Here is a 57671-nt window from a genome sequence, read left to right as displayed (position 1 = left end):
CCAGCGACATGCCCAAACGGCTTTTTCAACTTCTTCTTCAATGCTTGAAGTCACGGCACTGTTCCCGATATTGGCATTTATTTTAACCAAGAAATTTCGTCCCACGATCATTGGTTCGCTTTCTGGATGGTTGATGTTGTTTGGAATTATGGCTCTTCCGCAGGCAACTTCAGATCGCACAAATTCAGGAGTAATTTTACTTTTAGGAGTATTGGCTCCAAAACTGTGACCGCTGTGCTGACATTGCATGGCTTTGGTTTGTTCGTTCAAAAGTTCAATTCGCTGGTTTTCACGAATCGCGATGTATTCCATTTCCGGCGTAATGATTCCTTGTTTAGCGTAATACAATTGCGTTACATTTGCACCTTTTTTAGCTCTTTTTGGCTGATGTAAATATTCAAATCGAAGATGATTCAGGCTTTCATCTTTCAATCGGCTCTGACCGTAATCAGATGTTATTTTGCTTAAAATTTCAACATCATTTCGCTCGAGAATCCAACTTTCGCGCAAGCGTGGCAATCCTTTTCTAATGTCAATTTCAATATTAGGATCAGTATAAGGACCAGAAGTATCATAAACTGTCACGGGAGGATTTTTTTCAATTCCGCCGTTAGAAAGTTTGGTGTCACTCAAAGCAATTTCGCGCATTGCTACTTTTATGGGATGAATTTCTCCGTTTATATAAACTTTTGTAGAATTTGGAAACGGGGTTCTGGATATTTGTTCTTCTGTAGTCATGAGTTTTTTTGTTTCAGGTTTTAAGTTTCAGGTTGATGTAGATTGTGTATGTAGAGGCGCACTGCAGTGCGTCTACGTCCAGTATTAATTGGAATTTTGGTTTTTAAAATTTGAAATTTATTTCTAACCTCCCTGTGTAGCAGAAATAATTAAAATTTCGTCAGTTTCTTGTACGAGGAATTCGTTCCATTTAATTTTTGGAACAACGGTATTGTTAATAGCAACGGCAATTCCATTTTGTTTGTGCGGAATTTCGAGATCGAGCAATGATTGAACGCTTAGCGATTCAGCATTGAATTTTTTGATTTGTTGGTTGATTTTTAGTTCCATTCCTTTTGAGATTAGTATATAGTTATACTTTAGGAATGGCTACAAGAACGCATAAAAATGCGCGCAGAAGTCATCTTACTTTTCCCTACGCTAGTATGAACTAGATCAGGTTCAGAGGGTAAAATCTCAGCCTACAAGTTGTAGACACCCCTAAAGTGTGAAGCAAATATAGGTAATTTTTGTTTACAAGTTTCAGGTTTCAAGTTTCAGGTTTAAAAAAAAACTGAAAACTGCGACTGATTACTGAGTTCTTGTCCAGCAATCTTCGGCGTGATCATTGACCATTCCGGTGGCTTGCATGTGTGCGTATATGACAGTTGAACCGACAAATTTAAAACCTCTTTTTTTTAAATCTTTACTAATTTCATCAGAAAGCGGTGTAGTTGCTGGAACGTCTTTTGAAGTTTTGGGGTTGTTTATTATGGGTTTTCCGTTAGTAAATTTCCAGATGTAATCAGAAAAGCTTCCAAATTCTTCCTCAACTTTCATAAACGCCTGAGCGTTTGAAACGGCAGCTTTGATTTTAAGTTTGTTGCGAATGATTCCGGTATTCTGCATTAATTCTTCAATTTTATCTTCAGAATAATTTGCAATTTTTTTATAGTCGAAATGATCAAAGGCAGTTCTGAAATTTTCTCTTTTGTTTAAAATTGTAATCCAGCTTAATCCAGCCTGGAAGGTTTCTAAAATTAAAAATTCAAACAAGGTAGGATCATCATAAACTGGAACGCCCCATTCTTCATCATGGTATTTTTTATATAAATCGCTGGAGGTACACCAGCCGCATCGTATTAAATTGTCCATCATTTTCCAATTTGCCAGCTGTAGCCCTTAACACTCGGAATATAAGCAGAACGGCCAACTATAATTAAATTATTATAGATTTTTTTGTCATATTTAATGCCAATTGCAGTGCCAGAAGTATATAATTTATTGGCTTTGAAAGTGATTTTCATAAAGCCGTCTTTGAATTTTGCATCAGATAATTTCTCTACAAGCCAAGTCGAATGCCATTTTACAGCAATTTCGTCTTCTGCAGTTTTTGTAATGCTTTTTACCAATTTAACTGCTTCTTCAGGAATTTCGAAGTTTTGAGTTAATTGCTTTTGAGTTAAAGTCTGACCTACTTTGCTGCCATACAATATTTTGCGCAAATTGACAAAAGTCATTAAAGTTTTGTTTGCCTCTTTGCTTACATCTAATTTTTGACGTTCTGTTGTAATCTGCGGACTTTGAATTTGAGGTTTGATGTCAATTTCTTCCTTAACTGCGAAAATAGATTTTTTATCTGTTTTAGATTTTTTTCTAAGATTTTGAGTAATCGCAACAGTGTCTATGGATGCTGTTTTTGTTATTTTTTCAGAAATGGGTTTTATTGTACTGACACGCAATACCTTTTTTTTAGGTGGTTTTTTCTCGTCGCTGCCACAGCTAAAAAAGATAGAGGTTATTGAGAGCAATATAATAATGCTGTTTTTCATCTAAACAAGATAAGATTAATTTTCGTTAGGAGGATCTTCTTCTAAATATTTTTTTATCAAATGATGTCCTGCGTAAATCAACGGCGTTAATAAAACCGCTATAGATAATTTAAAGGTATACCCAATCAATGCTGAAGAAAGAAAGGTGTCAAAATCAATTTTTCCAGGGAGCCAGAACGCAACTCCAAGGACAATAAAAGAGTCAAATAATTGTGAAATTACGGTTGATCCGGTCGTTCTAAGCCATATTTTTTTGTCTCCCGTTTTGTTTTTAAAGAACCAAAAAATGCTCACATCAATAAGCTGCGAAACCATAAATGCAATTATACTTCCAACAATAATCCACATACTTTGTCCAAAAACGGCTTGAAATTGTTCGTCATTTACAGGACTTATTCCTTTTGCTGCAGGAATTGCTATTGCCATAAAAAGTATGATAAAAGCATATGCAATTAAACATGCAGTAATAAATGAAAGTTTTCTAACACCTTTTTCTCCAAAATATTCATTAATTAAATCGGTTGTTAAAAAAACTACTGGCCAAGGCAAAATTCCGATACTCATTACAAATGGCCCAATCTGAATAAGCTTTCCCCCAATAAGTTCTGCTACAACCGCATTTGTAATAAAGATACCTGCCAGAATTACAAAAACAATTTCTTTTTTGGTTTTAAACATAAATAGTAACTATAGTTTCGTTTTCTTCAAAGTTAAATATTTTACTTAAAATAAATTTAATATTCTTCATCAATAACGATTTCATCATCTGCTTTTTCTTTCTCAAAACTTGCTCTCAGATGTTCTCCATTCAAAAATTCACTTACAATCAAATTGTATTTCTTTTCTAAATCTTCATCTTCATTGATCATCTTTATATCTATTACATTAAAAGCCAGCGGATTTATTTTGCCATTTTCAGTTATAAAACCAATGGTATAAAGTTGGTTTTTACTATCGCTAATTTCTTTTGTTTTCTTTTTTATTTTATAAAAGTAAAGTGAAATATCATGTCCGTTTTTTTGAACAATTTTCTTTTTCAGTAAAGTAATAGAATCTTTTTTAGTAAGAAATTGAAAATTTATTGCGGCTGCTTTTGCAATTTCATCGTCATTAAATGTGATAAATTCTTTTTTATTCTGATTTAAAAGCAGATTTATAGTTGCAAATTGTGTTTGAGGATCATTCAAAAATTCATTTATTTCTGATGATGTCAATTGGTTGTGTGTAATTCCTAATCTTGCCAATTCGATATTCAGCTCTAAAATATCAAGGTTTTTTATTTTTCTTAAAACTTCTTTTACGGCATTATCATCATCAAAATTATACAGCAATGTGGTGTAATTAATTAAATCTGATACAGATTCTCCACTATCCATATAAGTGGCCATGGTTTCTTCGTCGTTTTCAATTTCTTCGTTTGCTTTATTTTTTTGATTCCAGCTTAGAACTCTTTTGTATTCCAGTTTAGCGTTTGTCAGAATTATTTTTTTAAAAACTTTTAATTTTTTAGCAGAGATTAATTTTTGTTCTAATAGCGAATTGCAAAAATTAAGAATAGGTTTGTGAAATTCTTTAATGCTGTAATATTGAAAAATTTCAGGAAATAATTCTTTGCTGTTTTCAGCATCTTTTTCAAAAGCAAAAAACAGCATTGTTATTTCATACTGATTATCTGAAATAGGGAGATCATAATCTAATAATTCATTTATTTTTTTATACGCAGTTTTTGATTTTTGATTTGAAAGTGCTTTTAAGATACTTATTTGAACCTCTGTTTTAATAAATTCTTTTTTATAATAATTTTCTAAAAACGGAATCACTCTTTCATCCTTCATTTCTCCTATTTTTTCTAAAAGAGAACTTATCGCAGCCGTTTCGTTTTCTTTAAAATTAAAAGTGTTTATGAAGCTCGTAACGATTTCAAAATCATTAGCTGTAAAATCAAGATTATTGATAGATTTTAAGGCAGAATAACGAATTGTATCGCTTTTGCTGGTTGCATCTTCAATAAACAGTTTGATTTTATCTTCAGAAATGTCTGTGTTTTTGTTTGAAGCCAAAGCCAAAGAATTAAAGGCTTTTTCAATAAAAGCATCTTCGTTTTTATAGTTTTTTTCAACCAATGTACTCAATACATAATATGCATTGTTTTTATATAAAACTTTATATTTAACAGCTTGAGTTGCATTTGGTTTAGAAACTGTTGCATCTATGGTGTAGCTGTTGTTTTCTTTGTTGAAAGTGGTGTTTTCATTTAAAAATTCATAACTGTTTTTTTTGTCAGACATTATTTCATACCAAAGCGATTCTGAAAACCCTTTTTTCGAATACAATTTTGCATTGTATAAAGAAGTCGAAGAACCCATATCAAAATCCTCTTCTTCATATCTATTGGCTGTAAAATCTTCGCTGACTTGTTTTAAAAATTCTTTTTTCAGTTTAGTTTCGATAGAATCAATAGGCAAGTTGCGTTCATATTTAGGGTATTTATAATATTCTAAACTAATTTTTCGTGCTGTTTCAGAATTAAAAGGCTGATATTTACTGTTAGCAATAAAAGCATTTTTAGATTGATATTCCTTTGATTTTAAGTTTAAAAATAGATTTTCATTTCCCTTTTCAGGAATATCTATTTTATAGTTTGCAATAGAATCTGTAAAAGTTCTCGATTTAGATCTGTAATTAAGAGGAACAGTTAAAAATGATTTAAAATATCGATTAGTATTTGCTTCAGATGCATTTACAGTTCCAAGCAAATAGTATTTATTGCCGGCGATGATTGTTTTTAATTTCATATTTCGATCTCCAATTTTAGAAGAAGAAATAAAAGAATTTTCGGTTTTATTATATTGAGTGGCAGTCGAATCTTGGTCTTGCTGTAAGTAAAATTGATAATGAATTTGTTTTTGTTCGTATTCTGAGTTTTCAAGCGTTTGAGTGTCGTTCAGCGTTTTTTCTCTTAAAAAATAATAACTTTTCTCTTGATTATCATAAGCTTGAATGTCAATATTAGTTCCTTTTTCGGCACTATTTCCAAAGACAAGGTTGAAAGATGGAATTTCAACTTCAAAACCTCCCTTTATAGGTTTTACTTTCTCCCAGTCATTTTTAAAAGGTTTTATTTTAATGTTTTCAAAAACTTCATTTTCATATTGGCGCACATAATTTGCCGGGCCCGTCATCGCTATCGAAATGATTTCTAGTGGCGTAATATAAAATTTAGAATGTTGGCTGTTTCCCGTTTTTGTAATGTTTTTTATATCATAACCTGAATAATTGGCTTGTTCAAAGTATTTTTTTTCGATGATATCACCGGCAATCTTTTCAAAAAATAAACTGTCTAATGATTTAGCATTATAAGTAATATCTTTTGTTTTTAAGAAAAAGTTTAGCGGCATTCTTTTAATTGTAATGGCGCCTCCATTGGTGAAATCGGGCGATCCTAAACTTTCATTTTCTTCAATTGTGGTTTTGTACAAGGGCAGTTGCAGCATTTTATCTTTAGTCGATGTAACATTGAAATTAGGATTTGGGAAATAAGACTCTATTGTTTTTTTCTGATTTTTTCCGTTTTCTGTAAAGGTGTCAATTATGGGTTTAACCGTATATCCTTTTTGTCTCAAAAGTTCAATGATTCCTTCATTTCCGCCAAGATGCGCTGCTCCAACAGCCGAAAATAAGCTTCCGGTTTTGGCAATAGAATCAATACTTTTTGCCATTATTTTATTGCGGTTTACAATAAGTGCATCGTGAGCTTTTTTAGAAAACATTAATTTATAGATAGAATCAAGCATGACAATATCTTTTTCTCTGTAATATTCTTTAAGAACTTCCGTCGGATTTCTGTTCTTCAAAATTTTCATCAGCGGCACTTTGTTTTCGTCTTTTGGTTTTGCATCATCATCCATAATGTTGAGTATGGAAAGCATCGATTCTTTAGCATTTTCTAGTCCGGCAATTTTCTTTTTATATTTTTTTCCGGTTTGAAATATAAACATGTCCAGAACAGTATTTTCTTGAAAATCGGCTTGATCTCCTTCAGCTCCAGACAACATATTTCTAAAATACTTAGCATTGTCATTATTGAAAATAGTTTTAATATTTTCTTTGGTTGTTGGAAATAAGTAGAACTCTGTATAAAACTTTGGGTAATTTTTATAATCATTATTTTTCATCAAATCATTCAATTCTCCCCAGGTTTCCGGATTACTTTCATTAGCCACAATATCTGATTCAAGCAGTTTTTTAAAGAATAAATCTGATAAATGAAAAGAGACTTTTTCATTAACATGCATGGTTCCGTACAAGTAAGAATTTTTGGCTAAACCGTTTCCAGATATTTCCCAAAATAAGCTTTTGTTTTGTGCATGAATGAATGAAGTGATTAATAATGAGATATAAAGTAATTTTTTCAAGAGAGAAATTTTAATGGTTTTGGTAAACAAATATAGAATAGATTGATATCATTTCGTTTATGAATTTAAATTTTCTGTGTTTTATTATAAAGGATTTTCTTAAAAAAGAAGAAGAACCTTTTAAATATTATGATGCAGTTTCTGTTTCTGTTTTTTTATGATTAGCAGATTTGCTTTTGATTCGTAATTTTTCGGTACTTTTGGAAGTAAGAACAAGTTCTATTATTTAAAATCAAATTAATGAGAATGAAAAAATTAATGTCAATTTTTATCATGGGTACAACCTTTTTTGCGGCCAACGCACAATCCAATTCTGATAATCCTCTGCTTAAAAAATGGACAGGTCCTTACGGAGGAGTTCCTGCTTTTAATGAGTATAAAGTTTCAGATTTTAAACCTGCAATTGAGTTTGCTATTCAGGAAAAACTAAACGAAATCGATGCTATTGCTAATAATCCGAAAGCACCAACTTTTGATAATACTATTGCAGCTTTAGAACGTTCTGGAGAAACTATGGAGCGAGTTTCTACTGTTTATGGAATCTACAGATCAAATTTAAGCAGTCCAGAATTTAGTGCTATTGACAGAGAAATGTCGCCTAAATTTTCTGAGTTTAGTGATAAAATTAATCAGAATAAAAAATTATTTACAAGAGTTGAAACACTTTACAATTCTAAGGAAAGTAAAAAATTAACAAGTGAACAACAGCGTTTAATCTGGTTGTATTATACGAATCTTGTTCGTCAGGGAGCAAAATTAAACGATCAGGATAAAGAGAAAGTAGCAGCTGTAAATAAGGAGCTAGCAACACTTTTTACTCGTTTTAGCCAAAATTTATTAGCCGAAGAGCAAAATCAATATGTAGCACTAAAAACAGAAGCTGATTTTGATGGTTTGCCAAATGAAGTTAAAAATGCCGCTATAGCTGAAGCCAAACAAAGAAAAATTGATGCGTTAGGATGTATCGCAAATACGCGTTCTTCAATTGAGCCGTTTTTAACTTTTTCTACTCGCAGAGATTTAAGAGAAAAAGCATTCGATATTTTCGTAAAAAGAGGAGATAACGGAAACGCTAACGATAATAATGCAACTTTGGTTTCTATTTTAGAATTAAGAACTCAAAAAGCAAAATTACTTGGTTTCCCGACTTTTGCTCACTGGAGTTTATCAAATAAAATGGCAAAGGATCCTCAAAAAACATTGGATTTGATGATGTCGGTTTGGGAGCCTGCAGTAGAAAAAGTACATGAAGATGTTGCTGAAATGCAAAAGATAGTAGATGCTGAAGGAGGAAAATTTAAAATCCAGCCTTGGGATTATCGTTATTATGCTGAAAAAGTTAGAAAAGCAAAATACGATTTAGATCAAAATGAGGTTAAGCCTTATTTGCAGTTAGAAAACTTACGTGAAGGAATGTTTTGGGTTGCCGGTGAATTATTCAATTTAAGTTTCAAACAAATTACTGATGTTCCGGTTTATCACCCCGATGTTCGTGTTTGGGAAGTAAGCAATAAAGTTACAGGAAAAACAGTTGGTTTATGGTATTTTGATCCTTATGCGCGTGCAGGGAAACGTTCTGGCGCTTGGATGAATGCGTATCGTAATCAGCAAAAATTAGATGGGGATGTACTTACAATTGTATCGAATAACTGTAATTTTATAAAAGGAACTGCAAACGAACCAATTTTAATTTCTTGGGAAGATGCATCAACTTTATTTCATGAATTCGGACATGCGCTTCACGGCTTATGCTCAAATGTTACATATCCAAGTTTAGCAGGAACATCCGTAGCTAGAGATTATGTTGAGTTTCCATCTCAATTGTTAGAGCACTGGCTTGCAACTCCAGAAGTACTAAACAAATTTGCTTTACATTATAAAACAGGTCAGCCATTGCCTAAGGCTTTAGTAGACAGAATTGAAAGAGCAGCTAATTTTGGTGAAGGCTTTTCTACTGTAGAGACAATTTCAAGCTCTTTAGTAGATATGAAACTGCATTTGGCTACAACAACTATTGATCCTCATAAATTTGAAAAAGAAACGTTAGATGCGCTTCATATGCCGTCTGAAATTGTAATGCGTCACCGTATTCCACAATTTGGGCATATTTTTTCAGGGGATGGATATTCAGCAGGATATTATAGTTATTTATGGGCAGACGTTATCAATGCAGATGCTTGGGAAGCTTTTACAGAAGGAAAAGGCCCTTATGACAAAGCAGTCGCAAAAAGACTTTATGATAGTGTATTTAGTGTAGGAAATACTATTGATCAAGAAAAAGCATACGAAAACTTTAGAGGAAGAGCTCCTAAGTCTGATGCTTTAATGCGTGCAAGAAATTTTCCAATCGTAGAGAAGAAAAAATAAGAACTAGAATAGATTAAATAAAAAAGCCCGAATATCTAAATATTCGGGCTTTTTATATTGAAAAAAATAATATATTAACCTAAAGTAACTCTTTTGAAACCTGTAATTTCAACATTGAATCCTTTAACATAATCACCAACTTTTTTACTGTCATCTTTGATGAAGTTTTGATCTAATAACGCTTTCTCTTGATCTAAAGTAGTATTGTCAGAGATAAAACGTTGCACTTTTCCAGGAATAATTTTGTCCCAAATTTGTTCTGGTTTACCTTCAGCTTTTAATTCAGCTTTAGCATCTTCTTCAGCTTGTTTTAAAACTTCTTCAGTCAATTGAGAGTAAGAAATATATTTAGGAACATTTTTTAAAGTTTTTCCTAAACGTTTTGCCTCTTCATTGTCTTTTTCGATTACAGCAATACGAGCAGCAAGTTCAGATTCAACGAAAGCAGGATCAAAATCTTTGTAAGATAATGTATCAGCTCCCATAGAAGCAACTTGCATAGAAACATCTTTAGTTAAAACGTCAGCGTTAGGAATTGCAGCAGAAATTGCAGTCAATGCAGCAATTTTGTTAACGTGAACATAAGATCCAACGAAAGCACCTTCTAAAATTTCAAAACCACCGATTTCGATTTTTTCACCGATAACACCAGTTTGCTCAATTAATTTTTCAGCAACAGTAATTCCGTTAAAATCTGACGCTAAAAATTCTTCTTTAGAAGAGAAGTTAATAGCTCTTTCAACTAATTCTTTAGCTAAAGTTACGAAAGCTTCATTTTTACCTACGAAATCTGTTTCACAGTTTAAAGTAATGATAGCTCCTTTAGTTTTGTCAGCATTCACGAAAGAAACAGCAGCTCCTTCAGAAGACTCACGGTCAGAACGGTTAGCAGCAACTTTTTGTCCTTTTTCTCTAAGGTTTTGTATAGCTTTATCGAAATCTCCATCAGCTTCAACTAAAGCTTTTTTACAGTCCATCATTCCGGCACCTGTAGTTTGTCTTAATTTATTTACGTCTGCAGCAGTAATTGTTGCCATAATATTTTGAATTTTAATGTTAAAAGTAAAAATTCCAGCTTTTAAATCCCAAAGTCCAATTTTAATAAATTATCAACATTATGTTTTTAATTATTCTTGGATTTTGGAATTTAAAATTTGGAATTTAAATTTGATTTATTCTTCAGTTGCAGGAGCAGCAGCTTCAACAGCCGGTGCAGCTTCAACAGCTGGAGCAGCAGTTTCTTCTGTTGCAGTCTCAGTTTCTTTTTCAGAACCTCTGTCAGAAAGACCTTCGATTACAGCAGCAGTTACTAAAGATAAAATTTTGTCAATTGATTTAGAAGCATCATCATTTGCAGGAATAACGTAATCAACCTCTCTTGGGTCAGAATTCGTATCAACCATTGCGAAAACTGGAATGTTTAATTTTTGTGCTTCTTTTATTGCGATGTGTTCAGCTTTGATATCTACTACGAACAATGCAGCTGGTAGTCTAGACATGTCAGCGATTGAACCTAAGTTTTTCTCTAATTTAGCACGTAGACGATCAACTTGCAAACGCTCTTTTTTAGATAACGTCATGAAAGTACCATCTTTCTTCATTTTATCAATAGAAGACATTTTTTTAACTGCCTTTCTGATAGTTACAAAGTTAGTTAGCATTCCACCAGGCCATCTTTCAGTGATGTAAGGCATGTTTGCAGCTTTTGCTTTATCAGCAACGATGTCTTTTGCTTGTTTTTTGGTAGCTACGAATAAAATTTTTCTACCTGATGCAGCGATTTTTTTCAAAGCTTCATTAGCCTCTTCGATTTTTGCTGCAGTTTTATATAGATTGATAATGTGAATACCATTACGCTCCATATAAATGTAAGGGGCCATGTTTGGATCCCATTTTCTAGTCATGTGTCCGAAGTGAACACCTGCTTCTAGTAAGTCTTTTACTTCTATTTTGTTTGCCATTTTTGTACTAGTTTACGTTCTGTTGATTAGCAATGTATAAATGGCGGTTTCCCAGGCTTTATACATTTAGATGCTAAACTATATCCTACCTCGATAGGAGAGCAACAACAACTGTGTTTTTTAATTTCAATAAATAATTGATGATGTCTTGTACCATATGCACAAGACAGGTAATATTAACGTTTAGAGAATTGGAATCTCTTACGAGCTTTCTTCTGACCGAATTTCTTACGTTCAACCATTCTTGGATCTCTTGTTAATAAACCTTCTGGTTTTAAGATAGCTCTGTTTTCAGCATTTACTTCACACATAACGCGTGCTAATGCCATTCTTACAGCTTCTGCTTGACCAGTTGAACCACCTCCGTAAACGTTTACTTTAACGTCAAAGTTGTTTACATTTTCTGTCATAGACATTGGTTGTAAAACTTTGTATTGTAAAGTTGCAGTTGGAAAGTAAGTTGCGAATTCTTTTTTGTTTACAGTGATTTTTCCTGTTCCTTCAGAAACATATACACGTGCAACAGCGGTTTTTCTTCTACCGATTTTGTGAATAACTCCCATTACTTAAGATCGTTTAGGTTAACAGTTCTAGGTTTTTGAGCTCCGTGAGTATGCTCAGCACCTACAACAACATTTAGATTTCTAAAAAGTTCAGCTCCTAATTTGTTTTTAGGCAACATTCCTTTTACAGCTTTTTCTACTAATAATGCAGGGTTTTTAGATTGCAATACTTTAGCAGTTAAAGTTCTTTGTCCTCCTGGGTAACCTGTATGACGCATGTAAATTTTGTCATTCATCTTTGTACCTGTAAGGTTAATTTTTTCTGAGTTGATAACAATTACGTTATCTCCACAGTCAACATGCGGTGTGTAACTTGGTTTGTACTTACCTCTTAAGATCATCGCAACCTTTGAAGCAAGACGACCTAAGTTATGCCCTTCAGCATCAACAACAATCCACTCTTTAGTTACAGTGGCTTTGCTAGCTGAAATTGTCTTGTAGCTTAATGCGTCCATAATATTATTTTAATTAAACATTCCATCCCCAATAAAGGGGATGCAAAAGTACAATTAATTATTTTAAAACCAAATACCTGAAAAGAATATTTTATCTGCTGAAAATCAGCACATCAGTTTTATATTTAAATCAATAAAAAAAAACCACCTTCACAATAACGCGAAGGTGGTTCAATTATTTAGAATTTATTTACTAAACAATAAATAAATTAGCAATATCGACCACTTGTTGTGTTGTAAGTGGCTCATCATAAGCTTCAGAGCCTGCCGAAGCTCCAAATAAGGCAGCAGTGTTATATCCAGCCTGAACTGTAACTCCTTCGCCAGCATATACAGCTTGTGTTGCAGCCGGCATTCCTGCACCTCTTTCGTCATTAGAGATCCATCCTTTTAAGGTACGAAGTCGTCTCACTTCTGAAGCGTGACGTGCTTCTACAGAATGAATTTGTAATGCGGCTGTTAATAAATCTGGTGTTGAGATTAAATTTGCAGCCTGACCTTTGTATGCTCTTACTCCTGTATCTTCAAAAGCTTGTGCCAATGCCAGGAAAGTTGGATAATCATGAAAAGGATCAAATGCTCCTCCAACGGTAAAATCAAAAGTAGGTTTTGCAACGAAGTTTGCACTCGCAGTTCCGCCTAATCCTGCAATTAAAAACTTAACATGATTTGATTCGTGTGCTGCTATTTGCTGGAAAACTTTTAAATCACGCCCGCCATTTTCAGAAGCAGGAATTACTCCAGAATCTAATGCCATTGCGTAAAATTCGTTTTCTAGATATTCTAAAGTCAATGCAAACTGCAAAGCTCCAATTGGAGTTGCCGGTGTTGCAGTAATGTCTTTTGCAAATACTTTGTTTGCAAAAGTCGATAGTCCAAAAGGAATAGAGGCATAAGCCAAAGTCTTTCCAATATTTCCAAACTGATTAAAACTGTCTCTTCTAGATCCAGTGCTTCTCATTAAGCTATCATCAGTAAATGTTTCTATAAATTTTAAAATATTCATAATTTCTAAGTTTTAGCTAGTTAAGATTAAGGTAAATATTTGGCAGTAAATTTTGTAGTAATAAATCCTCCGGCAATAGGTAAAATTTTAGAAGGATCTTTAGCAACATCTAATCCGGTTGATGTACTTATAATATCATCACCAGCAAAATCTTTAGAATTAGGATTTATCAAACTTCTTATTGCTGAAGCGTGTCTTGCTTCTACAGAAACAATTTTTCCAGCTAATAATAAATAGTCAGCACTTTTAATTAATTTTCCTGCTCCGTTATAAGCAGCAACTCCTGTGTCTTCTAACGCTTTTGCAGTTGCAAGAACTTCAGTACGGCTGTTAAAGTTTAGAGAACCATAATTAAATGCTAAGGAAGGAAGTAATTGTGAGCTTGGATCTGGAAGAGCTCCAGTCAAAGCTGCTTTAAAAAAATCTCTGTGAATTACTTCATGGTGATATAAATCTGTCAGTACTTGACGTTCTATATCATTAAATGTAGTGTTGAAACTTGAAGAGTTTACAACTTTAGTATAAAAGTCAGCTTCGAGTTGTTCTAGAGCATAAGCGTACGTTAAAACGCCAAAATCTCCTGAGCCTAAATCAAACACTCCGTTCTTTATGCCGGGCAGGGTATTATCCTGCATATCATCTTCATTATCATTGTCGCTGCAGCCAGCTAACACCAAACCTGCGCTAACTAATGTCAATCCGCTGAGCTTAAGAAAGCTCCTTCTGTTATTCAATGAAGGATCCACTTCATGAATTTTAACTTCGTTTTTCATAATCAAGGTCTTTTAAAAGGTTAATAACATGTATTAAGGTATTAACGAGATTTTTGTAAGAGCGGTTTTAAAAAATCCATCTTTTTTATTTTTATTTCGAAAAGACCTTGTATTTTGAAATAGTAATAGCTGTTTTTTGTTTTATTTTCGGTAATTCTACTATATTTGTATTAATTACATAAACTTTTATTAGATGAAAGCTAAAGCAACTCTAAAACAAATTGCGAAAGAACTAGGTGTTTCTGTGTCTACAGTGTCTAAGGCATTGAATGACAGTCCTGAGATTAGTGAGCAAACGAAGGTGAAGATTAAAGAGTATGCCAAACTCAAAAATTATAAGCCGAATGTTATTGGTCTGAATTTGAAAAATCGCAAAACCAAAACAATCGGTGTAATTATACCTAATATATTGAACTCCTTTTTTGCTAAGGTGTTTAGCGGTATCGAAAAAGTAGCCGATAAAAAAGGATATAATGTAATTACTTGTATTTCGAACGAATCTTTAGAAAAAGAAATTCATACACTTGAAATGTTGAGCAACGGAACTATTGATGGATTTATTCTTTCTGTTTCAGAAGAAGCTCAAAAATTACAGGATTACAGCCATTTTTCTGCTATTATTAATGACGGAACGCCAATCGTAATGTTTGATCGTATTGCAGATGAAGTAGAATGTGACAAAGTTGTAGTAGACGATTTTGATTCTGCCTTAAACTCAACACAGCATTTAATTAATTTAGGATGTAAAAATATTGCCTTGATTTCCTCAGTTGATAATTTAAGTGTCGGAAAATTGAGAGCGGATGGATATTTGAAAGCTTTAAAAGACAATAATATCCCGGTAAACGAAAAAATAATTCTTCGTACCGATTCTGAAGATGACATGAAAGCTAAAATTGATGCTATTTTCGACAACAAAATTGATGCTATTTTTGCTTTGGATGAAAATGATTCAGTTGCTGCTTTAAGAGTGAGTTTGAAAAAAGGGTACAAAGTGCCAGAAGATATTTCGATAATAGGTTTTGCTGACGGAATTTTAGCTTCAAGACGCTTATCGCCAAGTTTAACAACAATTAGCCAGCACGGAATTGAAATTGGAGAAGTTGCAGCAAAACAATTAATCAAACGATTGGAAGAATCAGAAGAAGAAACTTCAGATTACGAAACCATCGTGATTAAAACAAAATTGAAAGAACGAGAATCGACAAGAAAAGTTTAGATAAATAAAAAAAACCATCAGTTTCAGCTGATGGTTTTTTTTATGATTTAATATTAATTTTGCAAAACCTGATTAAGGAATCTAAAATTATTAATGCGCCGCCAGCCAATCACTGCCCATGCCAAGTTCAACATCTAAGGGTACGCTCATCATAAAAGCATTTTCCATTTCGTGTTTTATCATTGGCTGGATTTTTTCTAATTCGTCATTGTGTACATCAAACACAAGCTCATCATGAACTTGAAGCAGCATTTTAGATTTCCAGTTTTCTTCTTTTAATTTTTTGTGGATGTTGATCATCGCAATTTTAATCACATCTGCAGCACTTCCTTGAATTGGCGCATTTACAGCATTTCGTTCAGCAGCACTTCTAACAACGGCATTTGCCGAATTAATGTCTTTTAAATATCGGCGACGGCCTAAAATCGTTTGCACATAACCTTTTTCGCGTGCAAACTCAATTTGTTCATTAATATAAGATCGTAATCTTGGGTAAGTTTTATAATAAGCTTCGATCAATGCTGCACTTTCGCCACGTGACAATGAGGTCTGATTACTCAATCCGAAAGCAGAGACACCATATATAATTCCGAAGTTTACTGTTTTGGCATTGCTCCTTTGTTCACGGGAAACTTCTTCCAGCGGAACATTAAAAACTTTTGATGCAGTAGCTTTGTGAATATCTTCTCCGTCTTGAAACGCTTTGATCATATTTTCTTCTCCGCTTAAAGCGGCAATGATTCTTAATTCAATTTGCGAGTAATCGGCAGAAATTAAAGTATGATTTTCATCGCGGGCAACAAAAGCTTTACGGATCTGACGGCCTCTTTCAGTACGAATCGGGATATTTTGTAAGTTCGGATTATTAGAACTCAAACGCCCTGTTGCAGCAACAGTCTGCATATAATCGGTATGAACTCTTAATGTTTTTTTGTCTACCTGTTCTGGCAAAGCCAAAATATAAGTGCTTTGTAATTTTACCATCTGACGCCAATCGAGGATTTCTTTCACAATCGGATTGTCATTTGCTAAATACGTCAAAACTTCTTCACCTGTTGCATATTGACCCGTTTTGGTTTTCTTTTGCTTTGCGCCGCCAATTTTAAGTTTGTCGAATAAAATATCTCCAAGCTGTTTCGGCGAAGCCAAATTAAATTTCTCTCCTGCAGTTTCGTATATTTTTTGTTCCAAAGATTTAATCTCCACTTCCATTTCTTTGGACATGGCACTTAAGAATTCAACATCTAAACGAATTCCCTCCGTTTCCATATCTGCCAAAACGCTGACTAACGGAATTTCGATTTCATCAAATAACTTTTTAGTTTCAGTTTTATCTAATTCTGCCGTGAAAATTTCTTTTAATTGAAAAGTAACATCAGCATCTTCTGCAGCATATTCTTTAATATCTTCAAGCGCTACATCGCGCATTGTAATTTGATTTTTCCCTTTTTTGCCAATTAAAGTTTCAATTGATTTTGGAGAATATTTCAAATACGTTTCTGCTAAAATATCCATATTATGGCGCATATCTGGATTAATCAAATAATGCGCAATCATGGTGTCAAAAAGTTTTCCTTTTACGCTAATGCCATAATTAGAAAGAATTTTTAGATCGTATTTTAAGTTTTGGCCAATTTTCTCAATATTTTCATCTTCAAAGAAAGGTCTGAATTTTTCAATTAAAACTTGTGCTTCTTCCTGGCTTTCCGGAAACGGAACATAAAAACCTTTTCCTTTTTCATAAGAGAAAGAAATTCCAACTAATTCAGCATGCAAAGCATCTAAGCCAGTCGTTTCGGTATCAAAGCAAACAGAAGTTTGTTTTTGCAAATTCTGCAAAAGCAATTTAATTCCTAAATCGCCTTCAATAGCTTGATAGGAGTGGGGTGTGTCTTCTAGCGTATTATAAAATGAAGCTCTTTCCTGATTTTCATCTGTAGTTGCACCTCCTCCAAATAAATCAAATTGATCGTCGTTTTTAGGCTGTGGTTTTTTATATAATTTGGCTTCGTCGCCTTTATTTGCTAATTCATTTCCGCCACCAATTTTAAACAAGTTGTCAAATTGTTCTGCCATTCTTCTAAATTCCAATTCCTGAAAAATAGCATCTGTTTTTTCAATATCTGGGCGTGACAGCTCGTAATCGTTTTCATTGAAAACAACATCACAATCACAAATAATCGTCGCCAGTTTTTTAGATAAAATGCCCTTGTCTTTATTGGCTTCAATATTTTCTTTCATTTTCCCTTTCAGCAAATGCGTATTGTCTAAAAGGTTTTCCATTGTGCCAAATTCTTTCAGGAACTTTTTAGCAGTAACTTCTCCAACTCCTGGTAATCCCGGAATATTATCAACAGCGTCACCCATCATTCCAAGAAAATCAATTACTTGTTCTGGTCTTTCGATTTCGAATTTTGCCAAAACTTCAGGAACGCCCCAAATTTCTATTCCGTTACCCATTCGGGCAGGTTTATACATGAAAATATTTTCAGAAACTAATTGTGCAAAATCCTTATCTGGCGTAACCATAAAGACTTTGTAGTTTTCTTTTTCAGCTTGTTTTGCGATGGTTCCAATTAAATCATCGGCTTCACAACCTGCCATTTCGATAATTGGAATATGCATAGCTCTCAATAAATCCTGAATGTACGGAATCGCAATTTTAATTGCTTCTGGTGTAGCATCACGATTGGCTTTATAGTCAGAAAACATTTCGGTTCTTACTTGGCTTCCTTCTTTGTCAAAAGCTACCGCTAAATGATCTGGTTTTTCACGTTTAATAACATCTAAAAGCGAATTCATGAATCCCATGATCGCTGATGTATCCATTCCTTTTGAATTAATTCGAGGGTTTTTTATGAAGGCATAATAACCGCGAAATATTAATGCGTACGCATCGAGAAGAAAAAGACGTTTTTGAGTTGACATAAAAAAAATATTAGTCTGTAAAAATAGACAATTGAGTTCTCAAAAAATAAACTAAAAAGATTTTTTTTTAATCATATAAGTTATATATGTTCATTTAATAGCGACATGCTGTTGTGCATCTTGATTGAAGATGTTGACAAAGTTGAATGAACATATATAATTTATATGGTAGAAAAAAGCTAAACCGTTAAGGTCTCGTTAAAATATGTATGTTGAAGGTTTTCTTCATTTTCTCTTCATTTTCCAGGGGTACATTTGATCTATAAAATAAAAGGTATTAATTTAAATTTTAGAAATCATGAGAAATTTATTAATGTTATTAGTAGCAGTTTTAGGAACAAGTGCAATGGTTAGTGCGTTTCCTGCAAAAGAAGTAAAAGTTGGTCCAGCAAAAGAGGTAAAAGAACTTCCTGCGAAAGAAGTAAAAGCGACAAAACATCCTAGAAACAAAGCTGACAAAAAAGCAAAATCAGAAAAAAATCAAGCTCCAAAAACAGAAACTGCAAAAGCAAAAAAATAAGAATTGTTTTTGTTTTGTTTTCAAAGCATTATAAAGGAAACAAAACAGGAATAATGGTTATGGAGAATGCGGTTGGAGAAAGCTGATGAAGAAATTTGTCAGCTTTTTTTATTCGTTAATTTTTTAATAATGCGTAACCGAGCTTTTTATAATTGCTTAAATTTAGTTGCGCTAAAACGCTTTTTTATGAATATTTTGATCGTTGAAGATAATAAAGAACTTGCAGTAGAAGTTTACGATTTTTTGTGCAATACAGGCTATGTGTGCAAAATTGCGCATACTTGCAGTGATGCACTCGAAGAAGTGGGCAGTAATGATTATGATGCAATGCTGTTGGATTTAGGTTTGCCCGACGGCGATGGTTTTGATGTATTGAAAACCGTTCGAAAAACACAATCGAAAATGGCTGTAATTGTTCTTACGGCACGCGGTGAATTAGATGACAGAATAAACGGTCTGCATTTAGGTGCTGATGATTATTTGACTAAACCATTTGCGCTTACAGAACTTAGTGCGCGATTATTTGCTGTTATACGTAGAATTCATGGTTTTACTTTGAATAATTTAAGCATTCACGGATTTTTATTGCAGCTTCAGGATTATAAAGTAAGTTATGACGAAATTCCAATCAGTCTTACCAAAAAAGAATTTGATATTTTTCAGTATTTGGTTTTGAATAAAAACCGTGTTATTACAAGACTGCAATTAACAGAGCATATTTGGGGAGATATTCTAGAAGTCAACTCCGATTCTAATTTTATTGATGTTCATGTTCGAAATCTTCGAAAAAAATTAGACAAACATACTGCTATAGATTGGTTTGAAACCGTTAGAAATGTGGGTTATCGTATTAACGAATAAATAAAGTATTGTGAAAATAAAACATCAACTCGCTATTTTTAATGCACTGACAAGACTTTTGGTCATTTTGATTTTATGGCTGATGTTGCCCATTTTAGTCGAAAATGTTGTATACAGACACATTAATAATGGATTAGTTGAAAAAAAGAAAAAATTTATTGATCATCTGAATCAAGATGAGATTAATGATTTTATCCAAAACTCAGATGATTCTACCGAAACCTATTCGCAGTTTTCTACGTTGCACAGTGAATTTTTGGTGCTTTCAAGACTTCCGGTAAAACCCAATCAAAAAAAAACCACTTTTAGTAATGACAACCGAATTATTGAAGGCGAAGAAAATGAATATCGAATTTTGCAATATCATTTCACCTACGAAAATCAAGGTTATCAGTTAGAAATAGGAAGCAGTTTAAGCGAAGTAAACGACCTTACTTTTATTATAAGATTTTTTATTATTATTGTTTTGGTTGTTATTCTCTTGGTTACATTTTTGGCAGATACATTTTACATCGAATATTTGCTCAAGCCTTTTTATAAAATTATTGATACCAAAATTAGGCGCGTTAACGAACCAGAAGCTTTTGATCATACGCCCATAAATGCAAAATCCAGAGATTTTAGAGAACTTGATTTGGTTTTAAATCAAATGATGGATCGTATTGCAGAGCTTTTTAAAAAAGAAAAACAATTTATCTCAAACGTTTCTCATGAACTATTAACGCCAATTGCATTATTAAAAAATAAATTTGAAAACTTATTACAGAATGATTCTTTAGATGATAATGCTTTTGATAAAATCGCAAGCTCACTAAAAACATTAGATATGCTGAAGAAAATCATCAATAACTTATTGTTGATTTCAAGAATCGAAAACAACCAATATGCAGCAAATGAAAATATTAATTTTCATGAAATTATAACTGATCTGCAAGAAGATCTTCAAGATAGAATAGATGACAGAGAAATTGAGTTCTCAAATAATATCCAGCATAATTTTGCTTTTACAGGAAATAAAACCTTATTTCATATTTTGATTTATAATTTGGTAACCAACGCTATAAAATATAATAAGCCAAACGGAAGTATTATAGTTGCAGATGGATTTTGGAATGACAGGTATTTTATTTCAATATCCGATTCTGGTCTCGGGATGACGGAATCTCAAATCGAAAAAATATTTAACAGGTTTGCCAGAATTAGTTCAGATCAGGATGGTCAGGGTTTAGGACTCGCGATTGCTGAGAGTATTGCTTCTTTTCATCATATTGAAATTAAGGTTGATTCTATAATAAGCGAAGGAACAACTTTCCGATTATTATTTCCAGAGACATCAAAACACAATTAAAAGTTAATTTTTTCAGATTGATTTAATCTTCATCTTGTCTTCATTTACTGATTATATCTTTGAGGTATAATAAATGAAATAATATTAATCAATAAATCTACAAATCATGAAAAAATTAGTAATGTTAGCAATCGCTGTTCTAGGAACAACTGCTATGGTAAATGCGCAAACAACTCCAGCTCAAACAACTCCAGCAAAAGAAGCAAAAGCTCCTAAGAAAGACAAAAAAGCAGACAAAAAAGCTAAAAAAGCAGAGGCAAAAGCAGAAACTGCTAAGCCAGAAGTTAAAAAATAATACAGCATAGTTTGTTTAGGCAAACTTAATTATGGATTATAAAAGGTTTTAAAAAATTTGGTAGAGAAAAAGCTGGTAGAGAAATCTATCAGCTTTTTGCTATTATTTGAGTTAAATTTTTGATAATAAAAAGCTATAAAATTTTCATTCTTTGTTACTTTGCTTAAAACTGTAAATAATGATCATTCGTTTTATAATTCTTTGTGCTCTTTTTCTATTTATTGAGTTCTATTCTTATCAAGCTTTTCGAACTTTAATCAAGTTAAGATGGGTTTTGATCAGTTACCAAGTTATAAGTTTACTTATTTTAATCTTTATAATTTATTCTTTTTCGCAAATTGATCGTTCAGTTGGACAGACCAGACAATTCATGTTTACAACAGGATTGATGCTGTTGGTTTATGTGCCGAAAATTGTAATTACGCTTATTTTATTTGGAGAAGATATTTTTAGAATAGGGGCAAGTATCTTAAATTATTTTATTTATAATACTCCCAGAAAAGAAATGATGCCGGACCGAAGAAGATTTATTAGTCAAATCGCATTGGGATTGGCGGCAGTGCCTTTTTTGTCTTTGATTTATGGGATTTTTGAAGGGAAATATAATTTTAAAGTCATCAAGCAAACTGTTTTCTTTCCTGATTTGCCAGATGCTTTTGATGGGTTTAGAATCACTCAAATTTCTGATGTTCACAGTGGCAGTTTTGATAATCCAGAAAAGATAAATTACGCTATCGACTTGATCAATAAACAAGAAGCAGACATGATTTTGTTTACCGGGGATATTGTAAACACACATGCAAAAGAAATGCATCCTTGGCTGGAAACATTTAATAGAATTAAAGATTATAAATACGGAAAGTTCTCCGTTTTAGGAAATCATGACTACGGAGAATACGTTACATGGCCTTCTGAAAAACAAAAAGACGAGAATTTTCAAGATATTAAGAAGCTATACGGTCAAATTGGATTTAAGCTTTTGCTGAACGAACATACTTATATTCAAAAAGGCGATGATAAAATAGCTTTGATTGGAGTAGAGAATTGGGGCGTAAACTTCAAGAAAGCTGGTGATTTGAATAAAGCTTCGCAAAATGTTGCTCAGGACGATTTTAAAGTCTTAATGAGTCACGATCCAAGTCATTGGGATGCTGAGATTAAAGATCATCCTAAAAACTTTCATTTGACTTTAGCGGGCCATACGCACGGGATGCAGTTTGGAATTGAAATTCCAGGCTATTTTAAATGGAGTTTGGCACAATACATTTACAAGCAATGGGCTGGATTGTATGAAACTGCAGGCCGATATGTGTATGTAAACCGAGGCTTTGGTTTTCATGCTTATCCTGGCCGAGTTGGTATTATGCCAGAAATTACAGTCATTGAACTAAAAAAAGGCAACAATGTGGCTTAATTCGTTAAAAATGCTACATTTGTATATAATTACCTCTTTTTAACAGATTAAAAAAGAATTAAATTTTTGGTTTTATGTCAAAATTTGGAGAACTTATAAATGCTCAAGTTCCAGTGTTAATTGATTTTTACACCGATTGGAACGAATCATCTGTATCGATGCATCCTGTTATTAAGGATGTTGCGGCCGCGTTAGGCGATAAAGCGAAGGTGATTAAAATTGATGTAGATAAAAATCAAGAACTGGCCGAGGCACTGCGTATAAAAGGACTTCCTACTTTAATGATTTATAAAGAAGGGCAAATGATCTGGAGGCAATCTGGAGAACTTGATGCTAATACTATTATCGGAATTGTTCAAGAGCAGTTTACGAATCAATAAATGACTTCTTTTTTGATGTTAATGAATAACATCAAAAGCATATCCATTCTCTTTTAAAAAGTGCAAAGTTTTAGGTAACGCAAATTTTAAGTTTTGCGATGCTTTTATACTGTCATGGAAAACAATTACACTTCCTGATGTTACATTTTTAGTAACATTTTCAAGACATTTTTCTGGTGTTATCGATTGATCGAAGTCGGCACTTAAAACATCCCACATTACAATTTTATACCCTAGATTTCGCAAAATCTTAGATTGTGCTTTTTTTATCTTTCCGTAAGGAGGACGAAATAATAATCCGTTTAATTTTTTGTCGTTTGCTAAAATGCTGGCGCAATTTTTTACATTTTCTATATAATCATTTGTTTGGCTTTTCCATCCGTTTATATGATTCATGGTATGGTTGCCTATAGAATGTCCTTCTGCTATTAGTTTTTCAAACAGAGATGAGTTTGCATTTATGTTTTTTCCAATGCAGAAAAAAGTTGCTTTTGCGTCGAATTTTTTTAATTCAGATAATACCCAGTCTGTAACTTCTGGAGTTGGGCCATCATCAAAAGTGAGGTAAATTTTCTTTTCCTTGTTCGGAATATCCCAACAGTACTTCGAAAATACCCTTTTTATAAATGAATTTGTTTTTACCCAATAAAAGCTCATTTTAAAATGATTTAGCAATACTGTAAAATTAAAAAATGCAGCGCTATTTAACTACCAGCGCTGCATTTTTTTAATAAGTATATTTTTCGTATATTATTCTTTTTCACGGCCAAAGCGCTCGAAAACATTTACGTAAGTATTAAAAGTTACTTTTTGTTTTTCATAGAATGCTTTATCGTTATTATGATCCATAACTTGTAAAAGGCTTCTGTAACGCTCAATATCTGTAATGATATCAATTGCAAGATCAGTTTGGTCGCCTGGAGTCAACGTTGCATAATAGTTCAGGTTTTCTTTGTATTTTCCAACTAACTTGTTAAGTAAATCGTGTGCTTTTGCAGTTTCTCCAACTTTATAATATCCATTTGCAAAAGGTTCTACTAATGAGTAATATCCGTATTTATCCAATGGCAGTTTTGTCATCGCTAAATTGATTACATTTTTAGCTTTGTCAATTTTACCTTCAACAATAAGCTGATCCATTAAGCGAGAAAGGTTTGTGCGGTATGTAATGCTGTTTCTTCTGGTTTCAGGATCATGATAAATCTTATCACTTTCGCTATTGCCCCAATCCCATTTCATTACAATATCGTACATTTTATCGGCGTCAATTTGCCCCATATCCATTGGTCCGCCATCTTTTGAAGGTGTATTTTTTATCGGAACCAATTTGTAAACCATTCCATCCAATTGCAGGTAATCTTTTAGCCATAAATAATCTTCATCATCAAAAGCTCCACCGCTAAAATAGATTGGTCTTTTCCAATTGTTATTAGCCAAGATATCCAGCATCATTAAACGGTTTTTGTATAATGCACTTCCTTTGATGTCGATATCCATGTAAGGAACGATAGAATCGTTGTATCTTGCATTAACAACTTTGTTTTTAATAATGATGTTTTTGTCGACAGGAACTCTAATTTTATTTGTTGGATAAAAATGGATTGTTTGCCCGTTTTGAAGTCCAACAGTTGATTTAGGGTTTTTGATAAAACTGATAAAATCATTAATGTTCCAACGTGTGTCAATTTTTTGAATATACGCTACATAATCTAATTTATCCCCCACATATTCATCGTGTACAAAAGAGATCGGCAATGGGTCAGATTCGTATGCTTTCGACTTCATTTGGTCGATATACCAATCTGTCATAAATAAGCTTGTATTTACGATCTTAACATCTGTTCTAATGTGCTCAATTTCTTGCGCATACCAGAGCGGGAAGGTGTCATTGTCACCAATGGTAAATAAAATGGCATTTTTATCGCACGAATTCAAATATGCTTTAGCCATTGCAACCGCGGTATATCGGTTCGATCTGTCGTGATCATCCCAGTTTTGAGATGCCATTAAAATAGGAGCAGCTAATAAACTTGCGGCAATAATAACAGGTCCTGCAATTTTTGGAGCAATGTATTTTTGAATGCTTTCGTATAATGAGTAAACTCCAAAACCTATCCAGATGGCAAATACATAAAATGATCCTACCAGTGCATAATCTCTTTCGCGAGGTTCAAAAGGCCTTTCGTTTAAGTAGATTTTCAATGCAATTCCGGTAAATAAGAACAAAGCTAAAAGCACATAAAAACTTTTAAGGTCTTTATTTGCGTGATACATTAATCCGATTAAACCTAGGATAAAAGGAAGGAAAAAGTAAACATTTCGTCCTTTGTTGTTTAAAACATCTGATGGTAAATTATCTTGAGAACCTAAATGAAGCGAATCCAGAGGTTTGATACCGCTGATCCAGTTTCCGTCTAAGTTGTCATATTTTCCTTGAACATCACTTTGGCGTCCGACAAAATTCCACATCAAATATCTCCAATACATGTATCCGAATTGATACTCGAACATAAAACTGAAATTATCTACAGTTGATGGTTTTTCTATAATTAAATATTCTCCATAACTTTTTAAAAATTTAACATAACCTTCATTGTCGATTTGTTTTTGAGCATACGCCTTTCTGAATTCAGAAACTGTTTTTTCAACCTCATTTCTCAATTGAGCTGTTGCTTTATTGTATTCATCTTCGCTTAATTGGCTTGCATCGATTCCGTATTTAGCCAAATCATCTTCGTAATTGTAATCAGGGTTGATTTTAAAATTTGGTGGATTTGTAAAGCTTATATAGTTTTGAATATGGCCAGTTTCAGTACTCCACATTCTTGGCAAAACTGTTTTTTGATTATCATCAGAATTTTGTTCTGCGTTTTTATAATTGTTGGTAATGATATATTTACCTGTTTTATAATCTCTTTCGTAGTTAGGTTTTTTATCTAAATACGGTGTTTTTTCGTCAAGACCAGCAAAAACTTCAGTGTATTGAGGTCCGTAAAACAAAGGATTTACTCCGTATTGTTCACGATTGTAATACGCTAGAACTTCTGTTGCGTCAGATGGTTTGTTCTCGTTAATTACAGTATTTGCATTTGCACGAACTGGCAGCATCATCCAGGTAGAAAAACCAATCAGAATGAATAAAATACAAAGGATAATAGTGTTGTAAAAAACCAATCCTTTTTGTTTGGTATATTTTAATCCAAAATAAAAGAAAGCAATAAAAACTAATGCTACAAAAATAGTTCCTGAGTTAAAAGGCAATCCCATGTCGTTTACCATAAAAACTTCGGTTTTACCAAAAAATGCCATAGTTAATGGTAAAAGCAATTTAAAAATAAACAACAAAATAGCAATTACTACAGCATTTGCGATGATGAAATTTTTAATAGTAACTTTTTCGTAGTGTTTAAAATAATATAGAAAACCAATTGCAGGAATCGTTAACAATGCCATAAAGTGAACTCCAAATGAAAGCCCGACAACAAGTGAAATGATTAATAGCCACTTATTCCCTTTAGGCTTGTCCATATCTTGCTCCCAACGAAGACCAAGCCAGAAAAGCAATGCAATTAACAAAGATGCCATTGCGTAAACTTCTGCTTCAACAGCATTAAACCAGAAACTGTCTGAGAAAGTATAAGCAAGAGCTCCAACAAAAGAACTTCCTAAAATTACAATTGAATTGTCTTTATTAATTTCAGCAAAACGAGCTACAATCTTTTTCAAGACAATCGATGACGACCAGAATAAAAACAAAATTGTAAAAGCGCTAGAAAAAACAGACATCATATTTACCATGACGGCAACATGCTCTTTATCAATGGCAAACATGGCGAAAAAAGCTCCCATCATTTGGAATAAAGGTGCTCCCGGCGGGTGGCCAACTTCTAATTTAGCGGCTGTAGCAATGTATTCGCCACAATCCCAGAAGCTCATTGTAGGTTCGACAGTAAGTGTGTAAGTAGTTAAAGCGATTGCAAATGCAAACCAACCAATAATTGTATTCCATTTATTGAAATTGAATTGTGCCATATTTAGGTGTTAAAATTTTATATGTTTTCTATTCTACAAAGAAAATGTTTTTTTGTGTAAAGAAACGAGCATTAACATAAAATTCTACAAAACTATTTGATAAAAGTAACCTATTGTTTGTGAAATACTTGCGACAACATTACAGATTTGGAAGAAAAAAAAATGAAAAAAAATCAAATTTTTTTATCAAAAAGTTTGCGCAAACTAAAAAAAGCTTTAAATTTGCACTCGCTTAACCGCACTGCTGGTCTATGGTGTAATGGTAACACAACTGTTTTTGGTGCAGTCTTTCTAGGTTCGAGTCCTAGTAGACCAACATAAAAAGCCTCTCAATTGAGAGGCTTTTTTTATGCGATAAATTTAAAGTTGCTTTTATTTGTGGGTAATCACCGAAAGTGATTTATCTTGCCAAACGATTATTTTGAAAGTAACGACGACGGAACAACTCCAAATTTCTTTTTAAATGAAAATGAAAAGTGAGACAAGTCTTCAAAGCCAACTCCAATATAAACTTCTGATGGTGATTTTCCTTGTTTTAGGAGATAATAGGCTTCTTGCAAGCGTTTGTTTAATAGCCATTTGCCAGGTGTTTGCTGAAATACTTTTTGAAAATCTCTTTTAAATGTCGCCAAACTTCTTCCTGTTAAATAGGCAAAACGATGCATTTGCACATTAAAATGAAAATTTTTATTCATAAAAGCTTCCAGATCAATTTTGCCCGGTTCATTAAAATCAAACAAAATATCTTTTAATTCTGGATTTACTTTAAGTAAAAGATGTACGGCTTCTTTTATTTTTAAATTAAATAAAGTTTCGTTGTTTTCTTGTTCGACTTCGAGATAGGATATTAGAGAATCCATAAAGGACTTATATAACGGATTTGGAGTCAGTGTAATCATGGCTTCTGAATCTTGCTTTTTGTTGATTTTAAAATCGTATTCAGCGCTTATTTCGCGTAAAATTTCTTGATCCAAAAAAAGAGATATGGTTTTGAATTCGCCTCCATCTGGCGGAATTTTAATAAATTTAGCCAAATGATTTCTTTTGCTAAAACGAAAATCTCCTGCTTTTGAGCAATAGGTGTTTTTGCTGTCAGAAGCTGTCATTTCTCCTGAAATTTGATAGCTAAAAACATGTTCCGGTATAAAATGCTCGCCTTCGCGGCTTCTTGCATAATAACAGGAGTAGAGTATTTTGGGTTTTATGTTAGAAATTGCTGTCATAGTGTAAAGTTACAAAAAGATCCAGAAAATCTCTTTTTAAAGATTTCTGGATCTGAGTTTGGTTTATTGAATTAATGCTTTTGGTTCAAGATAAGCTTCAAGTCCTAAAACGCCGAATTCTCTTCCTATTCCTGATTGTTTAAATCCGCCAAAAGGAGCCATCGGATCATGACCAATTCCGTTTATCTGAACGCGTCCTGCGCTAATTTGGGAAGCGATATTGTGAGCTCGTTTTTCATCAGCAGAACTTACATAAGCCTGTAATCCGTATGAGGTGTCGTTGGCAATTTCAATCGCTTCTTCTTCTGTTTTATAAGTAATGATAGATAAAACAGGGCCAAATATTTCTTCTCTAGCGATGCGCATTTGGTTGTTTACATTTATAAAAACAGTTGGTTTTACAAAATTCCCGTTTTCCAGTCCTGCTGGTTTTCCTAAACCACCTGTCAGTATTTCTGCCCCTTCGGATATTCCAATCTGAATGTAATTTTGAACTCTTTCATATTGTTTTTGGCTGACCATAGGTCCAATTGCAGTATTTTGATTTTTAGGATCGCCAACAACTGTATTCAAAACAAGTTCCTTAACTAATAATTTAACTTCCTCTAATTTGTTTTCTGGAACTAATAATCTTGTTCCTGCTATACATGCCTGGCCGCTATTCATGTACGCAGCCATTATTGCCAGCGGAATTGCTTTTGATAAATCAGCATCTTCTAAAATAATATTTGGTGATTTTCCTCCAAGCTCCAGTGTAATGCGTTTCATCGTGTTGACAGCTTCTTTTGCAATCATCTTTCCAACAGTTGTTGATCCTGTAAATGAAATTTTGGCAATATCAGGATTACGGCTTATTTCAGCTCCAACTATTTCCCCTAAACCGTTAACAATATTAAAAACACCTATAGGTAAACCAGCTTCGTGCAAACATTCGGTAATTAATTGTGTTTGCTGTGCACTCATTTCACTTGGCTTTATTACCGTTGTGCATCCAGCAACTATAGCAGTAGATAATTTACTGCATATAAAACCGTTGCTTGAATTCCAAGGAATAATAATTCCAACTACGCCAATTGGTGTCATTTGAACTTCTGATTCGCCCATTTTTTTGGTAAATTCGTAATTGTTTAATAAGTTAATTGCCGAGTCAAAACTCTTAAGCATATATTCATAGCTTACAGATGCAAACTGAAATGTTCCACCATATTCTTCAACCATTACATTGATAAAATCGTTTTTTCTTTTTTTGATAGAATTTTGAATATTTTCAAGGTATTGAATTCTTTCAGTGGCGGTTGTTTTAGAAAAAGTCTTAAAAGCTTTTTTGGCAGCATTTATCGCATTTTGTGTGTCTTCTTCATTTCCTAAAAGAACTTTTCCGAGTTTTTCATTTGTTGTTGGGCTTATAAGATCAAAATATGCTGTTCCTTTTGGTTTTACAAATTCTCCGTCAATGTAAATTTTGTCTATTGTTTTCATGTTATTGTGTTTTATGAATTTTTATTTGACAAATTTCTGAATTAATAGGAAGGTAAACTTTGTTGAAAAGCTCAAACTAACTTTGTTGAAAAGCTCATTTTTTAGAATCGAATTTTATATGAAAAAAGCTTCTCATTGAGAAGCTTTTTTGTGAAATAAACTATTTAGAAAGTATTTTTAATTCATATATTTTGGTGTTTAAATTTTAAAAGTGATAACAGGTTTTACCGCATGGTTTACTAGTCCTTCACTAATACTTCCATTAAAGAAGTGAGCAAATCCAGTTCTTCCGTGAGTACACATTCCAATAATATCTGCATTTACACTGTTCGCAAAATTAATAATTCCTTTTTCAATATTTGTGTCGTTGTAAATGTGTGTTGAATAATTGGTAACATTAAATTCGGCAACAAATTCATTCATTGCATTTTCGATAACATGCGTTGGTTTAAAGCTGTTTGGGGTGCAAATCGTCACCAAATGAAGTTTTGAGCCGAAAAAATTGGTAAAATTTAAAAGTTTTTCAAAAGGTTTTTTCGTTTCTTCTGAAAAATCAGATGCGAAAACAATACTGCTTGCATTAAAATTTGAAATTTCTTTTTTAATAATTAAAACGGGAATTTCAGAATTGCGAACCACTTTTTCAGTGTTAGATCCGATAAGAAGTTCTTCGATGCCTGAAGAGCCATGCGATCCCATTACGATCAAATCAATTTCATAATCTTTGCTTACTTGTGAAATGCCGTGAATTGGTTTGTCCATTTTTACGATTTCAGTAACAGGAATGCCTTCTAAATAAGGCTTTGCGGCTGCTTCGTCCAGCATTTCGTTGGCTTTTTTCATAAAAAGCATGGTCTCGGGGATGCTTGTACCGCCCATTATCGCATCATTGCTTTGGTGAGGCAGTTCTAGCATGTGCAGGATAATGATTTCTGAATCATTTTTTTTAGCAATCTGTGCGGCAACTTTTAAAGCGTCTTCTGCATGTTCTGAGAAGTCGGTAGGTACTAAAATTCGTTTCATAATTTTAAGGGTTAAACATGAATAATCCGTTATTTTAATGCTCCTATAAAGATAAGAAATATTTTTAGAGCAATCTATTTATTTTGATTTATAAAAAAAACACTATATTTGCACCGTTATTTATTAAAATCTAAATAATGAGGGGACTAAGTGTCCCCTCTTTTTATAAAATTATGACATTTAAAGAAAAAGTAAACGGATTAATTACAGAAGCTCTTCTGGAAAAGCCTTCAATCTTTTTGATTGATTTGGCAATTTCAGATTCTTTTAAAATTAGTGTTGGTTTAGACGGTGATAATGGAGTGGCGTTGCAGGATTGTATTGATATTAGTCGTGCAATCGAGAATAATCTGGATCGTGAAGAGCAGGATTTTTCGCTTGAAGTGGCATCGGTAGGAGTAGGTTCTCCATTGAAATTTACAAGACAATACATCAAAAATATTGGTAGAACGTTGATTGTTACAACAAATACTGAAAAAATTGAAGCAGAATTAGTAGAAGCTAACGATGTTTTTATAATTTTGTCTTGGACAGCAAGAGAACCGAAAAAAGTAGGAAAAGGAAAAGAAACAGTTCAAAAAGAGCAACAAATACCTTATACAGAAATTAAAGAGGCAATTGTTACAGTAACATTTTAATTAAAGAATTCGCATGGAAAATTTAGCATTAATCGATTCATTCTCAGAGTTTAAAGATAATAAACTTATTGATCGTGTAACGCTTATGGCAATTTTAGAGGACGTGTTTAGAAATGCATTAAAGAAAAAATACGGTTCTGATGATAACTTCGACATTATCATAAATCCTGACAAAGGAGATATGGAGATTTGGAGAAGAAGAGTAATCGTTGCTGATGAAGATCTAGATTTTGAGAACGAAGAAATTACCTTGACTGAAGCAAGAATGATCGAAGCGGATTTTGAAATTGGTGAAGAAGTTTCTGAAGAAGTTAAATTAATTGACTTAGGAAGAAGAGCTATTTTGGCTTTGCGTCAAAACTTAATATCTAAAATTCACGAACATGATAATACAAATCTTTATAAGCAATTTAAAGATATTATCGGTGATATTTATACTGCAGAAGTACATCACGTGCGTCCTAGAGTAGTTATCTTGGTTGATGATGAAGGAAATGAGATTGTGCTTCCGAAAGAAAAACAAATTCCGTCTGACTTTTTCCGTAAAGGAGATAATGTTCGCGGAATCATTGAAAGCGTTGAATTAAAAGGAAATAAACCTCAAATTATTATGTCTAGAACTTCTGAGAAGTTTTTAGAGAAATTATTTGAACAAGAAATTCCAGAGGTATTCGACGGATTGATTACAGTTAAAAATGTAGTGCGTATTCCTGGTGAAAAAGCAAAAGTAGCGGTAGATTCTTATGATGATAGAATTGATCCTGTTGGAGCTTGTGTGGGTATGAAAGGATCTCGTATTCACGGAATTGTTCGTGAATTAGGAAACGAAAATATTGACGTAATCAACTATACAAGCAATATTCAATTGTTTATTACAAGAGCATTAAGCCCTGCAAAAGTTTCTTCAATCAAAATTGATGAAGAAAATAAAAGAGCGGAAGTTTTCTTGAAATTAGAAGAAGTTTCTAAAGCAATTGGTAGAGGTGGTCATAATATTAAATTAGCAGGTCAATTGACAGGTTACGAGCTAGATGTTATCAGAGAAGGTGATGTTGCTAGTGGCGAAGATGATGACGTTGAATTAACTGAGTTTTCAGATGAAATCGAAGACTGGGTTATTGAAGAATTTGCAAAAATTGGTTTAGATACGGCTAGAAGTATCTTGAAACAAGAAGTAGAAGATTTAGTAAGAAGAACAGATTTAGAAGAGGAAACAATTCTTGATGTTATGAAAATACTAAAAGAAGAGTTTGATAGCTAGTAATCTGCTCTAACAACACAACGAAAAAGGTAATAATAAAAAGGTTATATGTCTGAAGAGAGAGTAATAAGAATAAACAAGGTTTTAAGGGAATTAAATATTTCGTTAGAAAGAGCTGTTGATTATCTAAAAGATAAGGGAATTGCCATTGATGCAAATCCAAATGCTAAAATTTCTGATAGCGAATTTAATATCCTACAAAGCCAATTTGCGGGCGATAAGGGGAATAAGGAAGCTTCTAAAGAGGTAGGAGAAGAGAAAAGAAAAGAAAAAGAAGCATTACGTGTTGAACGTGAGAAAGAAATTGAAGACAAACGCAGACAAGACGAAGAGCGCCAAAAACAGCAAGAAATTATAAAAGCGAGAGCTGTTGTAACAGGACCTGTTCAAGTTGGTAAAATTGATTTAAATCCGAAGAAACCAGCAGTTGTTTCTACTCCTTCTGAGGAACCAGCAAAAGCTGAAGAACCAAAAGCAGTTGTTACTCCAACTCAACCAGAAAAACCTGTTCAAAAAGAAGTTGTACAACCTGAGCCAGTTGCTCCTGTAGTTTCTGAAGAGAAAAAGGTAGAAAAGCCTATTATTACAGAGAAAAAAGAAGTAAAAGCTAATCCTGAAGCTTCGGCACCAAAAGCAGCACAAGAGCCTGTAGTCTCAACAGATCCTTCAACTGCTGAGGAAACAATTACGACTCAATATCAAAAATTATCTGGAACTACTCTTACAGGGCAAACAATTGACTTATCTCAATTTAATAAGCCTAAGAAAAAGAAAGAAGATCCAAAAATAACACCTAATAAACCAGGAACTCCAGGTGCAAATAATAACGCTAACAAAAACAAGCGTAAAAGAATTGCGCCTAAACCAGGAGCTCCAGGAGCACCAAAACCTGCTACAGGCACTGCACCGGGAACTCCGAATCCTAATAAAATTACACCAAATACTGGTGGTGGAGGTTTTAACGCTAATAGAAGTGCAAGACCAGGTTTTGTAAAAGGAAACCGTCCTGCAATTGTAGCAAAAGTTGAGCCTACTGAAGAGGAAGTAAAAAACCAAATTAGAGAAACTCTTGAAAAACTTCAAGGTAAAGGTGGAAAATCTAAAGCTGCTAAATACAGAAGAGATAAAAGAGATACGCACCGTCAGAAATCTGATGAAGAGCAAAGAGCAATTGATGAAGGAAGTAAAACTATTAAGGTTACTGAATTTGTTACTGTAGGTGAAATTGCAATTATGATGGATGTGCCGATTACTAAAGTAATTGGAACTTGTATGTCTCTTGGTATCATGGTTACCATGAACCAACGTTTAGATGCTGAAACATTAACTATTGTAGCTGACGAGTTTGGTTACGAAGTTGAATTTATCACTGTTGATATCGAAGAAGCTATTGAAGTAGTTGAAGATAAAGAGGAAGATTTAGTAGTTAGAGCACCGATTGTAACTGTAATGGGTCACGTCGATCACGGTAAAACATCTTTGTTGGATTATATTCGTAAAGAAAATGTTATCGCTGGTGAGTCTGGAGGTATTACACAACACATTGGAGCTTACGGAGTAACTTTAGATAACGGTCAAAAAATCGCATTCTTAGATACACCAGGTCACGAGGCGTTTACCGCAATGCGTGCACGTGGAGCTCAAGTTACAGATATTGCTATTATCGTAGTAGCGGCGGATGATGATATCATGCCACAAACTAAAGAAGCAATTTCTCACGCACAAGCTGCGGGAGTGCCAATTATATTTGCAATCAATAAAATTGATAAACCAAATGCGAATGTTGAAAAAATCAAAGAGCGTTTGGCTAGTATGAATTTGCTTGTTGAAGATTGGGGTGGAAAAATTCAGTCACATGATATTTCTGCAAAAGTTGGAACAGGCGTTAAAGAATTATTAGAGAAAGTTTTATTAGAAGCTGAAATCTTAGATTTAAAATCAAATCCAAATAAAGCGGCACAGGGAACTGTTGTAGAGGCATTTTTGGATAAAGGAAAAGGATATGTATCAACGATTTTAGTTCAACATGGAACATTAAAAGTTGGAGATTATATGTTGGCTGGAAAACATCATGGAAAAATTAAAGCCATGCATGATGAAAGAGGACATATTGTTAAAGAGGCAGGCCCTTCGACTCCAGTATCAGTTTTAGGTTTAGATGGTGCGGCAACTGCAGGTGATAAGTTTAACGTTTTTGAAGATGAAAAAGAGGCAAAACAAATTGCATCTAAACGTTCTCAATTAATGCGTGAACAATCTGTACGTACACAAAGACATATTACCCTTGATGAAATTGGCCGTCGTATCGCTCTTGGTCAGTTTAAAGAATTAAACGTAATCCTTAAAGGAGACGTTGATGGATCTGTTGAAGCATTATCAGATTCGTTCTCTAAACTTTCTACTGAAGAAATTCAAATTAATATCATTCATAAAGGTGTTGGAGCAATTACTGAAACTGACGTTATGTTGGCTTCTGCTTCTGATGCAATTATTATCGGATTTAACGTTCGTCCTGCTGGAAATGCAAGGCAGCTTGCTGATAAAGAAGAAATTGATATCCGTTACTATTCTATTATCTACGCAGCTATTGATGACTTGAAAGATGCAATGGAAGGAATGTTAGCTCCAGAGATGAAAGAAGAAATTTTAGGAACTGCTGAAATTCGTGAGATTTTCAAAATTTCTAAAGTGGGTTCAATCGCAGGTTGTATGGTGATGGATGGTAAAATCATGAGAACTTCTAAAATTAGAGTTATTAGAGAAGGAGTAGTAGTGCATACAGGTGAGCTTGTAGCATTGAAACGTTTCAAAGATGATGTTAAAGAAGTTTCTAAAGGTTACGATTGTGGTATTCAAATTAAAGGTTACAATGACATTGAAGAAAGAGATGTTATTGAAGCATACCATGAAGTTGCAATCAAAAAGAAATTGAAATAATATTCAATAAATATATTCTAAAGTCCCAATGAAAATTGGGACTTTTTTTATGGCCTTAAATTATAGTCTTCGATTTACAATCAAATTATTTCCTTTATTTCAAATTTTAATTTTAATTTTGGTAAAAAATATTTGAATATGAAACTATTAATATACTCGGCCCTTTTTTCTTTAGGAGTCTCTACATTGTCTTTTTCGCAAGAAGCAGTAGAAAAACCTTCCCCTCCTGCAGGAAATGCTATAGTAGGGGATTATTATGGAGCAGATGTTTCTAAAGCCTCTGAGGTTAAAGCAATCTCGGTAGAGAAGCTAGAAAAAGAATTAGAAAGTTCAAAGAAAGCTGAAAATATTGCGGTAAAAGGAATAGTTACCGATGTTTGTGAGAAAAGAGGTTGCTGGTTAACAATTAAAACAGAAGATGGTTCTCCCTTTTTTGTAAAAATGAAAGACTACGCTTTTTTTGTTCCCACTGCATTAAAGGGAAAAAATGTAGTTTTAGAAGGCAATGCTGAAAAGAAAATTACATCTGTTGAAGAGTTACAGCATTATGCGAAAGATGCTAAAAAAACAAAGGCAGAAATTGATTCAATTACTTCGCCTAAAGAAGAAATTCGTTTTTTAGCTAATGGAATTAAAGTGGTAAATTAGATACAGCTAAAATCTAATTAGAAATTGATAAAAGATAAAAACAAGTCCTGATGAAAATTGGGACTTTTTGCTGTTTTAAACATTTTGTTACTAGTGAACTCATCAGTTTTATTTTTCGTTTGATTTGACAACTTAAAATGTCATTAGGAATAGTGATATAGGTAATATACGGATGAAATTACAACGAAAAATAGGTTTTTTGGCAAATAGAAAAATGATATTAGCTAGCTAAATTTACAATTTTTATAACAACTTAATTGAGTTTTTATGGCGTTAATAATTTGGTTTTTTTTGTATAGGAGAAAGAACGGAGTATTCATTGAATTATTAATTATTTTTGAATTTGTAAGCGTAAAATTGTGTTGTTTTGAGCATAAAAAAAGCGAGATTTTAATCTCGCTTTTTTTATGCTAATATATTTTTTATCTGCCCGGTTTAATTAAAAAGACACTTTTGTATCTATTTTTTATTTCCGCTAAATTTTTTTCTGCTTCTATTCGTGTTTTGAAATTTCCAACCATAACTTTATAATTTGGTGTATTGAAAATTATTGTGCCGTCAATATTTGTATATTCTCTTTTAAAATCTGCCAGCGTTTTTTTTGCTTCTTCGCTTTTTCCGCTAAAAATTTGAATTCTATAAGTGTCATTTGTACTTATTGATGTGTTAATTTTACGTTTGTCATTCAGTAACTGTTCAAATTTAGGATCTTGATTTAGTGTTAAATTTTGGTCCTGTGCATGAATATTGTATGCTAAAGCAAACATTGATAATGTTAATAAAACTTTTTTTGAAGGGGTTAAAATTCTCATAATGTGATGGTTTTTATGCAAAAATAGTATTTAAAGTTTGTGTGTAAAATTTTAATATTATTTAGAATTGATATAAATTGATATTTAAGACTATTTTAAGGTTTTGAGAATAGTTCATAAGTCGTATTTTTGTGCAAGTTTTAAAAGAAGGTGTTCGTTTTTTACTGATTTACTACAGTAAAAATCATACCAAAAATTAGTAGATAATTATTATACTATATGAAAAAGGTGGGTAACCATAATTCGATCTCAAGAAAATTGCTGCTTAGCTTATCGCTAACGCTGATTTTCTCCCTAACTTCATTTGCTCAAGATGCTGCTGCTCCGGCGGCGCCTGAAGCTGCTGCTCCGGCTGCAACTGCAGGTGGTGATCCAGTAAAAGGGAAAGAACTTTTTAATGCAAATTGTGCTGCATGTCACAAATTAGATGCTAAATCAACAGGTCCTGCTTTAAGGGGAGTTGCTGCTAAGCATGAAATGGCTTGGATCTACAAGTGGGTTCACAACAGTTCTGAAGTAATTAAATCAGGTGACCCTGTTGCTGTTAAACTTTTTGAAGAAAACAACAAGTCTGTAATGACTGCTTTTCCTCAATTGTCTGAAGGGGATATTGATAATATTATCGCTTATACTTCTGAAGTAAAAGCTGAGCCTGCGGTAGCGCAAGGTGGTGGTTCTGCTGCTCCTCCGGGAACTAATGTTGAGGGTGGTGGAATTTCAAATAATATTATTTTAGGTGCTCTTGCTCTTGTAATGGCTATTTTGGTTGTTATGTTGTTCATGGTGAACAAAGTGTTGACTAAAGTTGCTGGTAACAATGGCATTGTAGTTGCTCCTAGAGAAGCTAGAACTCCGATCTGGAAAGCTTTTGCTAAGAACCAATTCTTAGTGTTGGTTACTTCTATATTTTTGCTTTTGGCAAGCGGTTATTTTGTGTATGGATTTTTAATGCAGGTTGGTGTAGATCAAAACTATGAGCCAATTCAGCCAATTCACTATTCTCACAAAATTCACGCTGGAGATAACGAGATCAATTGTAAATATTGTCACTCTGCTGCTCGTGTAAGTAAAAATGCCGGTATTCCATCATTAAATGTTTGTATGAACTGCCATAAAAACATTTCTGAGGTTGCTGAAACTACTGCTACTGCTGAGTATAGCAAAGCATTTTACGATGCGCAGATTCAAAAATTATATGATGCTGTTGGATGGGATAAGACAAAACAAGCTTATACTGGAAAAACACAGCCTGTGAAATGGGTTCGTATTCATAACTTGCCTGACTTTGTGTATTTTAATCACTCACAACACGTTTCTGTTGCTGGAGTTGAATGTCAAACTTGTCACGGTCCAGTGCAGGAATTTGAAATCATGAAGCAATACTCTAAATTAACAATGGGATGGTGTATTGATTGCCATAGAAAAACAGATGTTAAGATGGAAGGAAATGCATATTATGATAAAATTCATGCTGAACTTTCTAAAAAATACGGTGTAGAGAAATTAACTGCAGCGCAAATGGGAGGTTTAGAATGCGGTAAATGCCACTATTAATCGAATTATTAAGATTTTAATATTTATATACAATGTCATCAAACAAAAAATACTGGAAAAGTGTTGAAGAACTAGAAAATAGTTCTATTGTTGAGGCGCTTAGAAATAACGAATTTGTTGAAGAAATTCCTACAGAAGAATTCTTAGGAAATGCAGATGCTTTAGCTACATCTGGAACTTCACGTCGTGACTTTTTAAAGTACGTAGGATTTAGTACAGCAGCTGTTACACTTGCTGCCTGCGAAGGTCCTGTTCACAAGTCGATACCTTATGTGTTACAACCAGAGCAAATCATTCCTGGTGTTGCGGATTATTATGCAACTACAGTTTTTGATGGTTTTGATTTTGCTAACTTATTAGTGAAAACTCGTGAGGGTCGTCCAATTAAAATTGATAACAACACTATTTCTGGAGCTAAGTTTTCAGCCAATGCTAGAATTCATGCATCTATACTGTCTTTGTATGACAGTGGACGTTTGAAAGAACCTAAATTAAAAGGTAAAAACACTAGCTGGTCTGCTGTTGATTTGGAAATTAAATCAAGTCTAGCAGCTGCGAAAGCTAAGGGTGGTCAGGTAGTACTATTAACAAATACATTAGCAAGTCCGTCTACTGAAAAGTTGATTGGCGAATTTATTGCTAAAAATCCAAATGCAAAACATGTTGTTTATGATGCAGTTTCTTCATCTGACGCATTAGATGCATTTGAGACAGTTTACGGTGAAAGAGCTTTGGTTGATTATGATTTTTCAAAAGCTTCTTTAATTGTATCTGTTGGTGCTGATTTCTTGGGAGATTGGCAAGGTGGTGGTTACGATGCTGGATATGCTAAAGGACGTATTCCTCAAAACGGAAAAATGTCTCGTCACTTCCAGTTTGAATCAAATATGACATTGTCTGGAGCTGCTGCTGATAAACGTGTTCCAATGACTACTGCTAATCAAAAACAAGCTTTAGTTCAAATTTATAATATTATTGTCGGAGCTTCTGTTCCTGTTTCTTTAGAAGGTGCTTATAAGGCGGAAGCTGTTAAAGCTGCGCAACAATTAAAAGCAGCTGGATCTAAAGGGGTTTTGGTTTCTGGAATTGAAGATAAAAATGCTCAATTATTAGTTTTGGCTATTAATCAGGCATTAGCTAGTGAGGCTTTTACTACTGTTGGAACAAGACAGATTAGAAAAGGTTCTAATGCTGTTGTTTCTCAATTAATAAAAGATATGAATGCTGGAAGTGTTCATACTTTAATTATGAGTGGAGTTAACCCAGTTTATACTTTAGCTGATTCAGCTTCTTTTGTTTCTGGTTTAAAAAAGGTGGAAACATCAGTTGCTTTCTCTTTAAAAGAAGATGAAACTGCTTCTATTGTTAAAGTTGCTGCTCCTGCGCCTCATTATTTAGAATCATGGGGTGATGTTGAGATTACTAAAGGAACTTATAGTTTGACTCAGCCAACAATCCGTCCAATTTTCAATACAAAACAATTTCAAGATGTTTTATTATCGTTAAATGGTACTCCTGGAAGTTTTTATGATTATTTAAAAGGAAGTTCAGCTTCAATTATAGCAGGTTCTTCTTGGAATAAAGTTTTGCACGATGGTGTTTTTGTTGCTGGTTCTGCTGCTTTGGCTGGAGGATCTTATGATTTCGCTGGAGCCGCAAATTCGCTATCAAAATCAAGATCAGCAGCTGGAGATTTAGAATTAGTATTATATACTAAGACTGGTATGGGTGATGGACAACAAGCAAACAATCCTTGGTTGCAGGAGTTTCCTGATCCAATTACGAGAGTTTCTTGGGATAACTATGTTACAGTTTCTAATACAGATGCTAAAAAACTTGGGTTATCAAATGAAATTGTTGCAAACGGAGGGTTAAACGGAAGTTATGCTACAATTACTGTTGCTGATGGATCTAAATTAGAAAATGTTCCAGTAATTGTTCAGCCTGGACAAGCTGTTGGTACAGTTGGTTTAGCTGTTGGTTATGGTCGTAAGGCATCTTTAAAAGAAGAAATGCAAGTAGGTTTAAATGCTTACGCTTTATATAAAAACTTTAATAGTGTTCAATCCGTTTCTATTGCAAAAGCAAATGGAGTTCATGAGTTTGCTTGTGTTCAAGGACAGAAGACGTTGATGGGTAGAGGAGATATTATTAAAGAAACTACTCTTGAAGTTTTTAATACTAAAGATGCAGAACATTGGAATGAAAAGCCAATGGTATCTTTAGATCATCAAGAAGTTGAAGCTACAACAGTCGATTTATGGGAGTCATTTGATCGTTCTACTGGACATCATTTTAATCTTTCTATAGACTTAAATGCTTGTACTGGATGTGGAGCTTGTGTTATTGCTTGTCATGCTGAAAACAACGTTCCTGTTGTTGGTAAAGCAGAAGTTAGAAGAAGCCGTGATATGCACTGGTTGCGTATTGATAGATATTATTCTTCTGAAAGTACCTTTGAAGGTGATAATGAAAGAAAAGAAAATATTGCAGGTTTATCGAGTTCATTATCTACATTTAATGAAATGGAGAAACCTGGAGATAATCCACAAGTAGCATTCCAACCAGTAATGTGTCAGCACTGTAATCACGCACCATGTGAAACAGTTTGTCCTGTTGCTGCAACATCTCACGGTCGTGAAGGTCAAAACCACATGGCATATAATAGATGTGTTGGTACTCGTTATTGTGCAAACAACTGTCCATATAAAGTACGTCGTTTTAACTGGTTCTTGTATAACAAAAACAGTGAGTTCGATTATAACATGAATGATGATTTAGGTCGTATGGTGTTAAATCCAGATGTAAACGTTCGTTCTCGTGGAGTTATGGAAAAATGTTCTATGTGTATTCAAATGACACAAGCAACTAAATTGAAAGCTAAAAATGAAGGTCGTCCAGTTGCTGACGGAGAATTTCAAACAGCTTGTTCAAATGCTTGTTCTTCTGGAGCTATGATATTTGGTGATGTTAATGATTCTGGAAGTAAAGTTGCTAAATTAGCATCTGATGAGAGATCATATCACTTGTTAGAACATGTTGGAACAAAACCAAACGTGGTTTACCATGTTAAAGTTAGAAATACTTAGTAAAATTATTAATAAGAAACAATATAAAGGATTATGTCGTCTCACTACGAAGCACCCATTAGAAAACCTTTAGTTATAGGTGATAAATCATATCACGATGTAACTGTAGATGTGGCAGCACCTGTTGAAGGGCCTGCAAATAAACAATGGTGGATTGTATTTTCAATCGCATTAATAGCCTTCCTTTGGGGGTTAGGTTGTATAATTTACACCGTATCTACCGGTATCGGAACATGGGGATTAAATAAAACAGTTGGTTGGGCTTGGGATATCACGAACTTTGTTTGGTGGGTTGGTATTGGTCACGCAGGAACTTTGATTTCAGCGGTATTATTACTTTTCCGTCAGCGTTGGAGAATGGCTATTAACCGTTCTGCAGAAGCAATGACTATTTTCTCTGTAGTTCAAGCAGGTTTATTTCCAATTATTCACATGGGACGTCCATGGTTAGCATACTGGGTTTTACCTATTCCAAATCAATTTGGATCTTTATGGGTAAACTTTAACTCACCATTGCTTTGGGACGTATTCGCAATCTCAACTTATCTTTCAGTATCATTAGTTTTCTGGTGGACTGGTTTATTGCCTGATTTCGCAATGCTTCGTGATAGAGCTATAACTCCATTTAATAAGAGAGTTTATTCTATCTTAAGTTTTGGATGGAGCGGTAGAGCCAAAGATTGGCAACGTTTTGAAGAAGTATCTTTGGTCTTAGCTGGTTTAGCTACTCCGCTTGTACTTTCTGTACACACGATTGTATCGATGGACTTTGCTACTTCTGTAATTCCTGGATGGCATACAACAATTTTCCCTCCATACTTCGTTGCTGGTGCGGTATTCTCTGGATTTGCAATGGTAAATACATTGTTGATCGTAATGAGAAAAGTTTCTAATCTGGAAGCTTATATTACACTTCAACATATTGAATTAATGAATATCATTATTATGATTACTGGTTCTATTGTTGGTGTTGCTTACATCACTGAGTTGTTTGTAGCTTGGTATTCAGGTGTAGAGTATGAGCAATATGCGTTCTTGAACAGAGCTACTGGACCTTACTGGTGGGCATATTGGTCAATGATGACTTGTAACGTTTTCTCTCCACAATTTATGTGGTTTAAAAAACTTAGAACAAGTATCATGTTTTCATTTATTATTTCGATCGTTGTAAACATCGGAATGTGGTTTGAAAGATTCGTAATTATTGTTACTTCTTTGCATAGAGATTACCTTCCATCTTCTTGGACAATGTTTTCACCAACATTTGTTGATATTGGAATTTTCATTGGAACAATTGGTTTCTTCTTTGTGTTGTTTTTATTATACTCTAGAACATTCCCAGTAATTGCTCAGGCAGAGGTAAAAACAATTTTGAAAGGAACAGGAGATAATTACATTAGAGAAAGAGCAAATAAAGATTCACATCATGAGTAATAAAGTAATATACGCCATTTATAATGACGATGATATTTTGATGGATGCAGTAAAGAAAACTAGAGCTGCTCATCATCATATTGAAGAGGTTTTTACTCCATTCCCAGTTCACGGATTGGATAAAGCTATGGGTTTAGCACCAACAAGATTAGCAATTTGTGCTTTTTTATACGGATGTGTTGGTATTTCTGTTGCAACGACAATGATGAGTTATATTATGATTCATGATTGGCCACAGGATATAGGTGGAAAACCAAGTTTTAGTTTCATTCAGAATATGCCATCTTTTGTGCCGATTATGTTTGAAATGACTGTATTTTTTGCTGCTCACTTAATGGTTATTACTTTTTATATGAGAAGTAGATTATGGCCGTTTAAACAAGCTGAAAATCCTGATGTAAGAACAACCGATGACCATTTCCTAATGGAAGTTGCTGTAAATGATAACGAAGCAGAACTAGTTTCTTTTTTCGAAGGTACAGGAGCTGTTGAAGTTAAAGTAATTGAAAAGAATTAATTGTAGCTATGAAAAGGATATATAAAATAACACTTTTAGTTGGTATAACTATTTTAGTTTCATCTTGCCACAATAATTCGGCACCAAACTATCAGTATTTCCCTAATATGTATGAGTCTGTAGGTTATGAAACTTATTCAGAAGCAAAAATATTTAAAGGAGGAAAAGAAGGACAGCTTCCTGTAGAAGGAACTATCAATAGAGGTTTTGAACCTTATGAATATGAAAACTCGACTGCAGGTTATGAATTGGCTAAAGCTAATTTAAAATCACCTTTGAGTGAAGAAGATAGAAATTCTGGAAAAGGAAAAGAACTTTTCGAAATTTATTGTATTAGTTGTCATGGTGCAGCTGGTAATGGTAAAGGTAAATTGGTGGAAAGAGAAAAATTTCTTGGAGTACCTAGCTATAAAGACAGAGTAATTACTGAAGGAAGTATTTTTCACGTAGAAACTTATGGTTTAAATGCAATGGGTTCACATGCAAATCAATTAAGTGCCCATGAACGTTGGTTAGTTGCTGACTATGTTCTAAAACTAAAAAGCCAATTATAATTGTTGAACAAACTGATCGTAATAGATATGTATACATTTTCAAGTAAATTAAAAACTTTTTCTATCATCCTAATGGCTCTTGGTATATTAGGAATTGGATATGGTTTTTTAACTGCTCCTAAAAATATTGAAGAGGTAGAAACTCTTCTAGCAAAAGAAGCATCAGAGCACGGTGGAGGACATGTTGAGGCTACTGTGGCACATCATGAGGAAAAAGCTGAACCAATTCAACATGTTGAAGCAGTTCATCATGAAGAAACTAAAGATGCAAATGTTGAAGAGGCTGTAAGTAAAGATTCAGTTGTTGCTAATGAAGAAATTACTAATGAAGTAAAATCTGAAGAAGCACATCAAACTGAAGCTGCAGTTGTGCATGATGCAAAAGTAGAAAACCATGCTGAAGCTTCTCATGAGCATGACCCTAAAGCACATGCAGAACATGTTTTGCACCAACTGCAAAACAAGCCATGGTCAGCGTTATATGTAGCGTGTATTTTCTTTTTACTGCTTTCTATGGGAGTTTTAGCATTTTATGCTATTCAACAGGTTGCTCAGGCAGGTTGGTCTCCAGTTTTGTTTAGAGTTATGCAGGGGATTACGGCTTATTTGCCAGTAGCGTCTGTTATATTCTTTATTATATTAATTCTTTGTGGATTACACTTTAATCACATTTTTGTATGGTTAGGAGAGGGAGTTACTGATCCTAAAAGTGCAAATTACGATGAGATTATAGCTGGTAAAGCCGGATATTTAAACTTTCCATTTTGGATTGTTAGAGCTGGTATCTTTTTATTAGGATGGAATTTATATCGTCACTTTTCAAGAAAAAATTGTTTAGCTCAAGATGACGCTAATGATGATCTAAATTACAAAAAGAACTTTAAATTGTCTGCTGGATTCTTAGTATTCTTTATAGTTTCTGAGTCTATTATGTCTTGGGATTGGATTATGTCAATTGATCCACACTGGTTCAGTACTTTGTTTGGATGGTATGTTTTTGCTTCTTTCTTTGTAAGTGGTATTACTACAATTGCGTTAGTAACAATATACTTGAAATCAAAAGGATATTTAGAATATGTAAATACAAGCCACATTCACGATTTAGCTAAATTTATGTTTGGTATAAGTGTTTTCTGGACTTATTTATGGTTTTCTCAATTTATGCTAATCTGGTATGCTAACATTCCAGAAGAGGTAACTTATTTTGTAACAAGAATTCAATTATACAACTTGCCTTTCTTTGGTGCTGTTGTTATGAACTTTGTTTTTCCATTACTAATATTAATCAACACAGACTTCAAACGTCTTAGCTGGGTTATTGTAATGGCTGGTACTGTTATCTTATTAGGTCACTATGTTGACTTCTTTAATATGATTATGCCTGGTACAGTTGGAGATCAATGGTTTATTGGTGTTCCTGAAATTGCGTCTATTCTTTTCTTCTTAGGTTTATTTATTTTTGTTGTATTTACTGCATTAACTAAAGCTCCTCTGTTGGCAAAAAGAAATCCTTTCATTGAAGAAAGTAAACATTTTCATTATTAATATTTAAAGAAGTAAACAGATGACAAGTTTGTTGGTAATTATAGTTTTAGTTTTATTAGCAGTTGCATTATGGCAATTGACCAAGATATTTGATCTTACTCAAGTAGGATCTTCTTCGGACGATTCTCAAGTTGCATCAGATAATGATAATAATATTCAAGGATATTTTATGTTTGGCTTTTTAGCTTTCATTTATATCTTTACAATTTACGGTTTACTAAAATGGGGTAATTTAGCTCTTCATACTCCAGCTTCTGAGCATGGACTTTTAGTAGACAGCTTAATGAATATTACTTGGGTTTTAATTTTTACAGTTCAAGTTATTACACAAGGTTTATTATATTGGTTTTCTTTTAAAAATAGAGGTCATAAAGATAGAAAAGCATTATTCTTTGCTGATAGCAATAAATTAGAGGCAATCTGGAGTATTATTCCATCTGTAGTTTTAGCTTGTTTAATCCTTTATGGATTATATGCTTGGAATAATATCATGTTTGTTGATAAAGATGAAGATGTTATTGAAATCGAATTGTACGCTCAACAATTTAAATGGACTGCTAGATATGCGGGGGAAGGAAATGTTTTAGGAAAAGCAAATGTGCGTTTGATTGAAGGTGTAAATACATTGGGAGTTGATATGTCAGATCCTAATTCTAAAGATGATATTATAGTTTCTGAATTGCATATTCCAAAAGGTAAAAAAATACATTTCAAGATGCGTTCTCAAGATGTATTGCACTCAGCTTATATGCCTCACTTTAGAGCGCAGATGAACTGTGTTCCTGGAATGGTTACTGAGTTTGCTTTTATTCCTACTTATACAACTGCTGAATATAGAGAGTTGCCTTTTATGATTGAAAAAGTAGCACATATCAATAAACTTAGAGCAGAAAAAAGTGCTGAGTTAGTTGCAAAAGGAGGAACGGCTTTAGATCCTTATACATTTGATTACTTATTATTATGTAATAAAATTTGTGGAGCTTCTCATTACAATATGCAAATGAAAGTTGTTGTTGACACTCCTGAAGATTATAAAAAATGGTTAAGCGAAAAAACAACTTTAGCTCAGGATATTGAAGCTGCAAAGGCTGCTGAAAAACCAGCTGAAGGTGCTAAAGCTTCAAAAGATAGTACCATTAAAGATACAGTTAAAGCAGTTATTGATACAGCTAAGGCGGTTGTAGCTAAAGTTGCTATGAAATAATATTTATTAAGAAAATTTAAAGTACACATATATGTCAGCAGAAGCGCACGATCACGATCACGGACACGATCACGAGCACGAACATCATCATAAAGACACGTTCATTACTAAATATATCTTTAGTATTGATCACAAAATGATTGCTAAGCAATACTTAATTACCGGTATTATTATGGGTATAATTGGTATTGCAATGTCGTTGCTTTTCAGAATGCAATTGGCTTGGCCAGAAGAGTCTTTCAAGATATTTAATGTTTTATTAGGAGATAAATTTGCACCTGATGGTGTAATGGCAAACGATATTTATTTAGCCTTAGTTACAATTCACGGTACTATCATGGTATTCTTTGTACTTACGGCTGGTTTAAGTGGAACTTTTAGTAACTTACTTATTCCACTTCAAATTGGAGCAAGAGATATGGCTTCTGGATTTATGAATATGATTTCATACTGGTTGTTTTTCTTATCTGCTGTAATAATGTTATCTTCTTTATTTGTTGAAGCTGGACCAGCTTCTGCAGGTTGGACGATTTATCCTCCATTAAGTGCATTGCCACAAGCAATTCCAGGATCTGGAACAGGTATGACTTTATGGTTAGTTTCTATGGCTATCTTTATTGCATCTTCTTTAATGGGATCTTTAAATTACATTGTTACAGTTATCAATTTAAGAACTAAAGGAATGTCTATGACTAGACTTCCGCTTACTATCTGGACATTTTTCGTAACAGCTATTATTGGTGTTATTTCTTTTCCAGTATTATTATCTGCTGCATTATTATTAATTTTTGATAGAAGTTTTGGTACTTCATTCTTCTTATCTGATATTTATATTGCAGGAGAGGTTTTACATTACCAAGGTGGTTCCCCAGTATTATTTGAACACCTATTTTGGTTTTTAGGACACCCTGAGGTTTATATTGTAATCTTGCCAGCAATGGGTCTGGTTTCTGAAATTATGGCTACGAACTCTCGTAAACCAATTTTTGGATACAGAGCGATGATTATGTCAGTTCTTGCAATTGCATTTTTATCTACAATTGTTTGGGGTCACCACATGTTTATTTCAGGTATGAATCCTTTCTTAGGATCTGTATTTACTTTTACTACTTTATTGATTGCAATTCCGTCTGCTGTAAAAGCGTTCAACTGGATTACAACTTTATGGAAAGGTAACTTACAATTCAACCCTGCAATGTTATTCTCAATTGGAATGGTTTCTACTTTCATCACTGGAGGTTTAACTGGAATCATTTTAGGAGATAGTACTTTAGATATTAACGTTCACGATACTTACTTTGTAATTGCTCACTTTCACTTAGTAATGGGTATTTCTGCTCTTTATGGAATGTTTGCTGGTATTTACCACTGGTTCCCTAAAATGTACGGAAGAATGTTGAATAAAAACTTAGGTTATATTCACTTTTGGGTAACTGCAGTTTGTGCTTATGGAGTTTTCTTCCCAATGCACTTTATTGGATTAGCTGGTTTGCCAAGACGTTATTATACAAACACGAACTTTCCATTATTTGATGACTTGCAAAATGTGAATGTTTTAATTACAACATTTGCTCTTGTTGGAGGTGCGTTCCAATTAGTATTCTTATACAACTTCTTTAGTAGTATTTTTTACGGTAAGAAAGCGGTTCAGAATCCTTGGAGATCTACAACATTAGAGTGGACAACTCCGGTAGAACATATTCACGGTAACTGGCCAGGTGAAATTCCTCATGTACACCGTTGGCCATATGACTATAGTAATCCAAATCATGATGTAGATTTTGTACCACAAAATGTACCAATGAAAGAAGGTGAAGAAGTTTTACACCACTAAAAATATTTTAAAGACTGTCTGAGAAGACAGTCTTTTTTGTTTTAGTTAAATTTTTTTTCGCCCCATTTTACTGTTTTACAAACTGATTACTTTGTATATCTTTGTAAGATGAATGAAAACCTAGATCCTACCACAAAAGGATACAACCCAGAAGAGTTAGATCTTGAAAAAAGATTACGTCCGCTGTCATTTGATGATTTTGCTGGACAGGATCAAGTTTTAGAGAATTTGAAAGTGTTTGTTGCAGCGGCGAATCAGCGTGGTGAAGCTCTGGATCATACACTCTTTCATGGGCCTCCTGGACTTGGAAAAACTACATTAGCCAATATTTTGGCAAATGAACTTGAAGTTGGTATTAAAATTACCTCTGGTCCTGTATTGGACAAGCCTGGCGATTTAGCCGGATTGCTTACTAATCTAGACGAAAGAGATGTTTTGTTTATAGACGAAATTCATCGTTTGAGCCCAATCGTTGAAGAATATTTATATTCGGCAATGGAGGATTTTAAAATTGATATTATGATAGAGTCTGGACCAAATGCCAGAACTGTTCAAATCAATTTAAATCCGTTTACCTTAATTGGAGCAACTACTCGTTCAGGTTTGCTTACTGCGCCAATGCGTGCCCGTTTTGGGATCTCATCACGTTTACAATATTACACTACTGAACTTTTGACAACAATTGTTGAAAGGAGTTCTGCGATATTAAAAATGCCTATTGATCTGGAAGCAGCAATTGAAATTGCTGGCCGAAGCCGAGGTACACCACGTATTGCAAATGCATTATTGCGCAGGGTTCGAGATTTTGCACAAATAAAAGGAAATGGCACTATTGATCTCGAAATAGCTAAGTATGCATTGAATGCACTGCATGTTGATGCACATGGTCTTGATGAAATGGATAATAAGATTTTATTAACTATTATAAATAAGTTTAAAGGAGGTCCAGTTGGTCTTTCTACTTTAGCAACCGCTGTTTCTGAAAGCAGTGAAACTATTGAAGAAGTTTATGAACCTTTCTTGATTCAGGAAGGATTTATTATGAGAACTCCCAGAGGGCGAGAAGTTACGGATAAGGCTTATAAACATTTGGGAAAGATAAATATTAATATCCAAGGTGGATTATTTTAAAATGTGATATGAAGCATTTCGTTATATTTTTGTTGTTTACTTGTTTTAGTTCTTTTGGTCAGACTAAATCTTTTCCAAATCTTGCTTATGGAAAATCTACTCAACAGGTTTTAGATTTATATATTCCTGATGGAAATTTAAGCGATGTGCCTGTTGTTATTCTTATTCATGGAGGAGCATGGTCAATGGGCGGTCTTGAATATACAAGAAAGCATGCTCAAGACATATGTAATCAAGGACTTGTTGTTGCCAATGTCGATTATCGCTATGTTACTGATAAAATTTCTGCCCAGGATTTATTAGCTGATATAAACACAGCTGTTAATTATGTTTCTGATCTATCTACTAAATACGGTTATGCTAAAAATGGTTATCATATTGTCGGAATTAGTGCTGGAGCACATTTAGCATTATTATATGGATATACTAAAAAAAATGTAAAGTCTATAACAGCATTGTGCGCGCCTTCCCGATTAGATTCTCCTGAAGCATTAGAATTTCTTAAAAAGACTGGGCTTTTTGATATTGTCGAAAAATTAGCTGGAACAAATATAAATGCAAATGGTATTAATCCTGCTCTTACTGATATAAGTCCATATAACACTATTTCTAACATTCCGACATTATTGATACATGGTGATGCGGATCCCGTGGTAAATGTCAGTCAATCTCAAAATCTTTATGCAGAATTAAAAACCAAAGGTGTAGAGACAAAATTGATAATTAGAGAAGGTAAAGGTCATGATGTTGGAATGAATTCGCCTGAGACTGAAACTCAGAATATAAAGGATATTACAGAGTGGATTTTGCAGCATAATAAGTAAATTTGATTAATAAGGAAATAAATACCAATATTAAAGTGGATCCTTTTAATTCTATTCAAAATGTCTGAAAACAGAAAATATAATTATCCGAACAGGCTTTCAATATTGAGATTTTTTCTGGATGCTGAAGGAGTGCGTAGAAATCCTATTCCGTTTCATAAAAGATATTTTGAAAAACTTGGAGATTCTTTTTCTCTTAAAATTGGTATTTCAAAGTATATTATCTTATCCAGAGACAATGAAATTGCCCAATATATTCTTCAGAAAAACCAAAAGAATTATCACAAATCTAAATTCCAATCTGTATACCTGTCAAAATATTTAGGTAAGGGACTTTTGACTGTTGATGGAGATTTTTGGCTTAAACAAAGAAGACTTATTCAGCCTGCTTTTCATAAGCAAAAGATGAATCAATTAGTCGAAAATATGAATAAGACAATTGCTTTAGAATTGGAAGGTTTAGCTGAAGAAAAATCAATTGATCTTTTCCCGATTATGAGTCAGCTGGCATTTAATGTTGTTGCTAAATCATTATTTCAGCTTTCAATTTCTGAAGAAAAATTAAATCGTATTAAAGTTATTATTGAAGAAGTTCAGAATTTCTTAATTAAAGAAATTCGACTTCCGCATAAAGCTTTATGGTTCTCGCTAAGTGGCCAAGTAAAAAGACATCTAGAATTGGCTCAAGAGAACAATAGAATCATTCAAGAAATTATTGAGAAAAGAATTGAATCAAAAAATGAAATCAATGATTTGCTTAATATGCTTTTGGAAACAAGATATGAAGATACTGGTGAAGGAATGTCAGTAAAGCAGTTGATAGATGAAATTAAAGTTTTATTTATTGCTGGGCATGAAACAACTGCAAATGCTTTGACTTTTACACTTTATCTTTTAGGAAATAATCCGGAAATTCAAGAAAAGGTTTTTAACGAAATTGCAGAAATACAAACGCAAACTGATAATGTTGTAGAACAACTTCAGAAAATGACTTATACAAATGCAGTTTTAAATGAGTCAATGCGATTATACCCGCCTGCTTGGATTACGGATAGACAAAATGTCGAAGATGATTCTATTGGACAGTTTAATATAAAGAAAGGAACTCTAATCGGAGTTTCTTTTTATGAATTACATCGCAATCCTAAATATTGGGAAGATCCAGAAAAGTTTGATCCAGAACGTTTTCTTGGGGAAAGAAAGAAAAATTCAACGCAATACTTTTATCCATTTGGAGCTGGACCAAGAATGTGTATTGGAGCTGGATTTGCTATTTACGAAATGTGCTTGACTATTTCTCATATTGTAAAAAGATATCAGATTAAATCTACTGAAACTGCTATTCGTTTTAACCCTCTAATTACATTAAAACCAGTTGGAGTAGAGGTTATATTTTCTAAAAGATGAGTATCAATTCTAAAGAAACATATTCAAAATTTATTAAAGCCGAAGCGAAACGACTTGGCTTTCTTTCTTGTGGTATATCTAAAGCTGGATTTTTAGAACAGGAAGCTCCTCGGCTTGAAAAATGGCTAAATAATAATCATAACGGGCAAATGGCCTATATGGAAAATCATTTTGATAAACGTCTAGATCCTACTTTATTAGTTGATGATGCGAAAAGTGTAGTATCACTTTTGCTAAATTATTATCCTTCTGAAAATCAAAATCAAGAAAGTTTTAAAATATCGAAATATGCTTACGGCCAGGATTATCACTTTGTTATCAAAGAAAAATTAAAAGAATTTCTTCATGCTATTCAAGAAAATATTGGTGATATTTCAGGTCGCGCCTTTGTCGATTCTGCACCAGTTTTAGATAAAGCCTGGGCTGCTAAAAGCGGTTTAGGATGGATTGGTAAAAACAGCAACCTCTTAACTCAAAAAGTGGGCTCGTTTTACTTTATTGCAGAACTAATTCTGGATTTAGATTTAGAATATGATCATGCCACTACAGATCATTGTGGTTCTTGTACTGCATGTATCGATGCTTGTCCTACACAAGCAATTGTTGCTCCGTATGTTGTTGATGGAAGCAAGTGTATTTCTTACTATACTATCGAATTAAAAGAAAATATTCCTTACGAGATGAAAGGGAAATTTGATGAATGGATGTTTGGTTGTGATACTTGTCAAGATGTTTGTCCTTGGAATCGTTTTTCGAAACCTCATTCGGAACCGTTATTTAATCCAAATCAGGAAATTCTTTCTTTATCCAAAAAAGATTGGATTGAAATTACCGAAGAAACTTTTCGTGCGGTTTTTAAAAATTCTCCTATCAAAAGAACAAAATTCGAAGGATTAAAGCGTAACATCAAATTCCTTGAATAAGTTTTTAAAGTTATTTATTAGCAAATACATCATAATAGCAATTTTGATTTTGCTTAAGAAAAGATAAAAAATTAAGGTTGTTTTTTGTAAGAACTTATTTTTATCTTTCATAAATATAGTACTTAATAAAGCGTAAGAAATAAAACACAAATAATATAGTTTTTGAGAAAATTTAAATAATATCGCTACTTCTAAAAGTGAGTTTATTTTGAGAATGATCCTACAAGTGCATCATTAAAACACAGACTTGGATAAAAGAAATAAAGCGATTTATACAAATGGACAATGCTAAAGCTCGCAATTTAAATTTATTAAATGCTAGGCAATTTGAAGTTACGTTGGCGAAATTATTTTATATTATTTTCCTTTTATATGAAATAATTATATTGATAATGAATAAGTTGTATTTTTTAAATGATTGTAATTATTAATTACTAAAAAAAGTTTTAACTGGAAATTTTTCATCATAATTCATCAGAAGCTGCCTAACCGATTACAATTTCTAAAAAATCTTTTAGAGAGATCAAAATTTGACAAGTGAGTCAAACACCAAATATTTTTTTTGAATTAGTAAAAGCATGATTTAACCATGCTTTTTTTGTAAGATAAAATTAGTGTATTGTTTGTAAAAACACATAAAAACAATTAATTCAATAATATTTTAAGAAAATTCCGTCTTTTTGTTATCAAATAGTTATATTTTTTGATTCTTTAGGTTAAATTTTATCGATAAAAAGTGCATTTCAACGTTTTTACTTGTATTTGGTCGAGTAAAGTGGCTAGTATTGAGGTGTTTGTATACTTTCGCCCCTCCAAAACTACAAATTTAACTTAAAGACAAAATCAGTAAGAGCTGAGATTAAAGTATTATGGTCCAAATAGTTTACTTCTTTTTTTATGATTTTGAAAAAAATAATTTCAATTTTCTAAAATCTATTTCTTCGTTTTTATCGTATCTGCTTAATAATTTGAAAGCCACCTTTTGGAATTCAAATTCTATATTATCTATTACTCAAATTAATACCGAGTCTGTCCATGCGTAACTTTACATTAAATAGGTTTAAATTCTTTAAACCTAATTTTCTTATTTTATTTATTTTATTAATTACATCTAGTGCGTCAGCTCAATTTTATACGAAGCATTATATCGCGCCCGCTCCGTGGCAGTATTTTAGCAAAGCAAATGAAATTGTCATAGCGACAAATTCTACAACTGCGGTAAATATCGAAATATTAAAAAGTGATGGTACTTTAATCACAAATACATTGACTGCTGTAAAAGGAACTCCTGCGGTTTACAGATTTGCAGGTCTTCCTAAAGATGCGCCGGCATTAAAATTAAGTACTGTTTTAAATGCAGCAGGTTTAATTGTTACAGGAAGTAAACCTGTATCCATAAATTTAAGAAACGTTGCTTCTGACGCTTTAGGTGGTGATGGAAGTGATAAAGATATTAAAGGTAATGCTGCATTGACAAGTTTTGGCGATGCTGGAATCGGAATCAGATATAGAATTGGATATTACAGGGATGGTTCGCTAGGTAATTTTGGAGGTTATGGAGATCAGCGCCCAATTTATAGTATCATGGGTATTACCAATGGTACATCAGTAAAATTGAATAATGTAGTAATTGCAACCTTAAATGCAGGTCAAAGTTACTTGTTTACAGCACCTCTGGGTTCTTTAGTAGAGTCTTCAAATCCTACAGTAATGAATACTTCTGCAGCTATAGATACGCCAGACGGTTGTGGAGATGGAGCTTATAATCAAATTCCTCCAGAAGCAGTTTTGGGATCAGAATATTTTATTGAAAGAGGTAAAGGAAATGACACAGCAGAGCAGACAACAGTAGTAGCAACAAAACCAAATACAAAAGTAACAGTTGATACATTTTCTGCAACAGGCGCTTTAACAGGTACAGTAAGCAAAACGCTTGTAAATGCAGGGGATTTTTACACGTTTATGAACGGTATTTCTAAAACTAATTTTTCTGCATCGAGAGTTTCTGCAACGAACAATGTTGCCGTATATTCTGGTACAGCAAAGGATTGTGAGGTTGATGTTTATACCGTTGCACCAGTTTCAGAATGTGGAGGATCTAATTTTATTGAAACGGCTAAATTCAGAAATTATGGAGTAGGTTCTTTACCTTATTTTGGATACGTTTTATTAAAAGATGCCGCTGCAAAAGTATATGTAAATGGAGTAGATATTGAAACAAAATCAGGAATAGCAGCTCGTCATCAACTAGGAACTACAGGCTGGTATTTAATTAATTTTGAAGATACTCAAATAGGAAGTCCAGATGTACTTTCTCTTTCAAGTGATGCCAAATTAACGGTGTCGATTGTACAGCAGGGTGGAGGTTTTTCTATGGCAGGATTTTTCTCGAATTTTGCTATTCAGCCCGAAGATCCAACATTTACATACGTTTCAGGCGGAGGATGTACAAACAATACAGCTGCATTAAAAACGCCATCAGGATTTTCGCCTTATCAGTGGTATTTGAATGGAGTGGCTATTTCAGGCGCAAATTCAGACACTTATACAGCAACTAAAACAGGATCATACTCAGTAGCTTCAACTTTAACATGTGGTGCGCAAACTCAATCTAAACCTGTTTCTGTAACATTATGTACAGATTTAGAAGTTACTAAAACTGTAAATAACGCTACACCATGTGTTGGCTCGAACGTAGAATTTACAGTTAAATTAAATAATTTAGGAGTAAACAATTCAACAGGAGTTTCAGTAAATGATTTACTTCCAACGGGATACAGCTTCGTTAGTTCAACTGTATCAACCGGAAGTTATAATTCAGGAACTGGTGTTTGGAGTATCGGAGACGTAAATGGAGGTGTTACTGAAACATTAAAAATTGTTGCAAAAGTTAATCCTTCAGGAGTTTACTTAAATAAGGCTTCATTACCAGATACAACTACAGACAGTAATTTGGCAAATAATTCGGCAAGTATTTCAACTACTCCCAATGCTCTGCCAACACTTATCGTATCTAATCCTGCATCTGTATGTGCTCCATCAAAAGTAGATTTAACAGCTGCTGCGATTACTGGAGGCAGTTCAGCAAATTTAACCTATACATATTGGACAAATTCAACTGCAACAACAGCATATGCTACACCAACAGCGGCAACAGCTGGGACTTATTATATCAAAGGAACTAATGCTTCCGGATGTTCAGAAATAAAATCAGTTGTAGTAACAGTTGCGGCGGCGCCAAATGCAGGGACTATTTCAGGCACTCAAAATATATGTATAGGAGGAACATCAACTTTTTCATCAAATGGAAATTCTGGTGGCAGCTGGACAAGTAGTGATGCAAATATCGCAACGGTTGATGCTTCAACAGGAGTAGTTAGAGGAGTTGCTGAAGGTTCAGCTACAATTACTTACAAAGTAACAGGAACAGGCGGTTGTTCAGATGTAACATCAAATAGAAGTATTAAGGTCAATCCGTTTCCGACTGCTTCAATCACAGGAAGCTTAACTGCTTGTTTGACTACAACTTTAAACGCACAAACTAATGCGGCTTCGCCAGCCTATGTTTGGTATAAAAATAATGCTGTTATTTCTGGTGAGACATCATCTTCTTTAGTTGTTAATACTGATGGTGATTACAAAGTAAAAGTTACAAATGGGGCAACAACCTGTGAGCAGATTTCGGCAGTTTCCACTGTAAAAGTGAGCGATACAGAAAAACCTGTTAAACCAGTTTTAGCAGATGTTACAGCCCAATGTTCAGTAACAGTAACGAATCCGGCAACAACAGATAATTGTAAAGGAACTGTAACGGGAACAACAACAGATCCTTTAACATACAATACTCAAGGCAGTTTTAATATTACCTGGAGTTTTAATGATGAAAACGGAAATATAGAAACAGCTCTTCAAAAAGTAATTATAACAGATACACAAAAACCGACCGTTACCTGCCCTTCAGATGTTGTGGCTTTTGCCGATGCAAATTCTTGTGTTGCAACAGGGGTAAATTTAGGAGTGCCATCAACGACGGATAATTGCAGCGGAACTGTTACCGTAACTAACAATGCACCATCAAGTTACCCGCTTGGAAATACAATCGTTACTTGGACAGCTACAGATGCAGCAGGAAATACACAAACTTGTTCTCAAAATGTTAAAGTGGTAGGCCCGATAAAAGCAAATGATGACAAAATATCCTCCTTCAATGGATATACAGGCGGAACAGCAGTTTCTAATGTTTTATCTAATGATTTGCTCAATTGTAATAATATAGTAAGAAGTGATGTTGACTTAATTTCATCATCTCCTTTGCCTTCAGTTTTAACTTTTGATACTACTAGTGGTGCAGTAACAGTTAAACCAAATACACCGGCAGGAACTTATTCATTTAATTATCAAATTTGTGAAGTTTCGAATTCTGGAAATTGCAGTACTGCAACAGTAGAAATTATAGTAACAGCTCCCATAATCGATGCAGTTACAGAAACAGCAGCGTCAGTAAACGGAACTATCGGAGGCACTACATCAGTCTCATTAACAGCAAAT

General features: G+C 33.6%; 44 protein-coding genes, 1 tRNA gene and 1 riboswitch (1 of these 46 running past the window's edge). Of the genes, 26 read left to right on the top strand and 19 right to left on the bottom strand.

Annotated elements, in window-relative coordinates:
• From thiC to IR010_RS15210, 6 genes are all read right to left on the bottom strand, one after another.
• Positions 1–738, bottom strand: the 5' end (the start) of a protein-coding gene (gene thiC, locus IR010_RS15235; protein ID WP_194605040.1) for a phosphomethylpyrimidine synthase ThiC. 1086 nt of this gene lie to the left of the window's left edge; only the first 738 of its 1824 coding nucleotides appear in the window; the start codon lies at positions 736–738; its stop codon lies beyond the left edge, outside the window.
• A gap of 123 nt (positions 739–861) precedes the next feature.
• Positions 862–1068, bottom strand: coding sequence for a sulfur carrier protein ThiS (thiS, locus tag IR010_RS15230; RefSeq protein WP_194605037.1), 207 nt, complete (start codon positions 1066–1068; stop codon positions 862–864).
• A gap of 65 nt (positions 1069–1133) precedes the next feature.
• Positions 1134–1230, bottom strand: a riboswitch (TPP riboswitch).
• Between the two features lie 78 nt (positions 1231–1308).
• Positions 1309–1872: a DNA-3-methyladenine glycosylase I gene (locus IR010_RS15225; protein ID WP_194605034.1), complete on the bottom strand. Its 564-nt coding sequence runs from the start codon at positions 1870–1872 to the stop codon at positions 1309–1311.
• A complete protein-coding gene (locus IR010_RS15220; protein ID WP_194605031.1) occupies positions 1872–2549 on the bottom strand; it encodes a hypothetical protein in 678 nt (225 codons plus the stop codon). The genes IR010_RS15225 and IR010_RS15220 overlap by 1 nt, the downstream gene beginning before the upstream one ends.
• A 15-nt stretch (positions 2550–2564) precedes the next feature.
• Positions 2565–3227, bottom strand: coding sequence for a queuosine precursor transporter (locus IR010_RS15215; protein WP_029271943.1), 663 nt, complete (start codon positions 3225–3227; stop codon positions 2565–2567).
• 56 nt (positions 3228–3283) lie between these two features.
• On the bottom strand, positions 3284–6964 hold the full coding sequence (locus tag IR010_RS15210; RefSeq protein ID WP_194605028.1) for a TraB/GumN family protein: 3681 nt from the start codon (positions 6962–6964) through the stop codon (positions 3284–3286).
• Positions 6965–7210: 246 nt separating this feature from the next.
• Here IR010_RS15210 and IR010_RS15205 point away from each other — a divergent pair, with 246 nt between their 5' ends.
• Positions 7211–9331: a M3 family metallopeptidase gene (locus IR010_RS15205; protein WP_029271945.1), complete on the top strand. Its 2121-nt coding sequence runs from the start codon at positions 7211–7213 to the stop codon at positions 9329–9331.
• Between the two features lie 74 nt (positions 9332–9405).
• Here IR010_RS15205 and tsf read toward each other — a convergent pair whose 3' ends face one another.
• The 6 genes from tsf to IR010_RS15175 all read right to left on the bottom strand — a co-directional run bounded on the left by tsf (position 9406) and on the right by IR010_RS15175 (position 14089).
• Positions 9406–10368, bottom strand: a complete 963-nt coding sequence (tsf, locus tag IR010_RS15200; RefSeq protein ID WP_029271946.1) for a translation elongation factor Ts — start codon at positions 10366–10368, stop codon at positions 9406–9408.
• A gap of 135 nt (positions 10369–10503) precedes the next feature.
• The gene (gene rpsB / locus IR010_RS15195; protein WP_194605025.1) at positions 10504–11292 is read right to left on the bottom strand and encodes a 30S ribosomal protein S2; all 789 of its coding nucleotides are present in this window, start codon (positions 11290–11292) and stop codon (positions 10504–10506) included.
• Between the two features lie 176 nt (positions 11293–11468).
• Positions 11469–11855: a 30S ribosomal protein S9 gene (gene rpsI, locus IR010_RS15190; RefSeq protein WP_007808909.1), complete on the bottom strand. Its 387-nt coding sequence runs from the start codon at positions 11853–11855 to the stop codon at positions 11469–11471.
• On the bottom strand, positions 11855–12310 hold the full coding sequence (rplM, locus tag IR010_RS15185; protein WP_026983738.1) for a 50S ribosomal protein L13: 456 nt from the start codon (positions 12308–12310) through the stop codon (positions 11855–11857). The genes rpsI and rplM overlap by 1 nt, the downstream gene beginning before the upstream one ends.
• A gap of 193 nt (positions 12311–12503) precedes the next feature.
• Entirely contained in the window at positions 12504–13316 is an 813-nt protein-coding gene (locus IR010_RS15180) for a ferritin-like domain-containing protein (protein WP_029271948.1), read from the bottom strand.
• 26 nt (positions 13317–13342) lie between these two features.
• Complete coding sequence (locus IR010_RS15175; RefSeq protein ID WP_029271949.1) at positions 13343–14089, bottom strand: ferritin-like domain-containing protein; 747 nt, start codon at positions 14087–14089, stop codon at positions 13343–13345.
• A gap of 193 nt (positions 14090–14282) precedes the next feature.
• Here IR010_RS15175 and IR010_RS15170 point away from each other — a divergent pair, with 193 nt between their 5' ends.
• On the top strand, positions 14283–15308 hold the full coding sequence (locus IR010_RS15170) for a LacI family DNA-binding transcriptional regulator (RefSeq protein ID WP_029271950.1): 1026 nt from the start codon (positions 14283–14285) through the stop codon (positions 15306–15308).
• Positions 15309–15398: 90 nt separating this feature from the next.
• Here the strand turns inward: IR010_RS15170 and polA are convergent, their stop codons facing one another.
• Positions 15399–18236, bottom strand: a complete 2838-nt coding sequence (gene polA, locus IR010_RS15165; protein ID WP_194605022.1) for a DNA polymerase I — start codon at positions 18234–18236, stop codon at positions 15399–15401.
• A 298-nt stretch (positions 18237–18534) separates the two neighbouring features.
• Between polA and IR010_RS15160 the strand changes: the two genes are divergently transcribed.
• The 6 genes from IR010_RS15160 to IR010_RS15135 all read left to right on the top strand — a co-directional run bounded on the left by IR010_RS15160 (position 18535) and on the right by IR010_RS15135 (position 23054).
• Positions 18535–18756: a hypothetical protein gene (locus tag IR010_RS15160; RefSeq protein WP_194568249.1), complete on the top strand. Its 222-nt coding sequence runs from the start codon at positions 18535–18537 to the stop codon at positions 18754–18756.
• 186 nt (positions 18757–18942) lie between these two features.
• Positions 18943–19617 carry a response regulator transcription factor gene (locus tag IR010_RS15155; RefSeq protein ID WP_029271953.1) on the top strand — a complete coding sequence of 225 codons (675 nt, stop codon included), beginning with the start codon at positions 18943–18945 and terminating at the stop codon, positions 19615–19617.
• Positions 19618–19627: 10 nt separating this feature from the next.
• Positions 19628–20965 (top strand): HAMP domain-containing sensor histidine kinase, encoded by a 1338-nt coding sequence (locus IR010_RS15150; protein WP_317174475.1) that lies wholly within the window; start codon positions 19628–19630, stop codon positions 20963–20965.
• Positions 20966–21071: 106 nt separating this feature from the next.
• Positions 21072–21260, top strand: a complete 189-nt coding sequence (locus IR010_RS15145; protein WP_029271955.1) for a hypothetical protein — start codon at positions 21072–21074, stop codon at positions 21258–21260.
• A gap of 178 nt (positions 21261–21438) precedes the next feature.
• A complete protein-coding gene (locus IR010_RS15140; RefSeq protein WP_029271956.1) occupies positions 21439–22674 on the top strand; it encodes a metallophosphoesterase in 1236 nt (411 codons plus the stop codon).
• A 74-nt stretch (positions 22675–22748) separates the two neighbouring features.
• Positions 22749–23054 carry a thioredoxin family protein gene (locus tag IR010_RS15135; RefSeq protein WP_029271957.1) on the top strand — a complete coding sequence of 102 codons (306 nt, stop codon included), beginning with the start codon at positions 22749–22751 and terminating at the stop codon, positions 23052–23054.
• An 18-nt stretch (positions 23055–23072) separates the two neighbouring features.
• Here the strand turns inward: IR010_RS15135 and IR010_RS15130 are convergent, their stop codons facing one another.
• Both IR010_RS15130 and IR010_RS15125 read right to left on the bottom strand, forming a co-directional pair.
• The gene (locus IR010_RS15130) at positions 23073–23711 is read right to left on the bottom strand and encodes a polysaccharide deacetylase family protein (protein ID WP_029271958.1); all 639 of its coding nucleotides are present in this window, start codon (positions 23709–23711) and stop codon (positions 23073–23075) included.
• A 93-nt stretch (positions 23712–23804) separates the two neighbouring features.
• Complete coding sequence (locus tag IR010_RS15125; protein WP_194605019.1) at positions 23805–27086, bottom strand: DUF2723 domain-containing protein; 3282 nt, start codon at positions 27084–27086, stop codon at positions 23805–23807.
• A 245-nt stretch (positions 27087–27331) separates the two neighbouring features.
• Here IR010_RS15125 and IR010_RS15120 point away from each other — a divergent pair.
• Positions 27332–27402: transfer RNA gene (locus tag IR010_RS15120), tRNA-Gln, on the top strand.
• Positions 27403–27502: 100 nt separating this feature from the next.
• Here IR010_RS15120 and IR010_RS15115 read toward each other — a convergent pair.
• The 3 genes from IR010_RS15115 to IR010_RS15105 form a co-directional block, all read right to left on the bottom strand.
• Positions 27503–28309, bottom strand: coding sequence for a helix-turn-helix domain-containing protein (locus IR010_RS15115; RefSeq protein ID WP_029271960.1), 807 nt, complete (start codon positions 28307–28309; stop codon positions 27503–27505).
• Between the two features lie 63 nt (positions 28310–28372).
• Complete coding sequence (locus IR010_RS15110) at positions 28373–29788, bottom strand: aldehyde dehydrogenase family protein (protein ID WP_194605016.1); 1416 nt, start codon at positions 29786–29788, stop codon at positions 28373–28375.
• A gap of 198 nt (positions 29789–29986) precedes the next feature.
• Positions 29987–30811, bottom strand: a complete 825-nt coding sequence (locus IR010_RS15105) for a universal stress protein (RefSeq protein ID WP_029271962.1) — start codon at positions 30809–30811, stop codon at positions 29987–29989.
• 173 nt (positions 30812–30984) lie between these two features.
• On the opposite strand from IR010_RS15105, the gene rimP reads away from it, so the two are divergent.
• From rimP to IR010_RS15085, 4 genes are all read left to right on the top strand, one after another.
• Positions 30985–31449 carry a ribosome assembly cofactor RimP gene (rimP, locus tag IR010_RS15100; RefSeq protein ID WP_029271963.1) on the top strand — a complete coding sequence of 155 codons (465 nt, stop codon included), beginning with the start codon at positions 30985–30987 and terminating at the stop codon, positions 31447–31449.
• Positions 31450–31462: 13 nt separating this feature from the next.
• A complete protein-coding gene (gene nusA, locus IR010_RS15095; RefSeq protein WP_029271964.1) occupies positions 31463–32710 on the top strand; it encodes a transcription termination factor NusA in 1248 nt (415 codons plus the stop codon).
• 48 nt (positions 32711–32758) lie between these two features.
• Complete coding sequence (gene infB / locus IR010_RS15090) at positions 32759–35647, top strand: translation initiation factor IF-2 (protein ID WP_194605013.1); 2889 nt, start codon at positions 32759–32761, stop codon at positions 35645–35647.
• 138 nt (positions 35648–35785) lie between these two features.
• Positions 35786–36295, top strand: coding sequence for a DUF4920 domain-containing protein (locus tag IR010_RS15085; protein WP_194605010.1), 510 nt, complete (start codon positions 35786–35788; stop codon positions 36293–36295).
• 422 nt (positions 36296–36717) lie between these two features.
• Here the strand turns inward: IR010_RS15085 and IR010_RS15080 are convergent, their stop codons facing one another.
• On the bottom strand, positions 36718–37107 hold the full coding sequence (locus IR010_RS15080; protein WP_194605306.1) for an SPOR domain-containing protein: 390 nt from the start codon (positions 37105–37107) through the stop codon (positions 36718–36720).
• 219 nt (positions 37108–37326) lie between these two features.
• Here IR010_RS15080 and IR010_RS15075 point away from each other — a divergent pair, with 219 nt between their 5' ends.
• The 13 genes from IR010_RS15075 to IR010_RS15015 all read left to right on the top strand — a co-directional run.
• A complete protein-coding gene (locus IR010_RS15075) occupies positions 37327–38661 on the top strand; it encodes a c-type cytochrome (protein ID WP_194605008.1) in 1335 nt (444 codons plus the stop codon).
• A 32-nt stretch (positions 38662–38693) separates the two neighbouring features.
• Positions 38694–41750, top strand: a complete 3057-nt coding sequence (locus IR010_RS15070) for a TAT-variant-translocated molybdopterin oxidoreductase (RefSeq protein ID WP_194605005.1) — start codon at positions 38694–38696, stop codon at positions 41748–41750.
• 33 nt (positions 41751–41783) lie between these two features.
• Complete coding sequence (nrfD, locus tag IR010_RS15065) at positions 41784–43184, top strand: NrfD/PsrC family molybdoenzyme membrane anchor subunit (protein WP_042566279.1); 1401 nt, start codon at positions 41784–41786, stop codon at positions 43182–43184.
• Entirely contained in the window at positions 43177–43701 is a 525-nt protein-coding gene (locus IR010_RS15060) for a DUF3341 domain-containing protein (protein ID WP_025572651.1), read from the top strand. Before nrfD ends, IR010_RS15060 begins: the two co-directional genes overlap by 8 nt.
• A gap of 8 nt (positions 43702–43709) precedes the next feature.
• Positions 43710–44255, top strand: coding sequence for a c-type cytochrome (locus tag IR010_RS15055; protein ID WP_029271971.1), 546 nt, complete (start codon positions 43710–43712; stop codon positions 44253–44255).
• A gap of 27 nt (positions 44256–44282) precedes the next feature.
• On the top strand, positions 44283–45800 hold the full coding sequence (locus IR010_RS15050; protein WP_194605002.1) for a quinol:cytochrome C oxidoreductase: 1518 nt from the start codon (positions 44283–44285) through the stop codon (positions 45798–45800).
• A gap of 19 nt (positions 45801–45819) precedes the next feature.
• Positions 45820–47004, top strand: a complete 1185-nt coding sequence (locus tag IR010_RS15045; protein ID WP_194568271.1) for a cytochrome c oxidase subunit II — start codon at positions 45820–45822, stop codon at positions 47002–47004.
• Between the two features lie 31 nt (positions 47005–47035).
• Positions 47036–48838 (top strand): cbb3-type cytochrome c oxidase subunit I, encoded by a 1803-nt coding sequence (locus IR010_RS15040; protein WP_029271974.1) that lies wholly within the window; start codon positions 47036–47038, stop codon positions 48836–48838.
• 108 nt (positions 48839–48946) lie between these two features.
• Complete coding sequence (gene ruvB, locus IR010_RS15035; RefSeq protein WP_029271975.1) at positions 48947–49969, top strand: Holliday junction branch migration DNA helicase RuvB; 1023 nt, start codon at positions 48947–48949, stop codon at positions 49967–49969.
• An 8-nt stretch (positions 49970–49977) separates the two neighbouring features.
• On the top strand, positions 49978–50793 hold the full coding sequence (locus tag IR010_RS15030) for an alpha/beta hydrolase (protein WP_194605000.1): 816 nt from the start codon (positions 49978–49980) through the stop codon (positions 50791–50793).
• A gap of 60 nt (positions 50794–50853) precedes the next feature.
• Positions 50854–52200, top strand: a complete 1347-nt coding sequence (locus tag IR010_RS15025; protein ID WP_194604997.1) for a cytochrome P450 — start codon at positions 50854–50856, stop codon at positions 52198–52200.
• Positions 52197–53123, top strand: coding sequence for a tRNA epoxyqueuosine(34) reductase QueG (gene queG / locus IR010_RS15020; RefSeq protein ID WP_194604995.1), 927 nt, complete (start codon positions 52197–52199; stop codon positions 53121–53123). Before IR010_RS15025 ends, queG begins: the two co-directional genes overlap by 4 nt.
• 1035 nt (positions 53124–54158) lie before the next feature.
• The coding region (locus tag IR010_RS15015) for an HYR domain-containing protein (RefSeq protein ID WP_194604992.1) at positions 54159–57671 on the top strand (3513 nt) is incomplete at its 3' end.

It is taken from the genome of Flavobacterium sp. MR2016-29 (genome assembly GCF_015350695.1).
Taxonomy (GTDB): domain Bacteria; phylum Bacteroidota; class Bacteroidia; order Flavobacteriales; family Flavobacteriaceae; genus Flavobacterium.
The sequence above is the reverse complement of the archived record's forward strand: the minus strand, read 5'-3'. Positions and strand labels throughout refer to the sequence as shown.

Bases quoted from the DNA above. Each gene is read 5' to 3' on its own strand.
- thiS (WP_194605037.1), bottom strand. From the start codon at position 1,068: ATGGAACTAAAAATCAACCAACAAATCAAAAAATTCAATGCTGAATCG.
- IR010_RS15225 (WP_194605034.1), bottom strand. From the start codon at position 1,872: ATGGACAATTTAATACGATGCGGCTGGTGTACCTCCAGCGATTTATAT.
- IR010_RS15220 (WP_194605031.1), bottom strand. From the start codon at position 2,549: ATGAAAAACAGCATTATTATATTGCTCTCAATAACCTCTATCTTTTTT.
- IR010_RS15215 (WP_029271943.1), bottom strand. From the start codon at position 3,227: ATGTTTAAAACCAAAAAAGAAATTGTTTTTGTAATTCTGGCAGGTATC.
- IR010_RS15205 (WP_029271945.1), top strand. From the start codon at position 7,211: ATGAAAAAATTAATGTCAATTTTTATCATGGGTACAACCTTTTTTGCG.
- tsf (WP_029271946.1), bottom strand. From the start codon at position 10,368: ATGGCAACAATTACTGCTGCAGACGTAAATAAATTAAGACAAACTACA.
- rpsB (WP_194605025.1), bottom strand. From the start codon at position 11,292: ATGGCAAACAAAATAGAAGTAAAAGACTTACTAGAAGCAGGTGTTCAC.
- rpsI (WP_007808909.1), bottom strand. From the start codon at position 11,855: ATGGGAGTTATTCACAAAATCGGTAGAAGAAAAACCGCTGTTGCACGT.
- rplM (WP_026983738.1), bottom strand. From the start codon at position 12,310: ATGGACGCATTAAGCTACAAGACAATTTCAGCTAGCAAAGCCACTGTA.
- IR010_RS15180 (WP_029271948.1), bottom strand. From the start codon at position 13,316: ATGAATATTTTAAAATTTATAGAAACATTTACTGATGATAGCTTAATG.
- IR010_RS15175 (WP_029271949.1), bottom strand. From the start codon at position 14,089: ATGAAAAACGAAGTTAAAATTCATGAAGTGGATCCTTCATTGAATAAC.
- IR010_RS15170 (WP_029271950.1), top strand. From the start codon at position 14,283: ATGAAAGCTAAAGCAACTCTAAAACAAATTGCGAAAGAACTAGGTGTT.
- polA (WP_194605022.1), bottom strand. From the start codon at position 18,236: ATGTCAACTCAAAAACGTCTTTTTCTTCTCGATGCGTACGCATTAATA.
- IR010_RS15160 (WP_194568249.1), top strand. From the start codon at position 18,535: ATGAGAAATTTATTAATGTTATTAGTAGCAGTTTTAGGAACAAGTGCA.
- IR010_RS15155 (WP_029271953.1), top strand. From the start codon at position 18,943: ATGAATATTTTGATCGTTGAAGATAATAAAGAACTTGCAGTAGAAGTT.
- IR010_RS15145 (WP_029271955.1), top strand. From the start codon at position 21,072: ATGAAAAAATTAGTAATGTTAGCAATCGCTGTTCTAGGAACAACTGCT.
- IR010_RS15140 (WP_029271956.1), top strand. From the start codon at position 21,439: ATGATCATTCGTTTTATAATTCTTTGTGCTCTTTTTCTATTTATTGAG.
- IR010_RS15135 (WP_029271957.1), top strand. From the start codon at position 22,749: ATGTCAAAATTTGGAGAACTTATAAATGCTCAAGTTCCAGTGTTAATT.
- IR010_RS15130 (WP_029271958.1), bottom strand. From the start codon at position 23,711: ATGAGCTTTTATTGGGTAAAAACAAATTCATTTATAAAAAGGGTATTT.
- IR010_RS15125 (WP_194605019.1), bottom strand. From the start codon at position 27,086: ATGGCACAATTCAATTTCAATAAATGGAATACAATTATTGGTTGGTTT.
- IR010_RS15115 (WP_029271960.1), bottom strand. From the start codon at position 28,309: ATGACAGCAATTTCTAACATAAAACCCAAAATACTCTACTCCTGTTAT.
- IR010_RS15110 (WP_194605016.1), bottom strand. From the start codon at position 29,788: ATGAAAACAATAGACAAAATTTACATTGACGGAGAATTTGTAAAACCA.
- IR010_RS15105 (WP_029271962.1), bottom strand. From the start codon at position 30,811: ATGAAACGAATTTTAGTACCTACCGACTTCTCAGAACATGCAGAAGAC.
- rimP (WP_029271963.1), top strand. From the start codon at position 30,985: ATGACATTTAAAGAAAAAGTAAACGGATTAATTACAGAAGCTCTTCTG.
- nusA (WP_029271964.1), top strand. From the start codon at position 31,463: ATGGAAAATTTAGCATTAATCGATTCATTCTCAGAGTTTAAAGATAAT.
- infB (WP_194605013.1), top strand. From the start codon at position 32,759: ATGTCTGAAGAGAGAGTAATAAGAATAAACAAGGTTTTAAGGGAATTA.
- IR010_RS15085 (WP_194605010.1), top strand. From the start codon at position 35,786: ATGAAACTATTAATATACTCGGCCCTTTTTTCTTTAGGAGTCTCTACA.
- IR010_RS15080 (WP_194605306.1), bottom strand. From the start codon at position 37,107: ATGAGAATTTTAACCCCTTCAAAAAAAGTTTTATTAACATTATCAATG.
- IR010_RS15075 (WP_194605008.1), top strand. From the start codon at position 37,327: ATGAAAAAGGTGGGTAACCATAATTCGATCTCAAGAAAATTGCTGCTT.
- IR010_RS15070 (WP_194605005.1), top strand. From the start codon at position 38,694: ATGTCATCAAACAAAAAATACTGGAAAAGTGTTGAAGAACTAGAAAAT.
- nrfD (WP_042566279.1), top strand. From the start codon at position 41,784: ATGTCGTCTCACTACGAAGCACCCATTAGAAAACCTTTAGTTATAGGT.
- IR010_RS15060 (WP_025572651.1), top strand. From the start codon at position 43,177: ATGAGTAATAAAGTAATATACGCCATTTATAATGACGATGATATTTTG.
- IR010_RS15055 (WP_029271971.1), top strand. From the start codon at position 43,710: ATGAAAAGGATATATAAAATAACACTTTTAGTTGGTATAACTATTTTA.
- IR010_RS15050 (WP_194605002.1), top strand. From the start codon at position 44,283: ATGTATACATTTTCAAGTAAATTAAAAACTTTTTCTATCATCCTAATG.
- IR010_RS15045 (WP_194568271.1), top strand. From the start codon at position 45,820: ATGACAAGTTTGTTGGTAATTATAGTTTTAGTTTTATTAGCAGTTGCA.
- IR010_RS15040 (WP_029271974.1), top strand. From the start codon at position 47,036: ATGTCAGCAGAAGCGCACGATCACGATCACGGACACGATCACGAGCAC.
- ruvB (WP_029271975.1), top strand. From the start codon at position 48,947: ATGAATGAAAACCTAGATCCTACCACAAAAGGATACAACCCAGAAGAG.
- IR010_RS15030 (WP_194605000.1), top strand. From the start codon at position 49,978: ATGAAGCATTTCGTTATATTTTTGTTGTTTACTTGTTTTAGTTCTTTT.
- IR010_RS15025 (WP_194604997.1), top strand. From the start codon at position 50,854: ATGTCTGAAAACAGAAAATATAATTATCCGAACAGGCTTTCAATATTG.
- queG (WP_194604995.1), top strand. From the start codon at position 52,197: ATGAGTATCAATTCTAAAGAAACATATTCAAAATTTATTAAAGCCGAA.